Origin of the sequence: Streptomyces sp. NPDC057702, from assembly GCF_042799315.1 — a bacterium.
Taxonomy (GTDB): domain Bacteria; phylum Actinomycetota; class Actinomycetes; order Streptomycetales; family Streptomycetaceae; genus Streptomyces.
Genome location: NZ_JBHVJC010000003.1, coordinates 229,765 through 285,291, shown reverse-complemented (window position 1 = coordinate 285,291; position 55,527 = coordinate 229,765). Strand labels below are relative to the sequence as shown.

At 74.4% G+C, this 55,527-nt stretch carries 54 protein-coding genes and 1 pseudogene (2 of these 55 cut by a window edge); 28 read left to right on the top strand and 27 right to left on the bottom strand.

From position 1 onward, the window contains the following. From ACFVFR_RS03575 to ACFVFR_RS03565, 3 genes are all read left to right on the top strand, one after another. On the top strand, nucleotides 1–199 hold the 3' portion of the coding sequence (locus ACFVFR_RS03575; protein WP_176160880.1) for a phosphopantetheine-binding protein. It extends 32 nt beyond the left edge of the window; the window shows 199 of its 231 coding nt (coding positions 33–231); the start codon falls outside the window, past its left edge; it ends in the stop codon at nucleotides 197–199. Then, nucleotides 196–4,509 carry an amino acid adenylation domain-containing protein gene (locus tag ACFVFR_RS03570; RefSeq protein WP_383697708.1) on the top strand — a complete coding sequence of 1,438 codons (4,314 nt, stop codon included), beginning with the start codon at nucleotides 196–198 and terminating at the stop codon, nucleotides 4,507–4,509. The genes ACFVFR_RS03575 and ACFVFR_RS03570 overlap by 4 nt, the downstream gene beginning before the upstream one ends. A 265-nt stretch (nucleotides 4,510–4,774) precedes the next feature. Next, on the top strand, nucleotides 4,775–5,014 hold the full coding sequence (locus tag ACFVFR_RS03565) for a DUF1049 domain-containing protein (protein ID WP_383697706.1): 240 nt from the start codon (nucleotides 4,775–4,777) through the stop codon (nucleotides 5,012–5,014). A 177-nt stretch (nucleotides 5,015–5,191) separates the two neighbouring features. Here the strand turns inward: ACFVFR_RS03565 and ACFVFR_RS03560 are convergent, their stop codons facing one another. Continuing rightward, on the bottom strand, nucleotides 5,192–6,118 hold the full coding sequence (locus tag ACFVFR_RS03560) for an NmrA family NAD(P)-binding protein (protein WP_383697704.1): 927 nt from the start codon (nucleotides 6,116–6,118) through the stop codon (nucleotides 5,192–5,194). 138 nt (nucleotides 6,119–6,256) lie between these two features. Here ACFVFR_RS03560 and ACFVFR_RS03555 point away from each other — a divergent pair, with 138 nt between their 5' ends. Beyond that, a complete protein-coding gene (locus tag ACFVFR_RS03555; protein ID WP_383697702.1) occupies nucleotides 6,257–7,108 on the top strand; it encodes a helix-turn-helix domain-containing protein in 852 nt (283 codons plus the stop codon). 129 nt (nucleotides 7,109–7,237) lie between these two features. Continuing rightward, nucleotides 7,238–7,567, top strand: coding sequence for a hypothetical protein (locus ACFVFR_RS03550; protein WP_383697700.1), 330 nt, complete (start codon nucleotides 7,238–7,240; stop codon nucleotides 7,565–7,567). A gap of 288 nt (nucleotides 7,568–7,855) precedes the next feature. On the opposite strand, the gene ACFVFR_RS03545 is transcribed toward ACFVFR_RS03550, so the two are convergent. Both ACFVFR_RS03545 and ACFVFR_RS03540 read right to left on the bottom strand, forming a co-directional pair. Continuing rightward, the gene (locus ACFVFR_RS03545; protein WP_383697699.1) at nucleotides 7,856–8,638 is read right to left on the bottom strand and encodes a hypothetical protein; all 783 of its coding nucleotides are present in this window, start codon (nucleotides 8,636–8,638) and stop codon (nucleotides 7,856–7,858) included. A gap of 47 nt (nucleotides 8,639–8,685) precedes the next feature. Then, nucleotides 8,686–9,216, bottom strand: coding sequence for a hypothetical protein (locus ACFVFR_RS03540; protein WP_383697697.1), 531 nt, complete (start codon nucleotides 9,214–9,216; stop codon nucleotides 8,686–8,688). 641 nt (nucleotides 9,217–9,857) lie between these two features. On the opposite strand from ACFVFR_RS03540, the gene ACFVFR_RS03535 reads away from it, so the two are divergent. Beyond that, entirely contained in the window at nucleotides 9,858–10,229 is a 372-nt protein-coding gene (locus tag ACFVFR_RS03535) for a hypothetical protein (RefSeq protein WP_383697696.1), read from the top strand. After that, nucleotides 10,226–12,214 (top strand): esterase-like activity of phytase family protein, encoded by a 1,989-nt coding sequence (locus ACFVFR_RS03530; protein WP_383697694.1) that lies wholly within the window; start codon nucleotides 10,226–10,228, stop codon nucleotides 12,212–12,214. The genes ACFVFR_RS03535 and ACFVFR_RS03530 overlap by 4 nt, the downstream gene beginning before the upstream one ends. A gap of 103 nt (nucleotides 12,215–12,317) precedes the next feature. On the opposite strand, the gene ACFVFR_RS03525 is transcribed toward ACFVFR_RS03530, so the two are convergent. Then, entirely contained in the window at nucleotides 12,318–13,565 is a 1,248-nt protein-coding gene (locus tag ACFVFR_RS03525; RefSeq protein ID WP_383697692.1) for an MFS transporter, read from the bottom strand. A 116-nt stretch (nucleotides 13,566–13,681) separates the two neighbouring features. Here ACFVFR_RS03525 and ACFVFR_RS03520 point away from each other — a divergent pair, with 116 nt between their 5' ends. Beyond that, on the top strand, nucleotides 13,682–14,686 hold the full coding sequence (locus ACFVFR_RS03520; protein WP_383697691.1) for a cupin domain-containing protein: 1,005 nt from the start codon (nucleotides 13,682–13,684) through the stop codon (nucleotides 14,684–14,686). A gap of 33 nt (nucleotides 14,687–14,719) precedes the next feature. Here ACFVFR_RS03520 and ACFVFR_RS03515 read toward each other — a convergent pair whose 3' ends face one another. From ACFVFR_RS03515 to ACFVFR_RS03505, 3 genes are all read right to left on the bottom strand, one after another. After that, nucleotides 14,720–16,144, bottom strand: coding sequence for a mannosyltransferase family protein (locus tag ACFVFR_RS03515; RefSeq protein ID WP_383697689.1), 1,425 nt, complete (start codon nucleotides 16,142–16,144; stop codon nucleotides 14,720–14,722). 100 nt (nucleotides 16,145–16,244) lie between these two features. Then, on the bottom strand, nucleotides 16,245–16,859 hold the full coding sequence (locus ACFVFR_RS03510) for a hypothetical protein (RefSeq protein ID WP_383697687.1): 615 nt from the start codon (nucleotides 16,857–16,859) through the stop codon (nucleotides 16,245–16,247). Further along, nucleotides 16,852–17,355, bottom strand: coding sequence for a SigE family RNA polymerase sigma factor (locus tag ACFVFR_RS03505; RefSeq protein WP_383697686.1), 504 nt, complete (start codon nucleotides 17,353–17,355; stop codon nucleotides 16,852–16,854). The genes ACFVFR_RS03510 and ACFVFR_RS03505 overlap by 8 nt, the downstream gene beginning before the upstream one ends. A 328-nt stretch (nucleotides 17,356–17,683) precedes the next feature. Here ACFVFR_RS03505 and ACFVFR_RS03500 point away from each other — a divergent pair, with 328 nt between their 5' ends. Together ACFVFR_RS03500 and ACFVFR_RS03495 are read left to right on the top strand one after the other, a co-directional pair. Further along, entirely contained in the window at nucleotides 17,684–17,959 is a 276-nt protein-coding gene (locus ACFVFR_RS03500) for a hypothetical protein (protein ID WP_383697684.1), read from the top strand. A gap of 33 nt (nucleotides 17,960–17,992) precedes the next feature. Then, nucleotides 17,993–18,391 carry a hypothetical protein gene (locus ACFVFR_RS03495; protein ID WP_383697682.1) on the top strand — a complete coding sequence of 133 codons (399 nt, stop codon included), beginning with the start codon at nucleotides 17,993–17,995 and terminating at the stop codon, nucleotides 18,389–18,391. A gap of 92 nt (nucleotides 18,392–18,483) precedes the next feature. Here the strand turns inward: ACFVFR_RS03495 and ACFVFR_RS03490 are convergent, their stop codons facing one another. Then, entirely contained in the window at nucleotides 18,484–19,962 is a 1,479-nt protein-coding gene (locus ACFVFR_RS03490; protein ID WP_383697680.1) for an MFS transporter, read from the bottom strand. Nucleotides 19,963–20,060: 98 nt separating this feature from the next. Between ACFVFR_RS03490 and ACFVFR_RS03485 the strand changes: the two genes are divergently transcribed. Beyond that, nucleotides 20,061–21,065, top strand: a complete 1,005-nt coding sequence (locus ACFVFR_RS03485; RefSeq protein ID WP_383697678.1) for an Lrp/AsnC family transcriptional regulator — start codon at nucleotides 20,061–20,063, stop codon at nucleotides 21,063–21,065. A gap of 68 nt (nucleotides 21,066–21,133) precedes the next feature. Here the strand turns inward: ACFVFR_RS03485 and ACFVFR_RS03480 are convergent, their stop codons facing one another. From ACFVFR_RS03480 to ACFVFR_RS03450, 7 genes are all read right to left on the bottom strand, one after another. Further along, nucleotides 21,134–22,312 carry a glycosyltransferase gene (locus tag ACFVFR_RS03480; protein ID WP_383697676.1) on the bottom strand — a complete coding sequence of 393 codons (1,179 nt, stop codon included), beginning with the start codon at nucleotides 22,310–22,312 and terminating at the stop codon, nucleotides 21,134–21,136. Between the two features lie 133 nt (nucleotides 22,313–22,445). Continuing rightward, nucleotides 22,446–22,649, bottom strand: a complete 204-nt coding sequence (locus ACFVFR_RS03475; protein WP_383697675.1) for a DUF397 domain-containing protein — start codon at nucleotides 22,647–22,649, stop codon at nucleotides 22,446–22,448. Continuing rightward, nucleotides 22,646–22,858 (bottom strand): DUF397 domain-containing protein, encoded by a 213-nt coding sequence (locus ACFVFR_RS03470; protein ID WP_383697673.1) that lies wholly within the window; start codon nucleotides 22,856–22,858, stop codon nucleotides 22,646–22,648. The genes ACFVFR_RS03475 and ACFVFR_RS03470 overlap by 4 nt, the downstream gene beginning before the upstream one ends. Continuing rightward, the gene (locus tag ACFVFR_RS03465) at nucleotides 22,855–23,067 is read right to left on the bottom strand and encodes a DUF397 domain-containing protein (protein WP_383697671.1); all 213 of its coding nucleotides are present in this window, start codon (nucleotides 23,065–23,067) and stop codon (nucleotides 22,855–22,857) included. Before ACFVFR_RS03465 ends, ACFVFR_RS03470 begins: the two co-directional genes overlap by 4 nt. After that, nucleotides 23,064–23,276, bottom strand: a complete 213-nt coding sequence (locus ACFVFR_RS03460) for a DUF397 domain-containing protein (RefSeq protein ID WP_383697669.1) — start codon at nucleotides 23,274–23,276, stop codon at nucleotides 23,064–23,066. The genes ACFVFR_RS03465 and ACFVFR_RS03460 overlap by 4 nt, the downstream gene beginning before the upstream one ends. A gap of 228 nt (nucleotides 23,277–23,504) precedes the next feature. After that, nucleotides 23,505–23,708, bottom strand: coding sequence for a DUF397 domain-containing protein (locus tag ACFVFR_RS03455; RefSeq protein WP_383697667.1), 204 nt, complete (start codon nucleotides 23,706–23,708; stop codon nucleotides 23,505–23,507). Further along, nucleotides 23,705–24,532 carry a helix-turn-helix domain-containing protein gene (locus ACFVFR_RS03450; protein WP_383697729.1) on the bottom strand — a complete coding sequence of 276 codons (828 nt, stop codon included), beginning with the start codon at nucleotides 24,530–24,532 and terminating at the stop codon, nucleotides 23,705–23,707. Before ACFVFR_RS03450 ends, ACFVFR_RS03455 begins: the two co-directional genes overlap by 4 nt. 397 nt (nucleotides 24,533–24,929) lie before the next feature. Between ACFVFR_RS03450 and ACFVFR_RS03445 the strand changes: the two genes are divergently transcribed. The 7 genes from ACFVFR_RS03445 (at nucleotide 24,930) to ACFVFR_RS03415 (ending at nucleotide 28,718) form a co-directional block, all read left to right on the top strand. Then, nucleotides 24,930–25,364: a hypothetical protein gene (locus tag ACFVFR_RS03445; RefSeq protein WP_383697665.1), complete on the top strand. Its 435-nt coding sequence runs from the start codon at nucleotides 24,930–24,932 to the stop codon at nucleotides 25,362–25,364. Then, on the top strand, nucleotides 25,364–25,837 hold the full coding sequence (locus ACFVFR_RS03440; RefSeq protein ID WP_383697664.1) for a hypothetical protein: 474 nt from the start codon (nucleotides 25,364–25,366) through the stop codon (nucleotides 25,835–25,837). Before ACFVFR_RS03445 ends, ACFVFR_RS03440 begins: the two co-directional genes overlap by 1 nt. A 220-nt stretch (nucleotides 25,838–26,057) precedes the next feature. Then, nucleotides 26,058–26,282 carry a hypothetical protein gene (locus ACFVFR_RS03435; protein ID WP_383697662.1) on the top strand — a complete coding sequence of 75 codons (225 nt, stop codon included), beginning with the start codon at nucleotides 26,058–26,060 and terminating at the stop codon, nucleotides 26,280–26,282. Between the two features lie 20 nt (nucleotides 26,283–26,302). Beyond that, a complete protein-coding gene (locus ACFVFR_RS03430) occupies nucleotides 26,303–27,154 on the top strand; it encodes a helix-turn-helix domain-containing protein (protein WP_383697660.1) in 852 nt (283 codons plus the stop codon). Between the two features lie 252 nt (nucleotides 27,155–27,406). Next, on the top strand, nucleotides 27,407–27,634 hold the full coding sequence (locus tag ACFVFR_RS03425; RefSeq protein WP_383697658.1) for a hypothetical protein: 228 nt from the start codon (nucleotides 27,407–27,409) through the stop codon (nucleotides 27,632–27,634). 107 nt (nucleotides 27,635–27,741) lie between these two features. Further along, nucleotides 27,742–28,353, top strand: a complete 612-nt coding sequence (locus ACFVFR_RS03420) for a GNAT family N-acetyltransferase (RefSeq protein WP_383697656.1) — start codon at nucleotides 27,742–27,744, stop codon at nucleotides 28,351–28,353. Next, nucleotides 28,350–28,718 (top strand): glyoxalase superfamily protein, encoded by a 369-nt coding sequence (locus tag ACFVFR_RS03415; protein WP_383697655.1) that lies wholly within the window; start codon nucleotides 28,350–28,352, stop codon nucleotides 28,716–28,718. The genes ACFVFR_RS03420 and ACFVFR_RS03415 overlap by 4 nt, the downstream gene beginning before the upstream one ends. 30 nt (nucleotides 28,719–28,748) lie before the next feature. Here ACFVFR_RS03415 and fes read toward each other — a convergent pair whose 3' ends face one another. Further along, nucleotides 28,749–30,131, bottom strand: a complete 1,383-nt coding sequence (fes, locus tag ACFVFR_RS03410; RefSeq protein WP_383697728.1) for an enterochelin esterase — start codon at nucleotides 30,129–30,131, stop codon at nucleotides 28,749–28,751. 419 nt (nucleotides 30,132–30,550) lie between these two features. On the opposite strand from fes, the gene ACFVFR_RS03405 reads away from it, so the two are divergent. Next, nucleotides 30,551–32,716, top strand: coding sequence for a DUF5107 domain-containing protein (locus ACFVFR_RS03405; protein ID WP_383697653.1), 2,166 nt, complete (start codon nucleotides 30,551–30,553; stop codon nucleotides 32,714–32,716). Between the two features lie 189 nt (nucleotides 32,717–32,905). On the opposite strand, the gene ACFVFR_RS03400 is transcribed toward ACFVFR_RS03405, so the two are convergent. Then, nucleotides 32,906–33,265: a VOC family protein gene (locus ACFVFR_RS03400; protein ID WP_383697652.1), complete on the bottom strand. Its 360-nt coding sequence runs from the start codon at nucleotides 33,263–33,265 to the stop codon at nucleotides 32,906–32,908. 58 nt (nucleotides 33,266–33,323) lie between these two features. Continuing rightward, the gene (locus ACFVFR_RS03395) at nucleotides 33,324–34,160 is read right to left on the bottom strand and encodes a methyltransferase domain-containing protein (protein WP_383697650.1); all 837 of its coding nucleotides are present in this window, start codon (nucleotides 34,158–34,160) and stop codon (nucleotides 33,324–33,326) included. Between the two features lie 190 nt (nucleotides 34,161–34,350). Here ACFVFR_RS03395 and ACFVFR_RS03390 point away from each other — a divergent pair, with 190 nt between their 5' ends. Then, nucleotides 34,351–35,022, top strand: coding sequence for an SMI1/KNR4 family protein (locus ACFVFR_RS03390; RefSeq protein ID WP_383697648.1), 672 nt, complete (start codon nucleotides 34,351–34,353; stop codon nucleotides 35,020–35,022). 50 nt (nucleotides 35,023–35,072) lie between these two features. On the opposite strand, the gene ACFVFR_RS03385 is transcribed toward ACFVFR_RS03390, so the two are convergent. Further along, entirely contained in the window at nucleotides 35,073–36,953 is a 1,881-nt protein-coding gene (locus ACFVFR_RS03385; protein WP_383697646.1) for a hypothetical protein, read from the bottom strand. A gap of 619 nt (nucleotides 36,954–37,572) precedes the next feature. Beyond that, nucleotides 37,573–39,321: a bifunctional phosphatase PAP2/diacylglycerol kinase family protein gene (locus tag ACFVFR_RS03380; RefSeq protein WP_383697644.1), complete on the bottom strand. Its 1,749-nt coding sequence runs from the start codon at nucleotides 39,319–39,321 to the stop codon at nucleotides 37,573–37,575. Between the two features lie 260 nt (nucleotides 39,322–39,581). Here ACFVFR_RS03380 and ACFVFR_RS03375 point away from each other — a divergent pair, with 260 nt between their 5' ends. After that, the gene (locus ACFVFR_RS03375; protein WP_383697642.1) at nucleotides 39,582–40,169 is read left to right on the top strand and encodes a TIGR03086 family metal-binding protein; all 588 of its coding nucleotides are present in this window, start codon (nucleotides 39,582–39,584) and stop codon (nucleotides 40,167–40,169) included. Between the two features lie 363 nt (nucleotides 40,170–40,532). Here ACFVFR_RS03375 and ACFVFR_RS03370 read toward each other — a convergent pair whose 3' ends face one another. Continuing rightward, complete coding sequence (locus tag ACFVFR_RS03370; RefSeq protein WP_383697640.1) at nucleotides 40,533–41,081, bottom strand: type 1 glutamine amidotransferase domain-containing protein; 549 nt, start codon at nucleotides 41,079–41,081, stop codon at nucleotides 40,533–40,535. A gap of 511 nt (nucleotides 41,082–41,592) precedes the next feature. Here ACFVFR_RS03370 and ACFVFR_RS03365 point away from each other — a divergent pair. Further along, nucleotides 41,593–42,387 (top strand): SigB/SigF/SigG family RNA polymerase sigma factor, encoded by a 795-nt coding sequence (locus tag ACFVFR_RS03365; RefSeq protein WP_383697638.1) that lies wholly within the window; start codon nucleotides 41,593–41,595, stop codon nucleotides 42,385–42,387. A 101-nt stretch (nucleotides 42,388–42,488) separates the two neighbouring features. On the opposite strand, the gene ACFVFR_RS03360 is transcribed toward ACFVFR_RS03365, so the two are convergent. Both ACFVFR_RS03360 and ACFVFR_RS03355 read right to left on the bottom strand, forming a co-directional pair. Further along, nucleotides 42,489–43,721 (bottom strand): hypothetical protein, encoded by a 1,233-nt coding sequence (locus ACFVFR_RS03360; protein ID WP_383697636.1) that lies wholly within the window; start codon nucleotides 43,719–43,721, stop codon nucleotides 42,489–42,491. A 250-nt stretch (nucleotides 43,722–43,971) separates the two neighbouring features. Then, nucleotides 43,972–44,340 (bottom strand): annotated as a pseudogene (locus ACFVFR_RS03355) (PAS domain-containing protein); the annotation flags it as partial. A 189-nt stretch (nucleotides 44,341–44,529) separates the two neighbouring features. Here ACFVFR_RS03355 and ACFVFR_RS03350 point away from each other — a divergent pair. Next, entirely contained in the window at nucleotides 44,530–45,567 is a 1,038-nt protein-coding gene (locus ACFVFR_RS03350) for an ANTAR domain-containing protein (RefSeq protein WP_383697635.1), read from the top strand. On the opposite strand, the gene ACFVFR_RS03345 is transcribed toward ACFVFR_RS03350, so the two are convergent. Beyond that, nucleotides 45,509–46,069, bottom strand: a complete 561-nt coding sequence (locus ACFVFR_RS03345; RefSeq protein ID WP_383697634.1) for a hemerythrin domain-containing protein — start codon at nucleotides 46,067–46,069, stop codon at nucleotides 45,509–45,511. The genes ACFVFR_RS03350 and ACFVFR_RS03345 overlap by 59 nt on opposite strands. Before the next feature lie 296 nt (nucleotides 46,070–46,365). Here ACFVFR_RS03345 and ACFVFR_RS03340 point away from each other — a divergent pair, with 296 nt between their 5' ends. Then, nucleotides 46,366–47,697 carry an aminotransferase class I/II-fold pyridoxal phosphate-dependent enzyme gene (locus ACFVFR_RS03340; protein ID WP_383697632.1) on the top strand — a complete coding sequence of 444 codons (1,332 nt, stop codon included), beginning with the start codon at nucleotides 46,366–46,368 and terminating at the stop codon, nucleotides 47,695–47,697. A gap of 303 nt (nucleotides 47,698–48,000) precedes the next feature. Further along, the gene (locus ACFVFR_RS03335) at nucleotides 48,001–49,104 is read left to right on the top strand and encodes an MBL fold metallo-hydrolase (RefSeq protein WP_383697631.1); all 1,104 of its coding nucleotides are present in this window, start codon (nucleotides 48,001–48,003) and stop codon (nucleotides 49,102–49,104) included. A gap of 126 nt (nucleotides 49,105–49,230) precedes the next feature. Here the strand turns inward: ACFVFR_RS03335 and ACFVFR_RS03330 are convergent, their stop codons facing one another. Beyond that, entirely contained in the window at nucleotides 49,231–49,800 is a 570-nt protein-coding gene (locus tag ACFVFR_RS03330; RefSeq protein ID WP_383697629.1) for a hypothetical protein, read from the bottom strand. A 281-nt stretch (nucleotides 49,801–50,081) separates the two neighbouring features. Between ACFVFR_RS03330 and ACFVFR_RS03325 the strand changes: the two genes are divergently transcribed. From ACFVFR_RS03325 to ACFVFR_RS03315, 3 genes are all read left to right on the top strand, one after another. Continuing rightward, nucleotides 50,082–50,606: a GNAT family N-acetyltransferase gene (locus ACFVFR_RS03325; RefSeq protein WP_383697627.1), complete on the top strand. Its 525-nt coding sequence runs from the start codon at nucleotides 50,082–50,084 to the stop codon at nucleotides 50,604–50,606. Nucleotides 50,607–50,782: 176 nt separating this feature from the next. Then, nucleotides 50,783–52,192 carry an erythromycin esterase family protein gene (locus ACFVFR_RS03320; protein WP_383697625.1) on the top strand — a complete coding sequence of 470 codons (1,410 nt, stop codon included), beginning with the start codon at nucleotides 50,783–50,785 and terminating at the stop codon, nucleotides 52,190–52,192. Nucleotides 52,193–52,310: 118 nt separating this feature from the next. After that, nucleotides 52,311–53,492 carry a serine hydrolase domain-containing protein gene (locus ACFVFR_RS03315; RefSeq protein WP_383697623.1) on the top strand — a complete coding sequence of 394 codons (1,182 nt, stop codon included), beginning with the start codon at nucleotides 52,311–52,313 and terminating at the stop codon, nucleotides 53,490–53,492. Between the two features lie 744 nt (nucleotides 53,493–54,236). On the opposite strand, the gene ACFVFR_RS03310 is transcribed toward ACFVFR_RS03315, so the two are convergent. After that, a complete protein-coding gene (locus ACFVFR_RS03310; RefSeq protein WP_383697621.1) occupies nucleotides 54,237–54,857 on the bottom strand; it encodes a DedA family protein in 621 nt (206 codons plus the stop codon). Then, nucleotides 54,854–55,527, bottom strand: the 3' portion of a protein-coding gene (locus ACFVFR_RS03305) for an MBL fold metallo-hydrolase (protein WP_383697619.1). It continues 109 nt past the right edge of the window; 674 of the gene's 783 nt are visible here — the last part of the coding sequence; the start codon falls outside the window, past its right edge; its stop codon occupies nucleotides 54,854–54,856. Before ACFVFR_RS03305 ends, ACFVFR_RS03310 begins: the two co-directional genes overlap by 4 nt.

Sequence of the window (55,527 nt, the reverse complement as noted above, 5' to 3'; positions counted from 1 at the left end):
TGTCGCCGACGTGCTGGGCGAGGACCCCGCCGACATCCCCGACGACGAGAACCTGGTCGACTACGGCCTCGACTCGGTCCGCGTCATGGCCCTGGTCGAGCGCTGGCGGCGCGACCACGGCGTCGAGGTGACCTTCGTCGACCTCGCCGAGGAGCCCGCCATCGAGCGGTGGGCGCCCCTCCTGGGGGCGCGGACATGACCACCCTGCTCGACCCGGCCACGCCACGGCGCGGGGCGGCCACCGGCGCCGACCGGCCCGCCCCCGGTCTGCCGCTGACCTCGGCCCAGTCGGGCATGTGGTTCGCGCAGGCCCTGGACCCGGACAGCCCGGCCCAGAACACCGCCGAGTACCTGGAGATCCACGGCCCGTTGGACCCGGTGGCCTTCGCCGAGGCCCTGCACCGCACCACCGGCGAGGCCGACGCGCTGCGGGTCCGTCTCGTCGCGGACCCGGGGGGCGCGGACGGACCCCGACAGGTACCCGTCGAGATCGAACCGCCCGGCCGCCCCGCCCCCGAGGGCGCGGGCGACGTGGCCCGGTGCGCCTTCCCGCTGCACCAGGCCGACCTGCGCGCGCCCGACGCGGGGGCCGACCCGGACGCCGCCGCCCTGGCCTGGATGCGCGCCGACCTGGCCACCCCCTTCGACCTGGAGCGCGGCCCGCTGTTCCAGCACGCCCTGTTCCGGGTCGGCGACGAGCGCTGGCTGTGGTACCAGCGCGTGCACCACATCGTCATGGACGGCTACGGCTACTCGCTGCTGGCCCGCCGCGTCGCCGAGGTCTACACGGCGCTGGCCACCGGCGCCGAGCCCGCGCCCAGCCCCTTCGGCCGGCTGGCCGACCTGGTCGCCGACGACCGGGCCTACCGCGCCGGCGACACCTTCGCCCGGGACCGCGCGCACTGGGCCGCCGCCTTCGGCGCGACCCTCCCCGCCGACACGACGGACCCGGACCCGGCCGCCCCCGCGCACGCCACGGACCTGCCCGAGGCACCCGGCCTGACCGGCCGCACCGCGCTGCCCGACCGCACCTTCCTGCGCCGCACCGCCCACCTGGGCCAGCCGGAGACCGAGCGGCTGCGCACGCTGGCCGCCTCGCTCCGCGCCACCTGGCCCGACCTGCTCTTCGCCGCCCAGGCGCTCTACCTCTCGCGCGCCACGCACGCCGAGGACGTCGTCCTGGGCGTGCCGATGATGGGCCGCATGGGGTCGGCCGCGCTGCGTATCCCCGGCATGGTCATGAACGTGCTGCCGCTGCGCCTGCGGGTCCGTCCCCAGGACACGCTGGCCACCCTGGTGCGCCAGGTCGTGCTCGGCATCCGCGCGCTGCGCCGCCACCAGCGCTACCGCTACGAGGACATCCGCCGCGACCTCGGCCTGCTCGGCGACGGCCGCGCCCTGGTTGGTCCGCTGGTCAACGTCATGCCCTTCGACTACGGGCTCACCTTCGACGGCGCGCCCTCCCAGGCGCACAACCTGTCCACCGGCCCCGTCGACGACCTGACCGTCAACATCTACGACCGTGCCGACGGCGCGGGGCTGCGGGTCGACTACGACGGCAACCCCCGGCTGTACGCGGAGGGCGACCTGGCTGACCACCAGCGCCGCTTCCTGCACCTGCTGGCCACTCTCGTCGACCCGGACACCGACCCGGGGGCGCCGCTGGGCGAGTTGGCCGTCCTCACCCCGGCCGAGCGCGTCCTGACGCTCACCGACTTCAACGACACCGCCCGCGCGCTGCCGCCCACCACGCTCATCGGCCCGATCGAGTACCGCGCGGCCCGCGTCCCCGACGCTCCCGCCCTGGTCTTCGGCGACCAGACCCTGACGTACGCGCAGCTCAACGCCCGTGCCAACCAGGTCGCCCGCCGCCTGACCGAACTCGGCGTACGTCCCGGCGTGCTGGCCGCCGTCGCCCTGCCGCGCTCGGTGGACCTGGTCGTCGCGCTGCTCGCGGTCCTCAAGGCGGGCGGCGCCTATCTGCCGCTCGACCCCGACTACCCGGCCGACCGGCTGGCGTACACGCTCCGCGACGCGGGCCCGGCGTGCGTGCTCACCGACCGGGCCACGCACCCGGCGCTGCCCGCGACCGAGGTGCCGGCCCTGGTCCTGGACGACCCACGGGTCCGCGCCGACCTGACCCGCTTCCCCACCACCGACCCGGGCCGCGCGCTGACCCCGCACCACCCCGCGTATGTCATCTACACCTCGGGCTCCACCGGCCGCCCCAAGGGCGTGGTCGTCCCCCACCGGGCGATCGACAACCGGCTGCGCTGGATGCAGGACACCTACCGGCTCACCGCCGATGACCGGGTGCTGCAGAAGACCCCGTCCGGCTTCGACGTCTCGGTGTGGGAGTTCTTCTGGCCGCTGCGCGAGGGCGCCACGCTGGTGGTCGCCGAACCCGGCGGACACCAGGACCCCGCCTACCTCGCGCGCATCATCCGCGAACAGCGCGTGACCACCACGCACTTCGTGCCGTCCATGCTCGGCGTCTTCCTCACCGAGCCGGACGCCGCCCGGTGCACGGGCCTGCGCCGTGTCTTCTGCAGCGGCGAGGCGCTGCCCCGGGAGACCGTCACCGACTTCCACCGCTTGCTGCCCGAGGTGCCGCTGCACAACCTGTACGGCCCGACCGAGGCGGCCGTCGACGTCACCTTCCACCCGTGCGTGCCCGGCGAGAGCGGCCCGGTCCCGATCGGCAAGCCGGTGTGGAACACCCGGCTCTACGTCCTGGACGCCGCGCTCCAACCCTGCCCGCCCGGCATCGCCGGCGAGCTCTACCTGGCCGGCGCCCAGCTCGCCACCGGCTACCTCGGCCGGCCCGACCTGAGCGCGGCCCGCTTCGTGGCCGACCCGTTCGCCGCCGAGCCGGGCGCGCGCATGTACCGCACCGGCGACCTGGCTCGCTGGCGGGCCGACGGCGCCGTGGAGTACCTGGGCCGCACCGATCACCAGGTCAAACTGCGCGGCCTGCGCATCGAACTCGGCGAGATCGAGGCGGCGTTGACCGCCTTCGACGACGTCGCCGCCGCCTGTGTGCTGGTCCGCGAGGACCGGCCGGGCGACCAGCGGCTGATCGGCTACGTGACGGGCCATCAGATCGCCGCGCGGACCGGGCGGTCGGTTCCGGCGGATGCCGCCGCCGGGGCCGACCGTCCAGCGAGGGGGAGCGATGAGAGCACGCACCTGGCTGCCGCGCCGACCGCGCCGCAGCGGGCCCACCCTGCGGGGCCCGGCGCTGCCACGGGAGTCGAACCGGGACCTGCCGCTGTCCCCGAGGGGACGCGGGCTGTGGGCGGCGGCCCGGACCCCGCCCTGCTCCGCGAACGCCTCGCCGCGCGGCTGCCGGACTACATGGTGCCGAGCGCCGTCCTCGTTCTGGACGCGCTTCCGCTGAGCCCCAACGGCAAGCTCGACCGCAAGGCGCTGCCCGCGCCCCCGGCCGCCGCGACGGCGGCGGGCCGCGCCCCGCGCGACCACCGCGAGGAGTCCCTGACCCGGCTGTTCGCGAAGGCGCTGGGCGCGCCACGGGCCGGCGTCGACGACAGCTTCTTCGACCTGGGCGGCAACTCGCTGCTGGCCGTGCGCCTGGTGGCCGCCGTCCGCGAGGCACTGGGCGTCGAACTCGCCCTGGGCACCCTCTTCCAGGCCCCGACCCCCGCCGCGCTCGCCGAACGGCTGCGCGCCGCCGCCGACGGCGAGGCCAGCGGCGCGGACGACGCGCTGGGCGTGCTGCTCCCGCTGCGGCGCGGCGGCGACCGGCCGCCGCTGTTCGTCCTCCACCCGGCGGGCGGCATCAGCTGGTGCTACGCCGGCCTGCTGGCCCCGCTCGGACCCGACCAGCCGGTCTACGGGCTCCAGGCGCGCGGCCTGACCCGGCCCGAACCGCTGCCGGGCACGATGGAGGAGATGGCCGCCGACTACCTGGACCACATCCGCGCCGTCCAGCCGCACGGCCCCTACCGGCTGCTGGGCTGGTCGGTCGGCGGCGTCGTGGCCCACACCGTCGCGGTCCGGCTCCAGGAGGCGGGGGAGCGCGTCGAACTGCTGGCCCTGATGGACGCCTACCCCTCCGACCAGTGGCGCGACCTGGCCATCCCGGCCCAGGCGGATGCCCCGCGCGCCCTGCTGCGGATGGCCGGCTTCGACCTCCAGGAGGGCCGGGCTCTCACCCGCGAACAGGTCCTGGACACGCTGCGCCGCGAGGGCAGCGCGCTGGCCAGCCTGCCGGACTACACGCTCTCGGCGGTCGTGGACATCGTCGTCAACAACGCGACGCTGATGCGCAAGCACGAGCACCGCGTCTTCGACGGCGACGTGCTGTTCTTCACGGCCACCGCCCCCCGTGCCGAGGACTGGCTGACCCGCGCCGCGTGGCAGCCCTACGTCACCGGCACCCTGGTCAACCACGACATCGCCTGCCTCCACCCCGAGCTCACCCAGCCACGGGCGCTGGCGGTGGTGGCCGATGCGGTACGGAGCTGGCCGCCGGGCGAGCGGGCCTGAGCGGTCGTGGGCCCCGGCGGCCGGCGGGGTCGCGGTGGCCGGCCCGGCCGTGACCGGGCGGAGCGTGGGCCGAGGACGGGCGAGGGGGCGACGCGTGCCCGACGCGTCGCCCCCTCGGCGTCTCCCGCCGGCCGGCGCGCCCCGTCACCCGTACGGCCTACGCCTCGCCGCCACGCCATGCGCGCCGCGCGGCGCGCCCCATCCTGGACGTAGGTCGCGCTCCGAACGTGAGGGGGCGGCCCGAGGTTCGAGGGAAGGGGGCGCCATGAGTGCCAAGACGAAGACGGGCGGCGGCGGAGGCGGACGCGCGCAGGAGTTCCTGACGCCCGGCAGGATCGCCGTCGGCGTCATCGGCGTCCTCGGTCTCATCTTCATCTTCGAGAACACCCGCGAGGTCAAGATCCGTCTCCTGATCCCCGAGGTCACCATGCCCCTGTGGGCGGCGCTCGCGGCGGTGGCCCTGATCGGCGGCCTGTGCGGGGCGTATCTGTTCCGGCGGCGCTGAGGGCGCGCCGCGTGCGCCGCACCGGCGGTCGGACCGGGCGCCCGGGTGAGGGCGCGCGCGGACCGGCACACCACGGTCCGGGGTGGTGGGCGACCGGCCGGGCCGCGCGGGTCAGCCCCGGACGGCTGCCGGGGCGGCCGGCGTCGCGCGTACCCGGCCCGGCGGCCCCGAGGAGGGTCAGCGCGGGGCGTTCGCGACGGTTCCGGCACGAAGGGCGGGCAGGAAGGTGTGGGTGAGGAAGGTCTCCAGCGACGTGGGGGCGGGCACGGTCGTGACCGTCGAACGGGGGCGCGCGGGGGCCAGGTGCCCGGAGTTGATCGCGCGGGCCACCTCGACCATTAGCCCGGTGACGTTCTCCGACACCCCGGCCGCGCGCTGTTCGGCCGCGAACTCCTCGATCGGCTGCTGGAGGTAACGCAGCCCCGGCAGGCCCGCGACCCGGGCGAGCACGGCCGCCACAGCGGTCATGCTGAGGTCACGCTCCCCGGGTGGCGCGACCACCTCCGGCGCGCCCGGGCGCGCTGGGGTCGGCGCGCGGAGGTGGTGTGCGGCGGCGCGGCCGACGTCCCGTGCCGCGACGAACGGCAGGGCGACGTCGGGTGCCAACGGCGCCACGAGCAGGCCGTGGTCACGGACCCGCCGGACCTGGCCGAGCAGGTTCTCCATGAAGTACCCGGCCCGCAGGTGGGTGACGGCCGCTTCCAGGGTGTTCGTGCGCCGCTCCAGGTGACGCAGCCCGACCACCGGGCCGGTGCCCGACTCCCTGTCGGCACCCCAGCTGCTCAACGTCACCACCCGCCGCACGCCGCTGTCGGACAGCGCCGCGACCATGGCCGCCACGATCCGACGCTGGTGCGCCACGAAGTCCGGGCTGTCGGGCACGTAGTTGGGCTGGACCATGACGTACACCCCCTCAGCGCCCCGGAAGGCGGTGGCCAGCGCCCCGGCGTCGGTGGGCTCCGCCACGGCCGGCTCCGCGCCGGCGGCCGCCACGGCCAGCCCGCGGGCGTCACGTCCGACCGCTCGGACGTGGTGACCACCCCGCAGCAACGCGTCCACCACGGCCCGCCCCGTCCGGCCGGTCGCCCCGGTCACCACGTACATCCCACGCTCCTCACCGCGCCGCACCGGGTAGGTGCGCCGCCCTCGACGACGGCCCCGACGCTAGGCGCCGCTCGGCCGGCGCGGGTGGTGGCGCCACACCCACCCTCGCGGGGCGCGCCGCCGCGTAGCCTGAGTGGCATGGCGAGGACGACCGTGGGACCACTCGGGGCTTTTCTACGGGCCCGGCGCGCACGCGTTCGCCCCGAGGAACTCGGCCTCGTGCCCGGGCCCGCCCGGCGGGTGCCGGGGCTGCGCCGGGTGGAGGTGGCGCTGCTCGCCGGCGTGAGCACCGACTACTACACGCATCTGGAGCAGGGGCGCGAACGACACCCCTCGATCCGGGTGCTCGACGCCCTCGCCACCGCCCTGCGCCTGGACGGCGCCGCCCACGCCCACCTGCGCCGGCTCGCGGACCCCCACCCCGCGCCCCCGGTGGCCAGCCCGCCGTCCGACCAGGCCCGGCGCGACCTCACCGACCTCGTGCGGCACGGGGTGACGGCGCCGGCGATGCTGGTCACACCCTGGCTGGAGGTCGTCGCGCGCAACGAGCCCGCCGCCGCGCTCTACGCCGGGTTCGCGCACCGCGACAACCTCGCCCGCCTGGCCTTCCTCGACCCCCGCGTCGGCGAGCTCGTGCCCGACCCCGAGCACCTGGCACGGTGCACGGTCGCCACGCTGCGCGCGGCCACGGGCCCGGGGCCGCACGAGCCGCGCCTGGCCGAGCTCATCGCCGAACTCGCGCGCGGCAGCGCGTCGTTCCGCCGCCTGTGGGACCGCCACGACGTCCACCGCAAGGGCAGTGCGACCAAGCACTTCCGCCACCCGAGCGCCGGCCTTCTCACCCTGCGCCAGCACGTGTTGGCGCTGCCCGACCACCCGGGTCTCCAGATGTGGGTCTACCAGCCCGAGCCGGGCTCCCCCTCCGAACGCGCCCTGCGCGCGCTCCGCGAGGCGCCACTCGCGCAGGCCGGCCGGGCCGCGTCCGGCTGACCCCGCGTCCGCGCGACCGCCGGATCACGCCAACCGAGCCGACACGGGTGGTCGCCGGGCCCGCCTCGGGGGAGGATCGCCATGCGCGGCGTGGTGCCGGGTGGACGGGTCGCACGGAGGAGCCGGGGGATGTCAACCGACGAGCAGCGTGTGCGCGGGCTCCTCGCGCCGCACCTGATGGGCCTGTTGGACGAACCGTCGGTCACGGTCGACGTGCGGGAGATCGAGGTCCTACCGCGCGGGCGCACCTTCGACGTGGCGCTGGACGTGGTGGTGCGCGACGAGCGCTGGCGGGTGCGTGTCCGCTGCGACAACTCCGACAGCGTGCTCTACGACGCCGCCCCGCCCCCGCACGTGGTGCGGTCGGTGGCCCACCTGATCCGCGTCCAGCTCTTCGAGTGGTGGCACACCAAGGGGCGCGAGCGCCGGTCCGCCGCGCTGGGGGAGCGGCTCCCGTAGTGGCTCGGCGCGCCGCGCCCGGTTGTGCTCCGCGCGGCCGGGTCGGCCCCGGCCCGAACTTCGCTCCCCGCGCGCGGGGTTGGTCCCCGGATACGGATACAGGCGATGGGTGACCAGATCTCGTCCCCGCACCGGCGGGGCTGCTCCACCGCCCGAACCGTGGGCCCGTACGGCGAGGGGCGCCCCGGCGTGAGGCGCCCCGGTGCGTGAGGGCCCCACCCCCGGGGACGGGCGGGGGCGGGGCCCTCGCGCGGGCTGGGCTCGGGACGTGCCCGGGCGCCGAGCGGCTCAGGCCGGTGACACCCTGGCGGCGGTCACCACGACGGGCAGGGTGTGCCCGGTCGCCCTCAGCGCGTCGCCGGTCGCCTCCACCAACCACACCGCCACCTCGGGCGACCACTCGCGGGCGCGACACCCGAACCGCACCACCGCCCGCGCCCCCTCCACCAGCGGACGCTCCTCCACGCGCGCCGGTTGGCGCGCGCCGGCCTCGGGCGAGGAGTCGCGCACGTCGGCCGCGCCTCCCACCCGCTCCCGCACGGCGTCCCGTACCCGCGTCGTACTCTCCCGGCGCCAGGCCGAGGAGGGCGCGGCGGACACCGTCACCAGCACGTCCACGGCCCCGTCCGGGTCGGCCAGCGCGAACCAGTCCCGCATGTCCTCCCAGTCGCCCTCGGCGTCCCCGGCGGTGATCTGGAGCGGAAGGTAGGTCCGCAGCGCGGCCAGACCCACCGTCCCCACCCGTCCCAGGGCATCGACCAGCACGCGCGTCATGGGCAGTACGGGGAGCCGGGGGTGGCGCGCGTCCTCCGGAATGTCGGCGCGCATCCACGCCAGCCGGCGCGGCTGGCCGTCGCCGGCCCAGTCGCCGCCCTTCTCGCAGTCGAGCCAGCGATCGGGCAGGTGGAAGCGCTTCTTGCCGCTCGACGTCTGCCAGCCGTACGGGGCGTGCCAGCCGTACGCGTCCGTGCGCTCCACCGCGAGATCCAGCACGGACTCGCGGAACTCGGCCCGGTCCAGGTCGTCGAGCCAGGGGTGTGCCGCGAGCGCCCCGTGGATTTCCACTGTCATTCCGCAGTGCATGGGCTTTTCCCTCAGTTAATTAGCCGGCGTGGTTCTCACACGCCGCAGCGCAGCTTCACGGTTTTGGTGTATGCCTTCTCCGGTGTGTCGGCGACCCCCACTATGTCGACGTCTATGACGCTGCGCCACTGTCGGGTCTGGTGATTCGCGCAGGTCTTGCGGGCCGTGGTGCGCGGTTTGCTACTGCCGCGCTTCGCGGGCTTGACGGTCTTGACGCCCTTGCTCACCGTGTGCCACTTCTTTCCGTTCTTCGCCTTCACCTGGAGCCAGACGGTGACCTTGGCCTTGCTCCCGGGGCCGCTGAACTTCCTCCACCATCCATGGGCCGACGCGGTGCGGGGCGGAGTGCTGGAGACATGGACCTTGTCCCCGTAGGTCCCAAAACGCCCGGCTCCGGCGATGCGCTGGCCCGCCTCCACGGTGCCGACATCCGCCTTCGGCGTGCCCTCGGCCACGCGACCGGAGTGAGTGCCGGTCTCGATAACGCCTGCTCGCGCCGGAATTGCGGTACCACCGGCAATCAGTACGGTCAGAGCAAAAGAAGCAGTCATTGTGCGAATACGCATGTAGTGCCTCCTTCTATCCGCGAGTGCGGCGCAGTGCACGCTAGCGCAGGAACGGTGCGTTCATCGCGGCCTTCCGGCCAATGTGCGGGAGAAATCCCCACACTCCGCAGCGAGTTTCGAGAGACAGGAGTGAAATGTGGTACGGCGGGGGCAGGCGGCGCGCGGGGAATGCGCGCATCGCCCGCGCCCCACCCCACTCCGACACGGCCTCATCGGTGCCGTCGGCCTCGGCCGCCTGGGAATTCGCCCCGCACGCCGCTGAATCCGTCCCCTGGCCGAGGAGTGGGCCGAGGAGTGGTGGGCCGGGTGGGTGACCCCGGCGGCGGTGTCGCAGCGCGCGAAGCCGCGCGAGAGTCGGCCTCCCGGTGCTGTAGAGCCCCAGGTCAGCCGTCTCGTCCCCGGGCGCGGGGCGCGCCTTCGCGGCCCGCGTCCCGCGATCGGGGCCGGCACCACCGATGTGCGTCAGGTGTACCGGGCGAGGTAAGTGTGTTGTCGTGGAGGCGAGTTGGGGCTGTCCCCGACTCCTGTCGCGTACGCGTACGGCACACCGCCCGCCGCCCGCGCCGCGCGTTGGGCGAAGTCGCCCGGTGGGTACGCGCGCGGTGCGAGCGTCGGAGGGGCTCACATCACGGGGGCACGGCATGAACATCCAGCTACGGGTGGACAACCCGGGCGACGACCACGACCATCACTCGCTCTACCAGTGGCTCGGCGAGGCCACCCCGCGCCTGCGGGCCGACGGCGTCACGCTGCTACGGCCCGGCGCGGACCCGAGGCCCGGCGAGATGGGCGGGGCCTTCGACGTCATCCGGTTCGTCTTCGACTCCTCGGTCCAGCTGGGCGCGTTGGCCGTGGCCATCGCCACCTGGCGGGCCGCGCACGCCGCCCGCGCCGGTTCCTCGCTGACCGTCGAACGGGACGGTCGACGCGTCACCCTCACCGGCGTGGACGTGAGCGACCCGGACGCCGTTCGGCGGGCGTTGGAGGAACTGCTGCGCGAGGACCCGTCATGACGGAGGCGGACGCCGTGGAACCCGCGGGTTCGCCGTCGGCGCGCGGCGGTCTCGGGCGGCGCATCGACCCCCAGCGGTCGGCCTGTGTCCTCATCGGCGTCAGCGCCTACGACAGGCGGGAACTGCCACGACTCGCCTCCGTGGCGCGCAACATCGAGGCGCTGGCGGCGGAGTTGCGGGACCCCGACGTGTGGGGCGTGGCGCCGGAACGGATGAGGGTGATCGCGAACCCGACGTCCGTCGAGGACGTGACGCTACCCATCCGGGAGGCCGCCGACCTGGCCACGGACACGCTGTTGATCTACTACGCGGGCCACGGTGTCCTGCACGGCAACAGCGAACTGCACCTCACCCACCGGGGCACGCACCGCCACTACAGCGAGACCGCCGTCCGGTACGCGACGCTGCGCGACATCCTGTGGGAGCACCGAGCGACCATCGCGCGCCGCGTCGTCATCCTCGACTGCTGCTACAGCGGCAACGCGGTGGCCGGGCTGTCGTCCCACGAGGTCGACGACCTGGTGGCCATCGAGGGTTCGTACGTCATGACCGCGACGCCGCGCAACGCCCTGGCCATGGCGCCGAGCGGGGAGCCCTACACGGCGTTCACCGGGGCGCTGCTCGACGTCATCCGGCGGGGTCTCCCGGACCGCGCCGAGCGCCAGCACCTCACCCTCGACGATATCCACACCGCGATCCGCAGCTCCCTGGGCAAGCGCAACCTGCCGCTGCCCGGCAAGCAGGACTCGCACGGCGTGGGGGACCTCCCCTTCATCCGGAACCGGCTGAGCCCGGTGCGACCGGTGGCGGCCCGGGCGCCGTACTGGACCAGGGCGCGGGTCGCCGTGGCCACGGCGGTGCTGGCCGGCGTCGCGGCGTCCGGCGGTGTCGCCGGACACGTGCTGGCCGGCGCCGGTGGCGGAGTCGAGCGGGCCGCCGACGCCCGGCCCGCGCCCGCGCCGACCGGCCCCTGTGGCCCGGGTGCCAGAGCCTCGCTGCTGAGCGTCTCCGACGCCCTGAACCAGCACGACGAGTGGCAGGGCACCAAGGTGGAGGGCCTGTCGGCGCTGGCCCTGACCGGGGGCGGCGGCACCGAGGCGATCGCGTTGCGCGACGAGGAACCGGCCCGGCTGTTCCGTCTCCGGCTCGGCTCCCCGGAATCACTCCACCCCGAGGTCACCGGGTTGCGCAGTCTCCACCAGGCGGACGGGCGCAAGTTCGAGGAGTTCGACGGCGAGGGGCTGGTCATCGAGAAGGGCGGCGGGACCGTGCTGGTCACGGCCGAGCGGGGGCCGGCGCTTCGCCGGTTCGACCTGGCCAGCGGGCGGCAGGTCGGGCGGGACTTCGCGCTGCCCGACGCGTTCTACCCGCCGCCGCGCGGCGAGGCCCAACGTTCACGCAGTCTGGAGTCCCTCACCGTCACCGACAGCGGGAGGTACCTGTACACCGGCGTGGAGGGGTCGCTGATCCGCGACGCGGACGTCCACGGGCGTCACCAGGTCCGTATCCAGCGCCTTCGGGGCAAGCCGGGTGGTGCGTACGTGCCCGACAGGCAGTTCGCCTACCAGACGGAGGAGGGGCACTACCTCAGCGAGCTGGTCGCCGTGGACGACACGCGCCTGCTGGCCCTGGAGCGCGGATACCTGCGCGGCGTGGGCAACGGCATCCGCGTCTACGTGGTGGATGTGGCCGGCGCCACGAACGTCGCGCACATCGACGCGCTGGACGAGAACATGGCCGACGCGCTCCTGCACAAGCGGTCGCGTCCGCTGCTCGACCTGCGCGAGTGCCCGCACGGCGGGGTGCGGGCCGCGGAGCCCCAGAGCAATCCGATCCTGGAGAACGTGGAGGGGATGGCTCTCGGCCCCGCGTGGCGGGACGGGAGACACCGGGGCACCCGCCCCCTGTACCTCGTCTCCGACAACAACGGCCGCAAGGCCCAGTCGACCCGGGTCTACGCCTTCGCGGTGGACCTTCGCGACTGAGCGGGGCCGGGCGCTGGCCGCACGGCGAAGGCCGGCGGCCCGGCCCCCGCCCCGCCGGCGGGAGCGCCCCGTACGGGAGCCCGACCCCGCCCGACCCCCCGCGCTAGCCGGCGTTCGCCCCGCCAGGTGCGGGGGCCGCGACGCGCAGGGCGATCAGGGCGGCGGAGGCGATCAGGACCACGCCCGCGATGGTGAACACCGTGGTGATGCCGCCGAGGCCGAAGAGCGCCCCGCCCGCCGCGGCGCCGCCCGCGATCGCGGACTGGACGCCGACGACCACCAGACCGCCCGCGCTCTCGGCCTGGTCGGGGACCATGCGCGTGGCCCAGTTGGACCAGGCCACCGACACGCCCCCGAAGGCCAGGCCCCAGAGGACGACCAGGGCCGCGTACCCGTACCGTCCGGCGGGGAGCAGCGCCAGGCCCAGCGCCGCCGCGCCCATCAGCGTCGGGGTGAGGGCCAGGGTGAGGCGCAGGTTGACCTCCAGCAGCCAGCCGGCCGCCAGCGTGCCGACGAAGTTCGCCACCCCGAAGGCGAACAGCAGCAGCGTCAGCCCGTCGGTGTCCACCCTCACCACGTCCTCCAACGCGGGGCGGACGTAGGTGAACAGGGCGTAGTGGCCGACGTGCACGAGCAGCATCCCCACCAGTCCCACCCCGAAGCCGGGCCGGCGCAGCACCTCCCACAGCGTGCCCAGCCGTGCCGTGCCGTGGGGCGCCATACGAGGCAGGGTGACGAGCTGGAACACGAGGGTGAGTACGCCCAGCGCGGCTGCCACCAGGAACGTGACGCGCCAGCCGGAGAGTTCGCCGAGGTAGCTGCCCAGCGGAATGGCCACGACGGTCGCCACCGCGATGCCGCTGAAGATGACGGCCACCGCCCGGGGCACCAGGGCCGTGGGCACCAGGCGCATGGCCACCGCCGCCGCCATGCTCCAGAAGCCGCCGAGCGCGACGCCCAGCAGAACGCGCATCAGCAACAGCACGACGATGTCGCCGGCCACGGCCACCAGCAGATCGGACACGACCAGCAGGACGGTGAAGCCCAGGAGCACGGCGCGGCGGTCGACCCTTCGGGTCAGGCTCGCGGTCAACAATCCGGAAAGCATCGCCGCCACCGCCGTGACGGTAACGGCCTGGCCGGCGACGGCTTCCGACACACCCAGATCGGCGGCCATCGGCGTCAACAGGCTGGCGGGTAGGTATTCCGCGGTCAGAAGTCCGAAGACACCCGTCGCCAACGAGAACACCGCGGCCCACGCGGGAACGGTCGGCGCGGGTGGTATCCGTTCTTCGTCGGCGACTTCGGCCGCGTCGCATTCGGGTGCGGCGTCGCATACGTCACTGCTCAACTCGCTACGTCTCCTGATTCGCACGGAAGGGGTAACGTCAAGCCTGTACGCGAACGTCGGGATGAGCTATGACCGCACGTCCGCGCTATGTGACCGAGACTCCGGGTGGAGGAGCTGTGGAGCAGTTCGCCCTGTCGTCAGACCTGGTCAGCGAGCTGCTGACGAGCATGCGGCTGCGTGGCGTCCGCTACCGTCGGGTCCATGTCGGCCCGAACTTCGGCCTTCGCTTCGACGCGAAGCCGGGACGAGCCTATTTCCACTTCCTCGCGGTCGGCACCGCTGTTCTGCGGACCAAGGACGGGGCGTTGCGGGAACTGTCGGCCGGAAACGCCGTATTCCTGCCACACGGCGAGGCGCATCAGCTTCTCTCGGGCCCGGACGAACCGGTACGGGGAATCGACAGTTTCGCGTCGGTTTCCCTCGGGGATGCGATCGGGGACGTGGATACCTGCGCGAGTGCCGATCCGAATCCCAGCGCGATCTTCTTCAACGGATTCATGGATTTCGACCTCGGTGGAATGCAGGGAATCAGCCGGTTGATGCCCGACGTCATGCAGGTGGACGCGGGAGGGAAGCGTTATCCCGGGCTGGTGCCGATTCTCATGTCGATGCGGCGCGAGGTCCGCACGGCACGGGTGGGATTCGCCGGCGTTCTCGCCCGGCTGGCGGAGGTCGCGGCGGCCATGATCGTGCGGGGCTGGATCGAGTGCGGATGTGACCCGTCGTCCGGGCTGGTGGCCGCGTTGCGCGATCCACGCCTGGCGCGGGCGATCCTGGCCCTGCACCGGCGGCCCGGTCACCACTGGACCGTGGCCGAGCTGGCGGCGGAGTGCGGCGTCTCGCGGTCCGTCTTCGCCGACCGCTTCCAGTCCACGATGGGTGTGCCGCCGCTGCGGTACGCGACGGAGCTGCGCATGCTGCTGGCGGGCCAACTGCTGGCCCAGGACCGGCTGTCCGTCGAGTCGGTGGCCCGGCGCCTGGGTTACACGTCGCAGGCGGCGTTCAGCCGCGCGTTCAAGCGGGTCACCGGGCACCCGCCGGGCGCCAGCCGGGACATCGCGCGGGGGAGGGTCGGCCAGGGGGTCGCCGAGCCCGTCCGACAGCGGGTGGCTGGTGGGTGACGGCGCCCCCGCGTCCGCCGTCACCCACCAGGGCTACCCCGTCCACCTCCCCGTCAGGAACGCCAGCGTGAAGACCGTGGCCAGCGGGCCCACCACGCACGCGTACGCCGTCGTGAGGCGGGGCCGGCGCAGGCTCCACGCGGCCAGGCCGATCCACAGGGGCCACCAGAGGAGGGTGGCGCGGGGGATCGACATGTACCAGTGGGAGGTGCCCAGGGCCCACAAGGTGAGGGCCATGTAGGTGGCCTCGGGCCAGCGCCGGCGCAGCAGGAGGAAGCCGAGGAGGAGCAGCCCGACGACCATGGCGACCAGTTCGGCCTGGAACATGAACGCGTAACCCGTGGGGTGGGCGGAGGCGAACGCCGCGTGCCAGGTGTTGCTCCACGCCTCCCAGGGGGTGTGGAAGTCGCGGTACCAGCCGCGTTCCTGGGCGTGCTTCCACGCCATCCAGTCGCCGGTGTGCTCGTGCAGGTACGTCGTGTACAGCGCGGCCGGCAGCGCGGGCAGGGCGAGCCACGGCAGGGGCCGCCAGACGCCCCGGGCACGGGCCGAGCTGACGAACCGCACGAGGAGCGCGGCGGCCAGGAACAGCCCGCTGATCCGTACGCTCGTGGCCAGCGCGGTCAGGACGGCGGCCAGGGCCCACCGGTCGCGCCGGGCCGCGAGCCACGCGGGCAGGGCGAGCGCGAGGAAGAGGGCCTCGCTGTAGCCGACGGCCAGGAAGATCGCGCACGGCGAGAGCAGCAGGAACAGGACCGCACGCCGGCCGGCCGCCGCGCGGGGCAGCTCCGCGCGGGCGATACGGGCCAGCGCCACCACGGCCACGGCCCCGGCGACGAAGGAGATCAGCAGCCCGGACGCGGCCCAGCTCGGGACGAGGACGTGGACGGCGCGTAGCGCGAGCGGGAAGCCGGGGAAGAACGCCTCCCGGTTGTCACCCTCGCCGGAGGGCACCCCCGCGTCGGCGGGGAAGTAGCCGTCGCGGGCCACGTGCAGGAAGTGGCCCCAGTCCCACTGCTGGAAGGGGGCCAGCGCGGAGGTGGCGGTGTGGGCGCGGGAGTCGGCGGGAAACACCCACCGGGCACAGTAGGCGCTCACCCACACGGCGACGCGCGTCAGCAGGTACAGCGACAGGACCTCGCGGTCGGCCGGGCTCCACCACGACGGCCAACCGCGCCCGAGCACGCTCCGGCGGGACGGTTCGGCCGCGCCGGGCGGGCCCGGGGAGCCGGGTGTCTCGTCCGTTTCGGACAGCTCGGCGGCGTCCAGCTCGGCGGCGTCGGCCGGCGCGGGGGCCGGTGGGAGAGCCTGCCGGCTGGCCGGCACGAGCGGCGGATCGGCGGTCGGCGCGCCCGGTACGCGGGGCGGTGGGGCGCCCGGCGTGACCGGTGCGGCGGCCGGCTCGCCCACGGGTATGAGGTCGGGCGCGGCGTCGGGGGACTGGGTGGGTGAGGACATGCGGGGGCTCTCTGAGGTGGGGGAAGGCATGCGGGGTCACCCCGTGCCACCTGGGGCGGCACACGGGCTGGGTCGTTCCGGGCTACGGGGGCGAGGCGGGTCAGTGCCCCGGTTCGCCCCCGCCGAGGACGGGCGGACGCGTCGGCGACGTCGCTCCGCCCAGGGGGTTCACCCCCTCCGGCGGCGCCGTCGGGTCCTGCGACGTGTGCCGTGTCGGCGTGTCACCCGGAAGGTGGGGGGATGTCTCCGAGTTCTCCGTGGGCTGCTCCGTGCTCCCCGGACGCCGCGACGCGTCCTGGGTCGCCGTGCCCGTCGGAGGGTGGGTGGCCTCCTGGGTCGTGGGGGGATCGGTCGAGGTCAGGGACGCCGTCGGGGTGGGGGCCGGCGCGGGGGCCGGGGGGCGCGTCGCGGGGGGCGTGGGGGTCGGAGAGCCGGACAGCAGGGCGGCGGTGGCCACCGTCCCGCCTCCCAGCACCAGGACCGCCCCGGCCGCCAGCCCGGCCATGCGCAACCGGTAGGCGCGCCGGCCCCGCGCGTGGACGTGGGCCACCGGCGCGGTGCGCGCGTGGCACTGCCCGACCGCGGCCGTCCGCTGGAAGAGGGCCCGCAACGGGTCGTCGGGTTCGGGCAGCCGCCGGGCGTCGCTCCGCGCGGCGTCGCCCGGGTCGGGCGACCGGGGAGCGGTGGCGCGCCGGTAGGCGTCGGGCTCAGGCACCTGGGGCCTCCTTGATACGCGGGTCCTGCAGATGGTGAGCGAGCGCGGCTCGGCCGCGAACCAGGTGGGTCTTGACGGTGCTGGCGGACGCCCCCGTCTCCCGGGCGATCTGCTCGACGCTGAGGTCGCACAGGTAGTGCAGCGTCATGCTGCGGCGCTGTTGCGCCGGCAGCTCGCGCAACGCGTCCACCAACACGATCTGCTCGGGGCTCGGCCCCTCGACGTGAGGTGGCGACGCGTCGCGCCGCCGCCAGGCGTCGGTCGACCGGCGCCGCACGCGCCAGCGGCTCACCGCCAGGCGCCAGGCGACGGTACGTATCCACGCCTCGGGTTGCCCACCACGGTCGAGCTGCCGGCGCCGACCCCACCCCTTGACGAACGCCTCCTGGACGACGTCCTCCGCTTCGTGCAGGTCACCGAGCATCACGTACAACTGCCCGGTGAGACGCGTGACCGTCTGGGTGTAGAACTCTTCGAACTCCTCGACGGTCAACACTCACTCCCGGATCTCTCGCTTCACCGGGCATACGCCTGCCGCGGGGCATCCGGTTGACACCGAGTGCGAACGAACAACGTGACGGTCATCACTGAATCAGACCGCCCCACCCGCCCCACGCGTCACCCCCCGGGGTGAGCCGCGATGTCCGCTGTGGTCAGCCGCCCACAGCACAGGCCCGCCGGGTGGGGGAGCCCGCCCCACCGCGCGTGGACGCGGCGGCCGCCGCCGTGGCCCGGCGTGAGGCAGGACACATGTGAGAGAACTCCTTCCCCCTGGGCTGGCGCGGCGCCCGGAGCTCCGTCGTCGCGGTGGCTCTCCCCGGGGCGTGTGGCTGTCCAGGAAGATCGCCCCACAGGAGACCAGCCGGTTCACGGCCCAGATCCTCGCCAACGAGCGGGAGACGAACGTCCACGCGCCGCACACCGAGCCCTGGTACTACCACTTCCACGGCCCGTTGCCGCGTACGTTCGACCCGAAGGGCAAGCCCAAGCGCTACACGATCAAGCGTGGCGACGAGGTCTCCTTCCTCTGGACGCGGACGTCGGTCAGCGGGCCGAAGGCTGGTGGCTACCGCTTCGTCAACTGCAGGTTCAGCGCCTAGAGCACAGATGAGAACGGAGTAGGTGTCACGGCCATGCCGATGCGGCCCGAGGAAATTTTCGTTCCCGTAGCACATGATCTGCGGGTCTGCGGTCTTGTCGCCCGCCTGGAGTACGGGGCGGAGGGGGTCGACGACCCCGATGACTGGCGCACGCTGGTCGTCGGAGGTGCGCGGATCGCCGACGTCGAGTTCTCTCCCGATCTGGCCGACGAGCCTCCGGGCCACGCCGTGCGGCCGGTCGCGTTCCACGTCCAGGCGGCTCTTCTGGAGAACGTGCCGGCCCTGCCGGTCGCGCGGCCGTGGCCGGCCTGCCGCGCGGGGCATCCGCACGCCATGGAGTTGGCGACGGAGGGCGAGGAGGACTGGCCGGCCTGGCGATGCCCCAGGGACCGGGCGTACCGCTTCCCGTTAGGTGAACACCCGGGCGTGTAGCACGTGTCCCCGGCCGGTACGCCGCTGGCCGACCCCGCGCGCGGGGGCGCGAGGGGGAGCCGCCGGCCAGCACGCCCGCGACGACGGCCCCTTCACCCGCCCGCCGCGTCGGAGGGGGTGGCCCGGCCGGGGCCCGCCGCCGAGGGGCGTCGGCGCGGGAGCATCCTGGCCGTGGTCAGCGCGGTGGCGAGGACGAGCACGGCGGCCAGGCAGAAGGCGTCGCGGGCGCCGGTGCGCGCGGCGGCGGCCTGGTCGGCGGCGCCCGGTGTGGCGGCGTGGAGGAAGAGGCTGCCGAGCAGGGCGACGCCGACGGTGCCACCGAGTTGCTGCACCGCGTTGAGCAGGCCGGCCGCCGAGCCCGTCTGGTGGGGGCGGACCCGGTGCAGGGCGGTGGCGAAGAACGGCACGGCATACAGCCCCTGGCCCACCCCGGCCACGGCCAGCGCGGGCAGCAGCGGCCAGGGGTAGGGGGTGGGCGGGCTGGTGGCGTAGACGACGGCGGCCGACACGACGCCGGCGAGCAGGGTCAGCAGGCCGGCGGTCATGACCCGCGCGCCGTAGCGGGGTACGAGCCAGGCACCGGCCACCCACGAGGAGACGGCCATCGCCGCCGACCACGGCAGCAGCGTGAGACCGGCCGACAGGACACCACGGCGCAGGCCCAGTTGCATCTGGAGCACGACCACCAGCGTCAGCCCGCCCACCACCGCGAAGAACAGCACACTGGAGGCCAGCGCGGCGGGAAAGCCGCGCTCGGCGAACAGGTCCGGCTCGACCAGTGGGCTACGTCCCCCGCGCGCCCGCCACCGCTGGTGTGCGGCGAAGCCCGCGAGCACCACGCCACCGCCGGCGAGCAGGGCCCAGCACCACAGCGGCCAGCCGCGCGCGCCACCCTGGATGAGCGGGTAGACCAGCAGCCCGCTGCCCAGCACCACCAGCGCCGTACCGGCGTGGTCCAGCCGTGGCCGCGACGCGGCCCGGTCCTCGGGCAGCGCCGGGGTGGCCGCCAACACGGCGGCGCCGAGGGGAACGTTGACGAGGAAGACCGCGCGCCAGGAGGAACCCAGCACGTCCGCGTGGGTCAGGACGCCGCCGACGAGCGGGCCGGTGACCGCCGCGAGCCCCATGACCGGCCCGATGGTGCCCATGGCCCGCGCCAGTTCGGGGCCGGCGAACAGGGCGCGGATCATGCCGAGGGTCTGCGGGATGACCAGCGCGGCGGCGGCACCCTGGACGGCCCGCAGGGCGATCAGTACCGCCGTGGACGGCGCCAGCGCGCACCCCAGTGACGCCAGCACGAAGCCGGCCGTGCCCAGCCGGAACACCCGCCGCCGGCCGGCGATGTCACCCAACCGCCCACCGGTGATCAGGAAGACGGCGAACGGCAGGGTGTACGCGGCGCTGAACCACTGGATGCTGGCGGCGGACCCGCCCAGGTCGGCGCGGATGACAGGGGCGGCGACGGTCATGACGGTGGCGTCGAGGAGGTTCATGGCCTCGGCGACCAGCAGCACGGCCAGCGCCACCCAGCGCCCGGGGTGTGGCGGCTCGCTGGTGGTGGAGTACGACATGTGCCCGAGCGTGCGCGCCGCCCCCGGGCCGCTTCCACTGTGGCCGGCCACAACGCCGAATCATTCCATCGGGGTGCCCCCTGGTGCATGATGCGCCCATGCTGGACGACATCGACCGTGGTCTCCTCCACGCCCTGCGGATCGACGCGCGGGCTCCGTTCTCCGCGATCGCCGACGTGCTCGGCGTCTCGGCGCAGACGGTCTCCCGCCGCTACCGACGGCTGTCCGCCGACGCCGCGTTACGCGTGGTCGGCCTGGTCGAGCCGGGGCGCGGCGACCGCGTCCAGTGGCTGCTGCGGCTGACCGCGGGCCCGCGCGCCGCCCAGGGCCTGGCCGACGCGCTGGCCCGCCGCGCCGACACCTCGTGGGTCAAGCTCGCCTCGGGCGGCACGGAGATCGTCGCGATCGTGCGGGGTTCCACCGCCGCCGACGCCGCCGGGCACGGGCTGTTGCTGCACGACGTCCCGCGTACGGCCGGCATCACCTCGGTCTCCGCGCACTGCGTGCTGCACACCTACCTGGGTGGGCCCACCGCCTGGTCCGGCCACCAACAGGCCCTCGACGCCAGGCAGCAGCGCCGCCTGCGGGACGCGGTGGGCGAGCCCGCGACGCCCGCCCCCGGCGCGCGGACGGCGGTGACCGACGCCGACGCCGGCCTGCTCGCCGTCCTCCAGCGTGACGGTCGCGCGAGCCTGAGCGACCTGGCCACGGCCACCGGCTGGTCACCCGCCACCGTCGCGCGCCGACTGGATCACCTGCGGGCCGGCGGCCACCTCTTCTTCGACGTCGAACTCGACTCCACCCTGCTTGGCGTCACCACCCAGGCGCTCCTGTGGATGTCCGTCGCCCCCGCCCACCTTGACCACGTCGCCCGCGCCCTGGCCGGACACCCCGAGTTGGCGTACGTGGCCGCCGTCACCGGCCCCCACAACCTCACCGCCCACGCCCTGTGCGCCGACCCGCCGGCACTCCACCGCTACCTGACCGAACGCCTCGGCGCCCTGGACACCATCCGCGCCCTGGAGACCGCGCCCGTCCTCCGCACCCTCAAGATGGCCGGCCCCCTGCCCACCAGGGGCAAACCGACCCCGCGCCACCGCTGACCCGCGCCAGGCGACGCGCGGTGGCCGCGCGGCGACCCCGGTCACCGCGCCCCGGCGGGGGCCGTGGTTCAGCTGGACGCGGCGGACAGGAGTACGTCCACGAGCCGCTCCGCCGCGTCCGGCCGGCCCTGTGCCCGAGCCCGCTCCGCCATGTCCGCGCGCCGGGCCGGGTCGGACAGGAGCGGACCGAGGGCGCCGCGCAACCGCTCGGCTGTGACCTCGCCCAGGAGCGCGACGGCCGCGCCCTTCTCCTCCAGGTGGCGGGCGTTGTGGGTCTGCTCGTCGCCCGCCGAGGTGGCCAACGGCACGAACACGGCCGGCTTGCCCAGCGCCGTCAGCTCGGCGAGCGTGCCCGCCCCGCTACGGGAGACCACGACGTCGGCCAGCGCCAGCACGTCCGGCAGTTCGGGGCCGACGAACCCCGTCACGTGGTACCGCCCCCGCAGCACGCCCGGCAGTACGGCCGCGCGCTCGCCCAGCGCCGCCACGTGGCCCGGCCCGCACTGGTGGACCACGTTGGCACGCTCCAGGAGCCAGGGCAGCGCGTCCCCGACGACGTCGTTGATCTGCTGGGCGCCCTGCGCGCCACCGGTGACGTAGAGGGTCGGCAGCCGGCGGTCGAAGCCGGTCAGCCCCAGCGCGGACACCGCCTTGTCGGCGTGGCCGCTGAGCACTTCCGCCCGTACGGGGTTGCCGGTGACCACCGCCAGGGGGCGCACGGACTCCGGCAGGAGCGTCAGCGTCGACTCCGACGACACCGCCACCCGCGCGGCCGACCCGGCCAGCTTGCGGTTGGCCAGCCCGAGCCGGACGGTCTGCTCGTGCAACACCAGCGGACGCCGACACATCCGGGCGGCAAGACCGGCCGGGACCGCGACGTACCCGCCGGTCGCCAGGACCACATCCGGCCGGAAGTCGGCGACGACCTTGCGCGCCTGCGCGACACCGAGCGGCACCCGCGCCATGTCCCGCACGTTCGCCGGGGACACCATCTTGAACGGGTTGGCCGACCGACGGATCTTGCCGGTCGCCACCGTGGTGAACGCGATCCCCTCGGCCGGCGCGACCCGCGCCTCAAGCCCCGCCGCCGTACCGATCCACAACACGTCCACCGTCCCGCCCACCGACGCGAGACGGCCCTGCAACGTACGGATCGCCGTCAACGCGGGGTAGGTGTGCCCGCCGGTCCCACCTCCCGTGACGATCAGACGGAAGGAACGCGGAAGGGGCAGCTGATCAGCACTCATCACCCGCCGTACCCTAGAGGCTCCCGCCGCCAGGAGACGCTACTTCCAGCCGAAGTCCGGCACCCGGGACACGGGCCGGAGGCGGCGCGGCGCCGTCCTCCACGCCGCGCGAACCCGGGCGTAGCCGCGCGGACTACGCCGGGAAGTCGCCGGCCTTGACGCCGGCGATGAACGCGGTCCAGGCGGGCGTGCTGAAGGCCAGGGTGGGGCCGCCGGGGTTTTTGCTGTCGCGGACGGGGATGGTGTCGTGCGGTGCGAGGTTGGTGGCGACCTCCACGCACTGGCCGCCGTTGGCGCTGTAGGAGGACGTGAGCCACTGAGGGGATGGGGCCGTCACAGGACGCTCCTGTCGAAGTCGCCGGCCTGTACTCCGGTGATGAACGCGGTCCAGGCCGAGGTGTTGAAGGCCAGGGTGGGGCCGCCGGGGTTTTTGCTGTCGCGGACGGGGACACTGTCGTGCGGTGTGAGGTTGGTGGCGACCTCGACGCAGGCACCGCCGTTCTCGCTGTAGGAGGAGGTGAACCAGCGGGGGGATGGGGTCGTCACTGGGTGCTCCTGTCGAAGTCGCCGGCCTTGGCGCCGGTGATGAACGCGGTCCAGGCCGAGGTGTTGAAGGTGAGGGTGGGGCCGTTGGGGTTTTTGCTGTCGCGGACGGGGATGGTGTCGTGCGGTGTGAGGTTGGTGGCGACCTCCACGCACTGGCCGCCGTTGTCGCTGTAGGAGGAGGTGAACCAGTGGGGGGATGGGGTCGTCACAGGGTGCTCCTGTCGAAGTCGCCGGCCTTGACGCTGGTGATGAACGCGGTCCAGGTGGGTGTGTTGAAGGTGAGGGTGGGGCCGTCGGGGTTTTTGCTGTCGCGGACGGGGATGGTGTCGTGCGGCGTGAGGTTGGTGGCGACTTCGACGCACTGGCCGCCGTTCTCGCTGTAGGAGGACGTGAACCAGTGGGGGGATGCGTGTGTCACGGGATGCCCCTTCGGGGTCGATCGCGGTCACGGGCGTGGTCCGGGCGTGTGCGGTGGATGCCATGGTCCGGTGGCGATGGTAGGACGGGTGACGGGGTGGTGCGGAAGCCGGCTTCCGGCCCAACTGGTGTGGTTCGGGGCGCTGTTGGTGGGACTCCTGGACATGCGAAGGCCCCCACCGTGTTCGCGGGTCGCGTGGGGTGGGGGCCTTCGGTTGTGGTGCGTGGGTTACGCGGAGAAGTCGCCGGCCTTGATGCTCGCGACGAACGCCGACCACGCCGAGGTGCCGAAGGCGAGGGAGGGGCCGTGCGGGTCCTTGCTGTCGCGGACCGGCACGGTGTCGTACGCGGCGAGGTTGGCGGCGACCTCTACGCAGGCGCCACCGTTCTGGCTGTACGAGGACTTGAACCAACGGGGGGATTCGGAGGTCACGGGGTGCCCTTTCGCAACTCGCGGATCATTTCCACGGACGAAGCCTGGGTGAGGGCTCCGGCCTGAAGCTGATGGTATGCCGTCAGTATCGGTAGGACGACAGAGCTTTCGCGTTCCAGATGCCCCCGATGGGCGGACTCGGCGTACGACATGAGCGATCGGTCCTGCATCGTCAGGATGTAGAGCGGCAGCGTGAACGCTCGGTGCTCACCCATCGTGAACGGGGCGATCTGAAGGATGGTGTTGGGTTGTTCGGCGAACTCCAACAGCTGGTCGAACTGTTCCTTCATGACCTCGGGCCCGCCTACGGGGCAGCGTAGGCAGCTCTCGTCCAGTACCGCGAAGAGCATCGGCGACGGGTTGCGCTGCAGAGCGGCCTGACGTTCTGCGGCTAGCGCGACGAACTCGTCCGCTTCCTCGGGCGTGATGGCTCCGCGTTTGACTGCGCCGGCAGCGAGTGCCGCCGCGTACGCCGGGGTTTGGAGCAAACCGGGAACGACGCCGACTTCGTAGATCCGGATCTCGGCGGCGGCGCCCTCGTGGATGAGGTACTCCGGGAAACCCTCCAGCAGGTTTCCGTGCTTGATCTCCTTCCAGTCGTTCTCGAAGAGATCGCCCGTCCCCATCACCCGGTCCGCGCTGAGCGCAAAACGGCGAGTCGGCGGTTTCCGACCAGTTTCCACGGCCGAGATGTGCCGGCCGGAGTAACCCATCCGCTTGCCGAGTTCCTCCTGCGTCCAGCCGCGATCCTCCCGCATTCTGCGCAAACGGGCCCCGAAGGCCGCTTCTGGTGAGCTGTCTGGATTCAAGTCCTTGCGGTTCAACGAAAGACCACCCGATTCTTCGCTCTGCGTTGACACGTTGAAGGCCCACCTGCTCTGAGGGAGCCTCGGTGCTCCCGGTAGTGGAATCGCTACGGAGAGGAGCGGACCTCGCCATGTCCGACACCCCTGCACCCCACCCGCCCGACACCACGCCCGCCGCGCTGCTCGCCCAGCGCGACCGCGAGGCACGAGAGGAGCGGCAGGGTGATCCGCTCGACACCCCGCACCCCAACTCCCTGACGGGGTCGACACGTTCGTGCGCCACGTGTCGGGCCGTCCGGACGGTCGCGGAGCGCGCCAGGACGCTCCGCGATGCCGTTCAGCACCGTAAGGCCATCGAGGCTTTGCATGTCCACCGTCTTCGCCAACATCACCCCGAACGAGGGGATGTCGCGTGATGACCCACCTCGTCTTCGAGGGTGCGCACCGGGTTGTGGTACGCGGGGTCGCGCTCCGGTTCTTCCTGCGTACCGACGACGTCTGGGCCCCGGTCACCGACCTGGACTTCCAACACGCCTATGAGCTGGCGCTCTTCGACCCCGACGCGTTGCGCCAGGACGTGCTGTGTCCCAACGCGCGACGCTTCGAGTGCAACACCGTCGTGGGCTGGTACTGGTCGGACGGATGCGGGTCGTCGGGGTTGTGCACGTTCGACGACCGCACGCCTGACGAGTGTGCCGGCATGGCCCAGTTCGGAAACGGCCAGCCCGCCCCCGTACCGGCCGGGCAGGTCGAGCCGCCGGAGCGGCGGGCCGGTTCGCCGGGCCAGGTGGAACAGCTGGTCGGGCAGGCCGAGGGGCTTGGCCCGGTGCCTGACGTGGGGGGCCGGTGATGGCCCGGCAGACCTGGGTCCACCTCCTCGTGTGGCGGCCCGTGGACCCGGGCCGGCCGCTGGACGTCAGCCGGTCCTGGCCCCGTGTCCTCCAGGTCACCCGGGGTGGGCGGCCGGCTCCGCCGGGGGTGTTGCTGCGGCCCGGGGAACCCGTGCCGGCCGCCGCCGCCCGCGTCGCCACCGCCCTCGGGCTCCACCCCCCGGCACGCCACCGCGTCCTGGCCGTGGACCAGTACCCGGCCGAGAGCGGTCCCAACGAGGAGCTGTCCCTGATCCTCGACGGTGGCTGGCTCGGCGCCGACACCCGGCTGGGCTGCGACCACGGCGGCCACGCCTGGTCCTGGACACCGGTCACCGACCTCGGTCGCGTCGCCCTGGTGCACGCCCTGCGCACCGTACTCGCCGACCACCCGCCCCTGGCCCTGTGGCAGGGCATGCCGGTCCTACCCCCGCCGCCCGACAGCCCAGGGTGACACGGAAGCGGCCGGCGGCCCGGACCACCGCACCCGCCGGCCCGCCGTGACGGCGGCGATCGCCGCGAACAGGCGGGCGGCGCCGCGTGCGAGGCGGGGAGCGCCGTCACCGCCAAAGCCAGCGATGTGCGGACACGTGCGCGAGGCCCGACCCGGCCTTGACGTGGCGCTCAGCCCCAGACGACGGTGACAGGGGTTCGCACATCGACGGAGGGTCCGCATGTCACTGATGTTCATCGGGATCGACCCGGACACGAAGACCGCCGACAGCCCGACCGTATGGGTCCACAGGGAGCAGGAGCTGATCGTGTTCCAGGGGTACAAGCCCGACGCCGAGACGGAGGCCGAGTGTGCCGCGTTCGAGGTGTCCGGCCACGCGGTGGGCATCCCCTCCGACGAGGCCGTGTGGTCGCGGGCCATCCCGCACGACGTGTACACGATCTGACCGTATCGGGGAACCAGTCCGTGTCCGCCTCTCCCTCCTCGTCCGCTCGCGCGGCGCGTGAATCGGTGGCCCAGCGCCTGCGTGGGCTGCGCAAGGAGGCGGGGCTGACGGGCAGGGAGCTGGCCATGGCCTGCGGCTGGCACTACTCCAAGACCAGTCGCATCGAGAACGCCCTCACCGGCCCCTCCGCCAGCGACATTCGCCTCTGGTGTGCCGCCGTGTCAGCCGATGGTCAGGCCCAGGACCTGGTCGCACAGTCCCTCAGCGCCGAGTCTCTGTACCGGCAGTGGCGCGACCAGGTCCGTGCCGGGCTGCGGTACCTCCAGGACAGTCGAGTCGTCAGCTACCGCGACACCCACCTGTTCCGTGTGTACTCGTCCAGTCTGGTGCCGGGACTGCTCCAGACCGAGGGCTATGCGACTGCCGTCCTCCGACTCGCCGCCGCCGCCCACGATGTCCCTTCGCACGAGACCCTTCAGGCCGCGCGGGCACGCGTGGAACGCTCCCACATCATCCACGAGCCGAGGCGCCGGTTCGTCTTCACCGTTGAGGAGGCCGTACTGCGATCCCAGATCGCGGACCCGGACGTCATGGCGGCACAGCTCGGGTTCCTCCTCACGGCAGGCGCGCTGCCGGCGGTCTCGCTCGGGGTCATCCCGATGGACGCTCGCCGTCACCGGTGGCCGGAAGAGACCTTCCATATCTTCGACGCCCGGATCGTCTCGGTGGAACTGGTATCAGCCGAGGTCACCGTCACCCAACCCAGTGAGATCGCCCTCTACCTCCGCGCCTTCGAGGAACTGCGCGCCATGGCCGTGTACGGGGCCGCCGCGCGGGCGCTGATCGTACGGGCCGTCGACGCCCTCCGCTGATGGCCCGCACGAGCGGTTGGACCGACGCGGACGGCTTGGCCGTGCCGCCGCCGCTCGGGCGGGATATCCCACTGGCCCGGCTTCGGCGGCACGGGCGATACTGCCGGGATGTGTTGTCGTCGGATCGGTACCAGCCGGCACTTCGTGTGTCCGCCGTGCAGGGCGTCGTTCAAGAAGCGGGCCGAGGCCGGACACCGGGGTGTCTGTCCGCGATGCCGCGGCGACCTCGTCGACGCCGGGCACGACCTCGCTGTGCCCAAGCGTCGGGACCTCGCTGGTTGGAGGGCCCTGACGGCCGTCCTCAACGCGGGACTGACGTTTCACTCCCGCTGCTGTGAGGGGCCCGGCTGGCGACCGCGTCACCCGCGTGAGGTGCGGGAGCGGCTGACGGCCGCGACGCGGGCTCGGGTGCCGGTCGCCCGGGCGCTGTCGACCGGTGACCTCGACGAGCTGGGGCGGCGCGGACGCGGCGGGCGCTGAGGCCCGCCGGGCCGGGGCGAGCCGAGGACACGCCGTTGACCTGCGGGTTCCTCGGCCGGGTGGCGGGGTGACTCGCGGGCCGGGGGCCCGCTTCGTAGGATGGTTCGATGCCCACCCCACACCGCGCACAGCCGTCCCCGGAGCCGCCCGCCGCGCCCGGTGGCGGCTATCTCGCCACCGCCGCGCGCACCGCCATCCGGTTGCTGGGGCGAGGCGACGAGGGGGAGTTCACCGCGCGGGCGCGCGAGAGTGTGGCGCTGCACCGGCCGTGGCTGTTTCCGCCGGCGACACCCGAGCGGTTCGCGTACTACGTGGACCGGCTGGAGGAACCCGAGCGCGCGGGTTTCGTCGTGTGCGAGCGGGCGACGGGCCAGCTCGCGGGCTATGTGACCATCAACAACATCGTCGGCGGGGCCTTCCAGTGCGGCGCGCTCGGCTACGGTGCCTTCGCGCACGCCGCCGGGCGGGGGTTGCTCGGCGAGGGGCTCGGGTTGGTCGTCGACCACGCCTTCGGGCCGCTCGGGCTGCACCGGCTGGAAGCCAACATCCAACCCGGCAACGCCCGCTCGATCGCCCTGGCCCGACGGACCGGCTTCCGCAGGGAGGGCCTCTCGCCCGACTTCCTGTACGTCGACGGCGCCTGGCGCGACCACGAGCGCTGGGCCATCACCAGCGACATGCCCCGCCCATGGGCGGACCAGGGCACAGTGGGCCCATGACCATCACCTTCCGACGTACCGTCCCCATCCTGCGCGTCTTCGACTGGGACAAGGCGCTGGAGTTCTACGTCTCCTACCTCGGCTGCGCCCTCGACTGGGAACACCGCTTCGCTCCCGACCTGCCCCGGTACGCCCAGGTCTCGCGTGGCGCGCTGGTGGTCCACCTGTCGGAACACCACGGCGACGGCACTCCGGGCACGGCCGTCCACGTCGAACTCGACGGCGTACGCGAACTCCACGCCGAGCTGACCGCCAGCGCCTACCCGTATCTGCGCCCCGGCCTGGACGAGGACGAGATCGGCCTCTCCGTCACCCTGCTCGACCCCTTCGGCAACCAGATCCGCCTCAGCCAGCCCGTCGACTGAGCCACCCACCCGCCCCCCCGGCCCGACCCCTCACCGGTCGGGCCGCTCCCGGAGGTCGGCCCGCTCCGGGCCCAGCAGGGCCGTGAGGCCGGCGGCCAGTTCGGTACGCCACCACAGGTAGTCGTGGCCGCCGTTGAACTCCCGGTACTCCGCCGCGTAACCCTGGGCCCGCAGCACGCCGGGCAGGCGGCGGTTGGCCGGCAGCAACACCCACTCCTGCTCGCCGGCCGACAGCCAGCAGCGCACCGGGTGGGCCGGCGCCGCCGGGGTCGCCGCGACCAGCGAGGTCAGCCACTGCGCGGCGGGGCCGTCCGGCCACCAGAAGGAGCCTGACTGCGCCAGCGCGTTGCCGAACCGGTGCGGGGCGCGCACGGCGGCGTAGGTGGCCATCAGACCGCCCAGGCTCTGACCGGCCAGCACCGTACGCGTCGGGTCGGCGGTCAGCGGCCAGCGCGCGGCGGCCCAGGGCAACAGGTCGTCGGTCAGGAAGTCCACGAACCGGTCGTCGCAGGCCAGCTCCGCCCAGCGGGTGTCACCGTCCAGCGACTCCGGCAACAGCGCGACCAGCGGCGGCAGGAGCCCGTCGGCGATCAGGTTGTCCAACAGGGTGGCCACCCCCAGCTCGGGCTGCCACATCTCACCGTCGAAGAGGACGAGCACGGGCAGGCCCGAGGCGCTGTCGGCCACCTCGGTGGGTGGGCCGGGGCGCGTGCCGGGCGGGGTGTACACCCAGACGCGGCGTTCGTTGCCGAGTCGCGTGGCACGCACCGTGTGGGTGGTCACCGTGCCGCGCGGGACGCCGGCCCGGGGTCGCCACTCGGCCGCGTCCGGTGCCGTGGGCAGGCGGACCACGGACATCGGCGCGCCGCCCCAACGGCGCGGCAGGGTGTGCGGGTTACGCGGGTCGGGGCGGCCCTGACCCCGCAGCCACGGCAGGTAGCCGGGGGCGTCGGAGGTGGGTGGGTCGGTGACGGGAGCGGACTCGCCGACGGCGGGCGCGGGGGTGGCGGCGGCCGACCCGGTGGGGGTGCGGGGCGCGGCGGCGTCCGTCCCGGGCGCGGGCGGCTCGTCCACGCACAGGGCGTACGTCGCCTGCCAGTCGCGTCGCATACGGATCGACCAGTGCCAGACGTCCGTGCCCGGCAGTTGGTCCATCAGGTTGCGCTCGGGCTCGCGAGGGTCGATCACCTTGTTGGGCAGCGCCAACACCGCCCGGGTGGTGGGTGTGCCGCGCCATACGAAGGTGACGACGGCGTGCTCGGGATCGCCGTGCGGGTCCGGCTCCACCAGCGGCGTGCCCGCCTGCGCCACCTCGTCCCAGAACGCGGCGACCGCCTCCGTGGCCGCCCGCTCGTCACCCGCCGCCCGCCGCCGGGCCAACTCCGCCACCCGCGGGCTGGACACGCGCGGCACGGGCGCGGGGCGCGGCACGCGCGGGGGGCGCCTCGGCGCGTCGGTCGGAGCGGGGGAGGCGGGGCTGGCCGGTGCGGGAGAGGCGGGGCCGGCCGGAGGCCGGAGCGGTGGCGGGGAGGCGGACACGCGGGGAACCTCCGGCGCGACGAAGGGCGGACGAGGACCGGCAGCCGGGCCGACCCACGGGCGAGGGGGCGCGAGCCGGCGACTGACAAGGACCTGCTACAGGTGAGGGTCACCTTACCTGGCCCTGGCCCGCGCGCGCCGGCCGCCCGCGCCCCCGCGCCCGGCGCGAGCCGGTCGACCCGCTCTCACTCCGGAGGGGTGAAGACCTGTTCACCGGCGCTCACAGCATGTTCCATGGTGATCACGTGACCGCGGTCAGGCGGTCGCGGGTGTCAGGACCGAGAGAGGCAGTAGTGGTAACGAGCGTGCGACGCACCACCCTCACCCTTCCCGCCGCCGCGCTGGGCCCGGAGAACCCGCTGCCCGCCCTGCGCCCGCTGGACGAGGTCCACCAGATCGACGACCGGACGCGCGCGGGGCTCCCCGACCAGATGGCCCGACAGGTCGCGTACGAGCCGCTGCGCTCGATACTGCCCACCCGGCTCCGCGACACCTACAACCGGCAGCGCGTACCGACCGAGCTGGACGCGATCGTGATCGAGAACGACCGGCTGCGGGCGACCGTGCTGCCCGGCCTCGGCGGTCGCATCGCCTCCCTCTTCCACAAGCCCACCGGGCGCGAACTGCTCTACCGCAACCCGGTCTTCCAACCCGCCGACTTCGCGCTCAACGGTGCCTGGTTCTCCGGCGGCATCGAGTGGAACATCGGCGCCACCGGTCACACCACCCTCTCCTGCGCCCCCGTCCACGCCGCGACCGTGCCGGCCCCCGACGGGTCGGGCGGCCGGATGCTGCGCCTGTGGGAGTGGGAGCGGCTGCGGGACCTGCCCTTCCAGGTGGACCTGTGGCTGCCCGACGGCTCGGACTTCCTGTACGTGGGCGTCCGCGTACGCAACCCGCACCCGCACCCCGCGCCGGTCTACTGGTGGTCCAACATCGCCGTCCCCGAGGACGAGCACACCCGCGTGCTGGCCCCGGCCGAGGCCGCCTACCACTTCGGCTACGAACGCGACCTGCGCCGGGTGCCCGTGCCGACCTGGCGCGGTGTGGACCACACCTACCCGCTGCGCGGCACCCACGCGGCCGACTACTTCTACGACGTACCCGCCGCCGCCCGACGCTGGATCGCCTCGTTGGACGGCGACGGGCGGGGCCTGGTCCACACCTCGACCGACCTGCTGCGGGGCCGCAAGCTGTTCCTGTGGGGCGCCGGCGCCGGCGGCCGACGCTGGCAGACCTGGCTCACCGAGCCCGGCACCCCCGGCTACGCCGAGATCCAGGCCGGCCTCGCCCGCACCCAGCTCGAACACGTACGGCTCGGCGCCGAGGAGGAGTTCAGCTGGCTGGAGGCGTACGGGCCGTTGGCCGCCGATCCCGCCGTCGTCCACGGCGACGACTGGGCGGCGGCCCGTGGCATCGTCGCCGAACGACTCGCGCACGCGCTGCCGCGCGCGGACGTCGAGACCGCCTACCGGACGTGGCTGCCCAGCGCCGACACCGAGCCCGACGAGGTGCTGGCCAGCGGCTCGGGCTGGGGCGCGCTGGAGGCCGAGCGCGCCGGGTACGCGCTGCCGGGCACACCGTTCGCGCCCGCCTCGCTGGGTGCGGCGCAGCAGCCGTGGCGCGAGCTGCTGCGCACCGGCGCGCTGCCGACACCCGAGCCGGCCACCCCGCCCGGCACCTCGCTGGTCTCGCGACCCTGGCGCGAACTCCTGGAGACCGCCGACGCGGACGTCCTGGTCGATCCGCACCTCAAGTACCACCTCGGAGTGGCCCAGTGGCACGAGGGTGACCGCTCGCAGGCCGTCCGGAGCTGGGAGCGCGCCGTCGAGATCAGCGACTGGTGGCCCGTACTGCGCTGCCTGGCCGTCGCCGACCAGACCGACGGCCACCCGCACCGCGCCGCGGACCGCTGGCTGGCGGCGTTCCACGGGGCGGCGCGCGAGTTCGCGACGGCTGGTGCTGGTGGGTTCGCGGTGGCTGGCGCTGGCGGGGTCGCCGACACGGGCGCGGTGGATGCCGGCGCGGACCCGGGCACCGGTGGCACCCACCCCGACGGCGCTGGTGGCCCGGGCGAGTGGGAGGCCGCGCTGGCCGGCCTCGGCCGGGAGGCGGTGATCGCGCTGCTCGCGGTGGGGCGGGCCGGGGACGCGGGCGAGGTCCTGGCCGGGCTGCCGGCGAGCGTGCGCGCGCGGGGCAGGTTCGTCCTGCTCAGGGCCCGGGTGCTGCTGGCGGAAGGCGACGCGGCGGGCGCCCGCGCCCTGTTCGACGCCGGCTTCGAGGTGGACGACCTGCGCGAGGGTGACGAGACGCTCAGCGAGACCTGGTACGCCATCGCCGAACGCCTGGTCGCCGCCGACCCGGCCACGGCCGAACTCGACGCGGCGGCCCTGCGGGCGCGAGCCCGGGACGCGCACCCGCTGCCCGACCGCTACGAGTTCCGCATGCGGCCGGCCTGAGCGGCCCGGCCAGCCGAGCCGGGGGCTCGGTGGCCGGTCGGCCCGGTGGGTGTGTCCCGGTCGGTCAGGTGGGTGTGTTCCGGGTCGGTTGTGGGCGTGCCGGGCGGCCGGTCGACTCGGTGGTCCCGCTCGGCGAGGCTGAACGCCAGGACCGGTTCGACGAAGGACGCGTCCGGCGCCAGCTCGCCGTCAGGCGGTGGGTTGCGGGTTGCGGTCCACGTACTCGAAGACCGATCCGTCCGGGTGGCGGGCGACCAGGTTGCGCCCGATCGGGGTCGGCAACGGGCCGGCGATGATCTGCGCGCCGACCGCCTTCAGGTCCAACACCGCCTGATCCACGTCCCGCACCGCCAGCGTGGCCGTGACCTTCCTCAGGATCGCCATCTCCTCCTCGGGGCCGCTCATGAGGAAGAAGCACCCGACTGCGGCGACCGAGACGTTGCCCCGCTCGAAGCGCATGGCCTGGGCGCCGGTCAGCCGCTCGTAGACGGCGATCGACGCGTCCAGGTCCGGTACGCACACCCGCAGTGAAGTCCCCAGAATGTCCATGCGATCGAGCCTAGTTGAGCCGGCTCACGCGCGGCACACACATCCCCCTCGAACGCGCTCACACACGGCACAGGGCCTCCCCGTGCAGAACCGCGAACCAGCCGTCGTCCGCCGCGCCCCACTCGTGCCACGCCTCGGCCGCCGCCCGCAACCCCTCGTCCGTGGCGTGCCCGCCGCTCACCGCGCGCTCCCGGTAGTCGGGCACCAGGGTCCGCTCCGCCCACAGCCCGCTCCACCAGGCCCGTTCCGCCTCCGTCGCGTAACACCAGGTGGCGGCCGACGCCGTGACGTCGCTGAACCCGGCCCGCCGGGCCCACGACGACAACCGCCGCCCCGCGTCCGGCTCACCACCACTGTCGCGCGCCACCGCGCGATAGGTCGCCAGCCACGCGTCGAGCGCGGGCGGGCGCGGGTACCAGGCCATGGCGGCGTAGTCCGCGTCGCGCACCGCGACCACCCCGCCCGGGCGACACACCCGACGCATCTCACGCAGCGCCGCCACCGGGTCCGCCACGTGCTGGAGCACCTGATGGGCGTGGACCACGTCGAAGGAGGCGTCGGGAAAGCCCAACCGGTAGATGTCACCGACGGCGTACGTGACGTTGCCCAGGCCACGCTCGGCGGCCAGCGCACGGGCCTGGCCAAGCACTCCCTCGGCCGCGTCCACCCCCGTCACCCGGCCCGGCGCCACCCGCGCGGCGAAGTCGGCGGTGATCGTCCCGGGCCCACACCCGACGTCGAGCACCGACCGCCCCGGCGTCAGCTCCGACAACAGATAGCCGGCCGAGTTCTCGGCGGTACGCCACGTGTGCGAGCGCAACACGGCCGCGTGGTGACCGTGGACGTACCGCGCGGCCCGAGGCGGAGCACCGGACCCCGACGTGTCCCTGGACATGACGAACCTCCCGTACGACTACGGCGAACCCGACCGGGCCCCCTTCCGCACCGTACGCGCCTGTCTCGCTCTGCGAGAGTGGCGTCTTGCTATATGGGCGACAGGCGGGCCGCGCGGGACAGGCCGGAGCCGTGGCGGGATGACGACACCGCCCGCCCGGCACCCCCACTCCCACCCCTACGGTGAGGGTGTGACAGGTGAACCGAACGCAGAGGAGTCGGCGGCGTTGGTCGCCGCCGCCTGGGCACGGGTGGAGGGGTGGTTGCGCGCCCATGCTCCGGCGTCGGCCGCCCTGCTGCGCCCCGGGGCTGGTGGCGCCGACATCGACGCCGTGGAGAGGTCGACCGGCCTGGTGTTCCCGCCCGCGCTGCGGGCGTGGTACGGGCTGCATGACGGCATCGACGACCCGGAGGAGGGGAAGAGCTGGTGGCCAGCCGGGTTCCTGCCCGGAGGGCAGGGGTGGTATCGGCTGAGCCAGGTGGAGAGTGACTACGTGGTCCACACTCGCGACTGGGAGCGCGAGCCGGGGCGTATCCCGATCTCGTCCACCCCTGGGGACATGCGGTATGGCCGCTACGTCGACGCCCGCCCGAACGAGCCGTCCCACGGCAATCTCGGCCGATGGGCGGCGGACGAGGAACCGGAGCCCATTCCGACGTTCACTTCGGGATGGCCGCTGGGAGCCTGGCTCACGGCGTTCGCCGACGCCATCGAACAGGGTCGCTGTCTCATCGAGCCGGACGGGCGTAGGGATGAGTACAAATGGCCGGCCCTCACCGTGTCCGGCGGACTGACGTGGGTGGACCCGCGAGATGACCCTCCGGCTGCGGAGATAAGGACTCTCTTGCACGGCCCTCGCTAGACGTCATGGGGCCCGACAGGAGTCGGTCCTGTCGGGCCCCATGAATGTCCTTACGGCTTGGGGACTGTGCAGGTCACCGTATTCTTGCTGGCGTCACAGTGTGAGAACTGGGGGAAGTCCACCCAATAGGGGTCGTGATCCAGTAGACGATACTTCGTGGAGAAACCCGAGCTGAACGCGCCACCCATCGAAGTGCCGTTGATCCAATTGGACATGGCAGAGCGCCCACAGACCGCTGCTCCCCATTTCGGGGCTGCCGTACGCTCGTCGTCGTACAGATGCCATTCGCCCTTCTTTACGCGTGTGGCATAGGTCTGAGTGCACTCATTGCCCGAGGCGACGTGGTTTTTGCCCCCTAGCGCGCTCGGCATGCCGCCCGAGTTATAGCTGGAGGCGTAGGCGTACTCGTCGCATGACGCCACGTCGCCTGAGGAGATATCTGTGACCGCCGTGGCATCCGGATGGCCGGACTTGGCTGCCCACCCCGGGGGGCAGATGACCTTCCGATTGTCGTCCGGGTCGCGACCGTGAACGTTCTTGGCAGCGGTCGGCAGGAAGAACATCGGCTTGTTTTCCCTCTTGCTGCCCGGGTGATTGGAGAGCTTGGACTGGATTAGCCACGCGTGCGCGACGGCGGGGGACGTCTTGTTGAAGTTCATCACCCACGTCGGTATGTACGTGTGGAACACGCAGCCTGGTTTCGTGGCGGATATGGTGTCGCAGCGGATCTGAGCATCCTTCGCTGTCCAGCGCGTGGCAGATGGAAGGGCCGCTGGCGAGTAGGTGGTGATCTGGGTGGATAGATCGAGCCTATCGGACGTGTTCGCCGCGTTCCAGGTGTGGTGGACCCTGCCGATCGCCGAATGCGAGAACGGATTCACGCTGACCCATTCCAGGGCTCCGTCCCACGACTCTGGACCTTTGGCGCACCGATCAGCGAGAAGGCAGTCGAATCCTACGTCCAGCGTTGCTGATATGACCTCTGGGTCCATCGACACCGGGACGATGGTGAGCTGTTGGTCGATGGTGGCCGAGTCTTTCGAAAGCTTCACTTCCTGGCCAACAGCCCACGTGGCGTTCGCGATCTCACCGGTGGGCTTTCCGTCCTTGACGATGGGGAACTCGTACTCGTAGTTCAGGCTGGCTACGCACGTCTCGTACCGCTTGATGTGGGAACCGCTGAGGTCGGCGCACCAGTCGACCAGGTGGGGCAGCGGGGCCTTGGCCTGTCCTGTTCCCCTGGTGAGCGCGTCACGCGTCCTCTTGCTGTTGTCCGACACCAGTCGTGAGCACGAGGGAATTCCTGTCGGCTCGTTGGGTTCGCCGCAACTCCACCCGTCCGAAGGGCTGTGACTGGCGGAGCGGGTGCCGGGCGGTACCGGCACTGTTTCTGGTGGGGCGATTTTCTGCGGCTTCTGGTGAGCGTCCTGATTGAGAGTTGGCGCGTTCTTGTCGGGTTCGGGAAGCTTGATGTCCACCACTCGGTTGCGGATCTTGAACTTGGCCCAGGGGGACCACTCGGTCTCGTACAGGCCACCGTCGAAGCCGGAGGTGTGGAATGTGTAGGTGACGCCTGGCTTCAACTTGCCTGAGGGAACCGTGACCTCAGCGGACTTTCCCGAGGCCACGTAACCCGACACGAGTACGCCGTGCTCATCGTCCTTGAGCTTGACCTTGGCCTTCGGGGAGCCGTTGGCATTGGTCGTCCACACCTCGAATGTCAGGGTCGCCTTGTCGCCGTCCCGATCGGTGACGGTGTTGCTCAGTTTGGCCGTGGTCCGGTCGACTTGCCAGACGCCGCCGACCTGTGTGGAGTTCGGCCCGGCCTGCGGATTCTTACCCGACTCGGGCCGGTGTCCGGCCCGGTTCTCCCTTTCTGGTCCTGCCGCCGGGCGCGAGGACGGTGGGGCGTTGGGGTCCAGGGTCGCCACGGATTTCTCACTGGCGACAGCTACCCCGGAGCCGAGTAGCGACAGAGCCGTCATTCCGATGCAAAAGCGAGACAGCATGTGCCTGTCTCTCGATAAACCAAGCAAGAGGTATTCCCCTTCTCGCCCTTGTCGTGTGGTCAAGGGCTGATCGGTTTGATCTCGCGGCGTCGACCTTTCTATAGGGAATCAAACCGGAGTAGCAAGAACATGCATTCGGCCACTGTCGCGGGCGGGTGCGTCGGGACCGTGTGCGGTCTGGTGCGGGGCGGACGTGGGGCCGGTGCCCGCCGCCCACGCCGTCGCGCGTACGGTGCCGGGCTCGACGTGCGGGGGCTCCACGGCCGTGGACTTCGCCACCGGGCCCTGCCACACGGCCGTCACCCGTATGTCACCTCACTCCCCTCGTGGGAGTGCCACAGGAAGCCAGCCTTCGGAGCCGAGTACGCACGCGGGGAGGGCGTTGACGGGCCCCGTGAACCCGGCTGGTTGCTGGGGGGCGGGTTCACGGGGCCTGGTCGCGGTGCGTGGGGCGCTGGGCGTTTGACGGCCGGGGGCCGGTCCTGTGGGTTGCCCTGGGGGCGGGGCGGCTCCTGCGAGGGTCGGCCGAGTGGCGAGAAGCTCAGCCCTCCAGGGGGCGGTAGACGCGGAGCGCTTCGTTCTCCTTGTCCAGGGTCAGGCCGTGCGGGGCGCGGGCGATCTCGCCGTCGTAGGCCAGGTCGGTGCCTTCGGGGATGCCGTCCACGCGCAGCCGTCGCAGCCGGGCCTCCGCGTGGACGGGGGAGCGGCGGAAGACGCCGAGCAGCGCGGCCGACAGCAGGCGGGCGCGGGGCAGTCGGCCGCCATGGACGATGCGTACGTCCAGCAGGCCGTCGGCCAGGTCGTGCCGGCTGGCGGGGGCCGAACCCAGGCCACGGTAGGAGCAGTTGCCCGCGAAGAGCATCCACACCGAGCGGCGTTTGCCGTTGACTACCAGGTCCAGCGGTTCGGAGGTACGCAGCACCTGGGCGGCGGCCAGTACCTCGGCCGCCCAGCCGCCCACGCGCCCGGACCAGCGCTCGCGGATGCGCACCATCTCCGGGTAGCAGCCGATGCTGAAGGTGTTGACGTAGTGCGTGGGCGTCGTCGAGCCGTCGGCGGTGAACCGGGCCAGGTCCACGGCGACCGCCTCACCCGAGGTCACCGCCCGGCAGGTGTCCGCCACCGTCTCCAGACCCAGGTCGTACGCGAAGTGGTTGAGCGTCCCCCCGGGCAGCACCGCCAGCGGCAGGCCCTCGCGCGCGGCCACCGTGGCCGCCGCGCTGACCGTGCCGTCGCCGCCGCACACCCCCAGCGCCCCGCCGACCTCGGCGGCCCGGCGCGCGGCCTTCTCCAACAGCTCGTCCAGCGACGGGGGTTCGGCGCGCGGCGCGGCGGAATCGGGGGAGTCGGCCCGTGTCCGCGCCTTCTCCTCCGGAACCAGGTCGGGCTCCGGGTCGGGTGTGAAGGTCCAGAACTCGGCCTCGGGCAGCGCCTCGCGGATCGGGTCCAACGGGTCGGCCCGGGGCGGCCACACACTGGTGGCGCCCGAACCCGAGTTGGCCACCACGATCAGGCCCCGACCGTCCGGCAGTGCCGGCGCGTCCGTACGCGGACGCGCGGCGGACGGCAACTGCGCCCGCGTCGGCACCAGGCCGCGTACGGCCAGCGCCGCGCCCGCCCCGATGGCCGCGCCCACGATGACGTCACTGGGATAGTGCGCGCCGGTGTAGACGCGGGAGAACGCCACCGACGCCGCGATCGGCGCCACCACGGCGCCCCAGCGCGGCGACTCCAGGGCCACGCCGACCGCGAAGGCGGCGGCCGACGCGGAGTGCCCGGAGGGGAAGGAGGTGGTGATGGGCTGGCGGCGCAGCCGGCGCATCATCGGCACCGCGTGCACCAGCGGCCTGGCGCGCCGCACCGACCGCTTGGCCACGGTGTTCACCGTCAGCGACGCCAGCGTGAAGGAGGCCACCCCGCGCACCGCCGCCCGGCGGGTCGGCCGGTGACCGGTCGCCGCCATCCCCGCCGCGAGGGCTAGCCACAGCCGGCCGTGGTTGGCGCCGTGGCTCAGCCGGGGCAGCACTCTCTCCGCGCCCGGCCAGTGTCGGGAGGCCACCGCGTGGAAGACCCGCTTGTCGAGCCCGACCAGCCAGTGGTCCCCGACGCCGGGGCGGCCCGCCGCGGGGGCGAACACCGCCGTGGTGGCCCCGCCGGCCGCCGGCCGTGGCCAGAACGAGGGCCCCGCGCCCGTCCGCGTGCGCGACGGCAGCGCGGCGGCTATGCCCCGCACCCCGTCGCGCACCCACGCCCCGCGTGCCCTGTCCCGTCGCCCGCCCTGACCTGCCATGCGTCACTCCTTCGCCTTGTTCCACGGGTGGCCGCGCCACAGCTGCCCCGCCTACCCAGCGCCCGCCAGCGTAGGCCCCGACGGGCACGGTACGTCCTGATAGGTCCCGTCAGGCGGCACGCGGCGGCCCGACCCGTACGCCGCGCCCGTACCGCCCCGCGACCCCCGCGCCGCGCCGGCCCCCCGCTCCCGCCGCCCCCGTCGCTTCGCTCGGCGCCGTGCGCGGGCGGGTGGGCGGCGGCGTGGGGACAATGGGGCGTATGGCTGAGACGAGCGAGGAACACCGGGTGGCCCAGCGACACCGCGAGGCCATCGAACTCTTCACCGCGCGGGTGCACGCCATCGGCCCCGACCAGTGGGACGCGCCCACGCCCTGCGCCGACTGGTCCGTGCGGGACCTGGTCAACCACCTGACCGCCGAACAGCTCTGGGTGCCGCCCCTGGTCCGCGAGGGCTCCACCCTCGCGGACCAGGGCACCCGCTTCGACGGCGACCAGTTGGGCACGGATCCCGTGGCGGCCTGGGACGACGCGGCGGCCGGGGCGCTCGCCGCGTTCGCCGAGCCCGGCGCGCTGGCGCGGACCGTCCACCTGTCATCGGGTCCCGGCAGCGCCCTCGGCTACTGCTCGCAGATGACGATGGACGCCGTCGTCCACGCCTGGGACCTGTCCCGCGCGATCGGCGCGGACGAACGGTTGCCCGCGGAGCTGGTCGACTTCGCCGCCCAGGAAGTCGCGCCCTACGCGGCCGACCTGGTCGGGACCGGGCTGTTCGCCCCGCCGCTCACCCCGCCGCCCGGCGCCGACGCCCAGCAGAGGCTGCTGTCCCTGCTCGGCCGGGAATCCTGAGCGGTCGCGCGGGTCCGAGCGGCCTCGGGCCTGAGCGGCCTCGGGCCCGAGCACCCGCACCGGACCTGAACGGCTCCGATCCAGGCGGTCCCGCCTCAAGCCACCCGCCCCGAGCCACCCGCGCCAGGTCCAGGTGCGTTAGCCCCGGTACCTCACGCCCGGGTGCCCCAGCGCCAGGCCGGCCCGCCCCCGGCCGCGGGTGCTGAGTCCTTGAGCGCCGGACCAGCCCCGGCTGGGCTGGCCCCAGCCTCGGGGCGAGGCGGCCTCGGGGTGACGCAGCCTCGGGGTGACGCGGCGCCAGGCGGCCCCGACCGGTCGCGGAGTTCACCCACCCCGGCGGGCCCCGGCCGCCGGGTCGAGCCGCTACCGGCCCCCCGAGACGTGGGCGAACTCCGCGAGGAACGCCGCGTCGAAGGCGGACAGGTCATCCGGCTTGCGGCTGGTGACGAGCACGTTGGGCCCGTCCGAGCAGACCACCACCTCCTCGTCCACCCACCGCCCCCCGGCGTTGCGCACGTCGGTGCGCAGGCTGGGATACGAGGTGAGGGTGCGGCCCCGGACGACGTCGGCCTCGACCAGGGTCCACGGGGCGTGACAGATCGCCGCGACCGGCTTGCCCGCCGCGAAGAAGTCCCGCACGAAGCCCACCGCTCCCGCGTCCTGCCGTAGCGCGTCCGGGTTGGCCACCCCGCCGGGCAGCACCAGACCGTCGAACTCCTCGATGCTGACCTCGCTGACCAGCTGGTCCACCGGAAAGGTGTCGGCCTTGTCGAGGTGGTGGAACGCCTGGACCTCGCCGGCCGCCGTGGACAGCAGCGACGGGGTGCCGCCGGCGGCCCGCACGGCCTCCCAGGGATCGGTCAGTTCGACCTGCTCGACGCCCTCGGGCGCGGTGAGAAACGCGACTCGCATGTGAAGTCCCTTTCCGTGTGCGTGGTGTGGGGGTGTGCGTGGGGACGGGGGTGGGTGGGGGTGTGCTCGGGCCGTGCCGGTTCCCGTGCTCGGGTGCCCGGGCGCGGCCGGGTGTGTCGGGGCTGGCGCCGGGGCGGGGCGTTCGTGGGGGTGTGGGGGAGTGGCGCGGGCCGGGGGTGGGTGTGTGTCGGGTGTGGCGCTGTCGGACAGGTCATGTGTGCCCCGACTCCCTCGATAGTTGCTCCGACGTGTGTGCGCCAATCGGGGGGCTTCGTCGTACGGAACACCCCGCTCGACGGCCCGTACCAGACGACTGCCCGTAACCGGCGGGGTTTGCCCCCGCCGACCCTCGGGCACCCGACGAACTGTGCTTCGGACCGGAGGCACACTCGCGGGAGGCACTGGCTGCCCGTGTGGGCCACTCCGGTCCGCGTACGCCCCCTCCCGCGACGACATTCCCGCCCGCCGTCCCCCACGGCGCGGCAGATGCCACCGACCAAGGGAGCGGAACATGACGTCCGTACGCGCACGTAGGCGGCACCCGCACGACGACGCCCCGGACACCTCGGCGGAGTTCCGGCGCATCGACGAACTGCCCGACGGCCCGGAGAAGGACGACCTGCGCCAGCGCGTGATCTGCGCCTGGATGCCGATGGCCGAACGCATCGCCACCACCTACCGCAACCGGGGCGAGAACAGCGAGGACCTGAAGCAGGTCGCGCTGCTCGGCCTGGTCAAGGCCGTCAACCGGTACGACTCGGGCCGGGGGTCGGCCTTCGAGAGCTACGCCGTGCCCACCATCGTCGGCGAGGTCAAGCGGCACTTCCGGGACCACCTGTGGAGCCTGCACGTGCCGCGCCGGGTGCAGGAGCTACGCCAGAAGGTGCGGGCCGCCATCCAGGAACTGACCCGCACCCCCGACGGCCGACGCCCGTCGGTGGCGGACATCGTCCAGCACACCGGGCTGACCGAGGACGAGGTACGCACCGGCATGGGCGCCCTCGACACGTTCGCCGCGCTCTCCCTCGACGCGGAACTGACCACCGCCGCCGACGGCTACTCGCTGGTGGACACGCTCGGCGCCCCCGAGCCCGACTACGACCGCGTCGTGGACCGCGAGGCCGTCAAGGACAAGCTGCACGACCTGCCCGAACGCGAACGCCGCATCCTCTACCTGCGGTTCTTCTGCGACATGACGCAAAGCCGGATCGCCGACCAGCTCGGCATGTCCCAGATGCACGTCTCCCGCCTCATCAACCGCACCTGCACCCGCATCGGCCGCCGGGTGATGGCCGACGCGGCGTGAGCGCCCGCGCCCCCGTCCCACGCCCTCGCACCGGGCCCCCACCCCGCGCCCGGCGCGCCCGGCGCGCTGGGGCGCACCGGGCCAGGCGGCCGGCTGACGGTTCAGCGCGCCGCGCCGAGCGGACCGGTCGGGCTCGCGGCCGTGGCGGTGGGGCGCGCCGCGCGGTCCAGCGCGAGGGCGAGGTGACGGGCCGTTCGGTCGACGGCCCCCGCCTCGGCCATCTCGAAGGCGCGTCGCGCGCCGGTCCGGAACAGGGTGAGCGCGCCGCGCACCGGCCCGTCGGCCGCCACCCGCAGCGGTACGCACAGCAACGAGGTCACCTCGGCGGACACCAACACCGGCGCCCCCTCGGCGTCCAGTCCGAAGGCCCCGACGTCCTCGGGGCGCACTTGGAGCGCCGAGGCTCCGGTGCGTACGACGGCGGCCACCAGTGGGGAGTCGGCCGGCTCGCGCGCGGCCACGGCCGACACCAGCTCGCCTCGGCCGTCCGGGCCACGCACCACGAGCCGACGCGGCGCGCCCCCCGCGCCAGCCCTCGGGCGGGCTTCCGCGCCCACCTCCGGGCCGGCGCCCGTGCTCACCTCCGGGTCGGCGTCCGTGCTCACCTCCGGGCCGGCGCCTGTGCTCACCTCCGGGTCGGCGCCTGTGCTCACCTCCGGGTCGGTGTCCGTGCCCACCTCCGCGCTGACCGGCGTGTCGGCGTCGGTCGGGGTGACGGGTGCAGCCGAGGCGGCGGGTTCGGACGCGGGAGCGGCCACCGCCGTGGGGGTGCGGGCCGGGTCGGCGGGTTCGGGCGGCGGGGGGTTGGTCCCGGTGGGGGCGGCGGCGTGGGGGAGCGCGTCGGCGCTGGGGGAGGCCGGGGGCCTGGTCGCGGGTGCGTCGGGTGCGTGACTGGTCGTCGGGGTGGTGGGCGCCCGGTCCGTCCAGTCGATGATCACCCAGTCGGCGAGGTGCCGCCGCAGGGCGTGGGCCGCGTGCGCGGCGACCGCCGCCGGGGTGGCGGTCGGTTCCGCGCCGAGCAGTGCCGTGGCCACGGCGTCCACCGCGTCGAGTACCTCCGTCCGGCGCGAGACCTCGGCCAGGTCGGGCGTGGGCGGCGCGAGGTGGGCGCCGAGGGTGAAGGCGGCCGGCGCGGGGGCGCTTGGTGTGCCGTCGGCGTCCGCGGGTTGGAACACCGCGAGGACGGCCAGCCGCCGCTCGTCCGGCGGGTGTATCGCCCCCAGTGTCACCCACACCCCGTCCGAGCCATCCGCGAGGACATCCCGCCCCCCGTCCACCGCGCCGCCTCCGCCGACCTCCCCGGCTTCGCCGACGCCCCCGACCCGCCCGGCCATTGCTGGCTTCCTCGGCGCGGTCGCGGGCCTGGATGATGTCACCCGACCAGCCGACCACCAGGCAGGGGCTGGGCCGGCCCCCCCCCCCCCCCCGGGGGGCCCCCCCCCCCCCCCCCGCGGCCGCCGCCCGGGCCGGACCCGCCGCCCGCGCGTGCGCACCGCGCGGCACGCGCGTCAGCAGGACGCGCCCGCCCTCACCGCGCGCGACCGCCGCTATCTGCGAGCGCAGCGCGGCCCGGCTGTCGGGTCGGAACCAGCCGGTGAGCGTACGACCGGTGGCGTACCCGGCGCGCGTACCGAAGAGCTCGGTGGCGGCGAGGTTCATCCGCCGGACGACCGCCTCCCGGTCCACCAGCGCGACCGCCACCGGCAGTCGCTGGAACAGGGCCCGCAACAGCCGCTGCTCCTGGGCGCTCGCGCGCCCCTCGCCCTGCGGCGGTGACCCTTGCTCGAAGCGCGGCCACAACACGTCCGCCGCGTGCTGGAGCTCCACCAACGCCGCGTCCAGCGCCCCGAGCCGTTCGGCCGCCGGCAGCGCCCGGACGCCACGCAACTCCGCGACCCGCCGGCGGAAGTCCGTGAGTTCCTCGCTGAACTCCTCGTGCACACCCTCTGTCATGGCCACACGCTAACCGCTGTGCCGCTCGCCCCGACCCCGCCCCGGACCCGGCCCCGCCGACGGGACGCGCCCGCCCGTTCGCCGTTCACCCGCCCGTTTCCCGGGTCTCACCCCCGGGCAGCCGAACGAGGGTGAGGACCGGGAAGCGACCACCGCCAGCCCGAGGAACCGGACAAGGAAGCCCGCGACATGCCCGACCGTGTACCCACCCCGCCCCGCTCGCCCGCCGCCATCCCCCTCGCCGTCGTCCCGTCGGACGCCGGGGCCGGGTTCGACCGCGAGCTGACCCGGCTCGCCGAGCAGGCCGCCGCGCACACCCCCGGCGGTTGCGGAGTCACCGTCACCGCCGTCGCCGCCCGCGACGTGGCGGCCCCGAGCGGGCCCGACGCGGGCCACACCCCGCGCCCGGAGGCGGCCGACCGCCTCCCCCGCACCCGCCTGCCCGCGCACCGGCCGGCCCCCGCGAACCACCCCGCCCCCCACCCGGCACCACAGACGTACCCGGCCACACCCGACCCCCGCGACGCACCCGACCCCCGCTCCGTGCCCGGCACGCCCGACACACCCGTCACCTCCGCCGCGCCCGACGAGGCCGAGGTGGTCGCCGTGGAGGTGGAGCAGCGGCTGACGGCCGCCACCCACCCCGACCTGTCCGCCCTGGTCGCCGCGCAACTCTCCCGGGGCGAGGGCCCGATCCCCGCCGCGCTGCGCACCGGACGCCCCAGCGTCGCGGAGGACCTGCTACGCGAGCGCCGCTGGCCGCACTACCGGGCCGACGCCCTGGCGGTCGGCGTACGCACCAGCCTCACGCTGCCCTTCGCGTACGACGGGCTGGACGTCACCATCACCCTGTACGGCCTGCGCCCGGGGGTCCTCGGCCCCGCCGACCGGGAGCGCGTCGAACTGCTCGGCGACCTGACCGTCGCCAACCTGGTGTGCGCCAGGCGCTACCGGGCCGCGCTCGTCGAGGTGGACCAGTTGGACACCGCGCTGCGCACCCGCCCCGTGGTGGACCAGGCGTGCGGCATCCTCATGCACATCACGGGCCGCGACGCGCCGGCCGCCTTCGACCTGCTGCGCCGGATGTCGCAGCGCTCCCAGCGCAAGCTGGCCGAGCTCGCCGAGACCGTGGTGCGCAGCCGGGGGCGCGGGCTGGAGGAGCAACTCCTCACGTTCGGTCGGACAACCAGTCCCGCACCCGGTCCACGAGCCCGATCCCGGGGTTGACCAGCTTGTTCAGCGGCGGCTTGTCCGGCGCCTCGGGGTGCGGATGGGTGGGCGCGCCGCGCTTGGCCGCCATCAGGTGTCGGCCGAGCTCCACGCGCCGCTCCGCGCTCAGCCGCTGCCGCAGCCCGGGGAGGAGGACCTCGTCGGCGAACCGGCTGTGCGTGGCGAGCTCGTCGGCCAGCCGGCTCACCAGGTCGTCGAAGCGCTCGTTGGCCGGGTCCAGACCGTCGAGCTCGTTGAGGGTGGCCTCCACGGCCGCCTGGTGGCGCAGGTCGGCGTCGGCGAGCGCGTCCCCGTCGAACAGTTCCGCGCGGACCACCGGATACAGGTACTCCTCCTCGGCCACCGTGTGCGCCACCACCGCCACGGTCACCCGCTCGACCAGCGCCAGCCGCTGCTCGGGGTCGGAACTCTCACGGAACGCGACGAGCAGCCCCTCCACGCGTCGGTGGTCGCTCTCCAGCATCTCCAGGGCGTCCCGTCCCTCGGACCTGGTCACCATGACGCCCCCTTTCCCTTCCTTCTCCCGCGCTCCGTGCTACCGCCCGCCGCCGCACCAGCCAGCGCCCGGCCGCGCCGGTCACCGCCGTGCCGGGCACCAGCCGAGTGCCCGCGCGCCCGGCTGACAAACGCGAGGAACCCCGCCCCACGTGTCGGCCCGTCACGCCGGGCGGGCGATCTGCGAAGGTGGCAGTGATATCGAAAGCTGTCCATAGTTGTCTGCGGTTGTCCGCGACTGTCCGTACGAAGCTGTGGCCGGTCCTTGCCCGCCCACCCCGCCCGCCGACGGAGGTACCGATGCAGCGGCCCGCCCCGGCCCCCCAGCGCACCGGGGACCCCTGGGCGGCGGAGGCCGCGCTGCCCCCGCTGCCCGAGCTGGCCGCCGAGCTGGCCACCGCCACCGACCGTGGCGGACCGGAGCCGGTCGGTGGCGCGCCGGAGCTGCGCCGCGCGGCCTGCGGGTACTGGGCGCGGCGGGGCCTGCCCACGGCCCCCGACCAGGTGCTGGCCGGGCCCGGGGCACAGCCCCTGCTGCTGGCGCTGCTCGCGGTCACCGGCGGCGACGTCCTGCTGACGCGCCCGTCGGCCCCCTGGTACGCGCCGCTGGCCCGACTCGCCGGCCGCCCCTCCTACCACGCGCCGGCGCCGGCCCCCTGTGGTGGCGTACCCGATCCGTTCGCGCTCCTGGAGACCGTGCGCCGGGTCCGCGCCGAGGGCGGCGACCCGCGCGTCCTACTGCTCGCGGTGGCCGACGACCCGACCGGCACGGTCGCGCCGCCCGAGCTGCTGCACGAGGTGTGCGAGGCCGCCGAGGCGGAGGACCTGCTCATCGTCAGCGACGAGACCTGGCGCGACACCGTCCACCCCACGGCCGACGGGCCAACCGGCCCGGACCGGCCCCCGGCAGCGGCTCCGCCCGCCCCGACGGTCGGCCACCCCGCGCCCCCCGGGCGGCGCGCGGACTGGTCGGGGCCGGCTTCGCCGGGGGAGTCCGTCGTGGTCAGCCCGGCCGAGATGGTGCCGGAGCGGGTGGTGGTGCTGGCCGATCTCGGTGGCGCCCTCGCCCCGCCGGGCTGGCCCGCCGCCGTCGCCCGGCTGCCCGACTCCGCGCGAGGGGCGGCGGCGCGCCCCGGGCTGCTGGCCGCGCTGGCCGCCGTGCGCGGGCAGCTCGCGACCCCGGTGGCCTCGGCGGCCCGGTACGCGCTGGGCGAGCCGGCACCGGTACGGGCCCGCACGGCCGCCGCAGCCCGCGCCTACGGCGCCGTCGGCACCGCCGCCCACGACCGGCTGAGCGCGCTCGGCGTGCTGGCCCGCCCACCGCGCGCGGGCCACCACCTGTACGCCGACCTGGCCGAGCTGCGCTCGCCGCTCGCCGCCCGGGGCATCACCGACGCGTTCGACCTCGAACGTCACCTCAGCCGGCGACTGGGGCGGCCGGTGCCCGGCGGCCACCGGTTCGGCGACGACCCCGACGCCCTCCGCGTCCGGCTGTCCACGCTCCCGCTGCTCGGCGCCGACGACGCCCAGCGGCTGGCCGCGCTGGCGGCGCCCGACCCGATGGAATCCCCGCACGCCCGCGCGGCGTTGACCCTTCTCGAGTCGGCCTTCGGCGAGCTGGCGGCCGGCTGACCCGCCCGTACCGGCCCCGGCCGCGCCCCACTGCCTCCCCGCCACCCCCGACCGGTTTCCCCCGCCCCGACCGGCCTCCACCCGTTCCTCAGCCCACCCGCGGCCCTCCCCTCGACCGCCGCCCACAGGCCCGGCCCCGTCCGTCCCGCGCGGTGGCCGCCCTACCGCACGGTGTGGCGCCGCCGCCGGCCCGTCCGCCTCGGGCCGGGTGGGCCCGTCGGGTGGCGGTCCGGGCGGGGTAGCTGTGGGAGAGCGGGTGGGGCCGTACCCGAGCCCGCTCGTTCACCGATGGGAGCCTTGCCGATGACCGACCAGACCGAGTGGTCCCGTACGGACGCCGGCCTCCGGGGCCCGAGCCGTCCGCACGCCCCGCACCGGCCGCGTGCCAACCCGGGCCCCCGCGCGCTGCCGACGCCCCGCCCGCTGGGCGAGGCACGCCGCTGGCCTCGGACGTTCGCGCACCGGCTGACCGCCCCGCTGCCCGGTGTGCGCGCGCTGGCCAGGGTGGCCCGTGAAGGGCTGCTGCGGCCCTCGGGCGCGGCCCTGCGGACCGTTCCGGAGCTGCCGTTCGCGCCCGGACCGTTGCCCGTTCCCGAGGCCGGCGCGGTGGCGGTCACCTGGGCGGGGCACGCCAGTTGGGTGATCCGGGTGGGCGGGCTGACCGTGCTGACCGACCCCGTCTGGTCCCGGAGGATCCTCGGCACCCCGGCCCGGTTGACGCCGGTGGGCGTGCGCTGGGAGGACCTGCCGCGCGTGGACGCCGTCGTGATCAGCCACAACCACTACGACCACCTGGACGCGCCCACCCTCCGGCGGCTGCCCCGCGCCACCCCGCTGCTGGTGCCGGCCGGGCTCGCCGCCTGGTGCCGCCGCCGTGGCTTCACCCATGTGACCGAACTCGACTGGTGGGAGGCGGCGGAGCTGCCCGCACCCGAGGGCGGCGCGGTCCGCTTCGACTTCGTGCCCGCCCACCACTGGAGCAAGCGCGGCCTCACCGACACCTGCCGCTCGCTGTGGGGCGGCTGGGTGCTCACCGCCCCGCGCGGCGCGGACGACGGGCCGCCGCACCGGGTCTACTTCGCCGGTGACACCGGCTACGGCCACTGGTTCACCGAGATCGGCGACCGCTACCCCGGCATCGACCTGGCGATGCTGCCGATCGGGGCGTACGACCCGCGATGGATGCTGCACCCGGTCCACACCGACCCGGAGGAGGCGGTTCGCGCGCTCGGTGACCTCGGGGCCCGCCGGCTGGCGCCGATGCACTGGGCGACGTTCCTGCTCTCGGCCGAGCCGCCGGTGGAGCCGCTCCACCGGGTGCGGGCCGCGTGGGCGGCGACCGGGCGCGCGCGGGAGGACCTGTGGGACCTGCCGGTGGGAGGCTCACGCGTGCTGGCCGCGCCCTGACCGACGGCGCGCCCGACGCCCGTCGCGAGGGAGCCGGGGCACGCGGCGGGCCGGGGCCCGGGCCGGTGCTGGGGCACGGTGGGGGAGGCGTACGGGCTGGCGTCCCCGCGGCACGCGGGAGGCCGGTCACCCCGCCGTGGGGCGCTCCGCCCGGCGCCGGCGGTGGTAGGCGAGGGCCAGGACGATGGTGATCGGCCCCCACACGGCGGTCGGCGCGATACAGACCGCCGCGAGCGTCCGCCAGGCGTCGTGGGAGTAGCCGACGCCGTCGATGACGCCGTACACGGTGAGTTGGCGGCCGTCGCCGAGCGGCAGGCTGGTGAACAGCGCGGTGAGGATCGCCCCGCCGACCAGGGCGGGGACGACAGCGGCCAGCGGCCGGACGCGCCTGCCGCCGATCCACGGCAGCCAGGCCGGCGTCACCTCGCCCCACCCCCGTACCAGCCCGATGGTCAGGATCGCGGTCAGCTCGCTCAGCGCGCTGAGCGCGAGGACGTACGGGACCGAGATCCAGGCGGGCGGCATGCCCCCCTCCTGGATCTGGCCCATCTCGAAGTGCCAGGCGAACGGCAGCCGCCACAGACACGACGGCAGCAGGAGCAGCGGCAGCGCGTAGGCCAGGCGTACCGCCCAGCGGGGAGTGGGCCGCGCGGTGTCACTGACGGGCGGGGGTGTGTGCGGGAACCTCAGAGCCATGGCGCGATCCTGACGTGACGCGCCCACCTAGGGGATCAACCCTCGGGACCGACCCGCTACCCCGCGTGGAGGAGTTCCGCCAGCGACCGCGGGCTGACCCGCCACCGCCGACGGGCGACCGGCGGTTGACGCGCGGAACCCGGGCCCGTCCCGCCGCGTCGGCGCGCGTGCGCCGCCCGGCCGGGCGGCTCGGGGGCCCGCCCGCCGGGACGGGACCTCATCCCAGCGGCGTACGGCCGCCGGCCGGTACGCCCGCGCCCCGTGCCCCGTACGGTGGCCCGATGAGCGCGAACTTCACGGTCACCACCGCCACTTCCGACGCCGGCGATGTCATAGGAGAGATCCACGCCGCGTCGTGGCGTGCCGCCTACGCCGGCTTCTTCGCCCCGGACTTCTTCGCGGAGGCGCTGCGCAGCCGCCGCACCAAGTGGCACGACGTCCTCACCCGGCAGTGCCGGAACACGGCCCTGCTCGGCGCCTCGGACGGGCGGCCACTGGCGTTCTCCTACTTCGGCCCCTCGGCGCCAAAGGAGGCGGCGGGCCCGGACGCGGTGGAACTCTTCGGCTTCTACGGCCACCCGGACGGCTGGGGCAGTGGCGTCGCGGGGGCCCTGATGGCGGCCACGCTGACCGCGATCCGCGAGACCGGGGCGCGGCGGATCGACCTGTGGACGCTGCGCGACACGCCCCAGTCGCGCCGCTTCTACGCCAAGCACGGCTTCACCGAGTCGGGCCGCGTCCGCGACTTCGACTACGGCGACGGCCACCCGCTTGCCCAGGTGGAGTACGCGCTCACCCTCGACTGACCTCCGTGAACGCCCGGTCGTCCGCGCGTCACCGCACGGGGCACGGGCGGGACCCTGGTCCCAGCGGACGGGCCGTACGCGGGACCCTCCTCCCCGTGGTGGCGGCGCCGACAGGCCCCGGGGCCTCGTGCCCGTAGCCGATGTGCCGCCCGGTCGGATCTTCCTAGCCTGCGGGTATGCGATCACCCAAGACGCCGGACACCCACGGCACCCCGCGCTCCACCGCCACCGGTCACCGTTCCGCGGCCAGGCGGCGCGCGCACCGACTGCTGTCGGCCATGCCGTTGGCGCTGTGCCTGGCCGCCGCCCCGGCCGTCGAGGCGGCGGCCAGCGCCGACACCCGGCCCGCCGACCCGGCCCGGGCGTTGGCCCGTATCGACCATCCGCTGCGCTCCACCCAGGCGGGCGCCCCCTTCGACGGCGACCTGCGCCCGCTGGGCCGGATGGTCGCCGACGCGTTGGTCGTCGGCGTCGGCGAGGCCACCCACGGCTCCGGCGAGTTCGTCACCACCAAACACCGCCTCTTCCGCTACCTGGCCGAGCACCAGGGGTTCACCACCTTCGCCTTCGAGATCCAGTGGAGCGCCGGCCAGCGGCTGGACGCCTGGGTCCGGGGCGGCGGGGGCGACCTCGCGACCCTCATGGACGAGGAGTTCCAGAACGGCGGCGCCCTGTGGAACACCGAGGAGATGGCCGACCTGTTCCGCTGGATGCGGAACTGGAACCGCACCCACGACCGGCAACTGCGCGTCGTCGGCGACGACGTGGCCTACGCCGGGCCCGAACTCTTCGACAAGGTCACCGCGTACGTCGGCCAGCACTATTCGGCCCTGCTGCCCACCGTCGAGCGCCGGTACGCGGCCTCGCGGCCGACCGCGGGCATGAACGAGACGATGGAACGGTGGAAGGTGGCACCGCTCCCCGAGCGAGCCCGGGCGCGGGACGACGTACGGTCCGTGCTCGCCCTCCTGGAACGTCAGCGCCCGCCGGCGGACCGCGCCGCGCACGCCCTCGTCCTCCAACACGCCAGGTCCATCGCCCAGGTGGGCACCCTGTACGGGCACGACCTGGTCAACGACGCCCCCGCCGCGATGCGCTACCGCGACCAGGCGATGGCGGCCAACACGCTGTGGTGGCAGCGGCACACCGGCCAGCGGGTGTTCCTGTCGGCCCACAACACCCATGTGGCCGGCGAGTCGGCCGCACCGGAGTACCAGCCGGTGACCCAGGGCCAGTTCCTGCGTGAGCGGCTGGGCGGGCGGTATGTCAACCTCGGCTTCACCTTCGGGCGGGGCGCCTTCAACGCCGTCGACCCGCGGGACCCGGACAAGGTCTACCGTCCCGTCACGCTGGGCCCGTCGAAGCCGGGCAGCGGGGAGCGGACCCTGGAGCGGGTGGCCCGGGGGGACTTCTACCTGGACACCCGCACCGCCTCCGGCACCGCCCGCGACTGGCTGTCCGCCACCCGCCCGGTCCGCAGCATCGGTGCCTCGTGGCCGGCGGCCGAGTACGAGCCCACCCGGCTCGCCCGTGGCTACGACATCGTGCTCCACCTGCACCAGGTCACCGCGACCCGGATGCGCTGACACGCGTCGGCCGGCCCGCTGACCGGCCCCGACGCGCCACCCCCGCCCTGCCCGCCGATCCCGTTCGTACATCGCTCCCACCACCCACCCGACAGGGTGTGACCAGGAGGTTCCTTCCGTGACCACGCGATCCCGCCCACCGCGTACCCGATCCGCCCCCGCCCGCCGGCGGCGCGCGCTCGCCGTCGTGGGGGTGCTCGCCGCGGCTCTGGCCGTCGGCGGGACGCTGCCCACGTCGGCCGCCGCCGACCGGGGCTCCGGCGACGTCGTCCGCCAGGGCCTGGACCACCTGGTCCGCGCGGACCACTACCCCGCCGCGCTGGCCGCCACCACCGAACCCGACGGCCGCGTCCGCGACTACGCCACCGGAGTCGCCGACCTGCGGACCGGGGCCAAGGTGCCGCTCGACGGGCGGGTGCGGGCCGGCAGCAACACCAAGACGTTCACCGCCGTCGTCGTGCTCCAACTGGTCGGCGAGGGCAAGGTGGCCCTGGACGCGCCCGTGGAGCGCTACCTGCCGGGCCTGGTACGCGGCGAGGGCATCGACGGGCGCCGCATCACCGTCCGCCAACTCCTCCAACACACCAGCGGGCTGCCCGACTACGTCCCCTACCTCGGCGACATCACCGGCGCCGACCGGCACACCTACGTCCAGCCGCGCACCACGCTCGACCTGGGCCTGGCCCACAGGGCGAGCTTCGCGCCCGGCGCCGGCTGGGAGTACAGCAACACCAACTACACGCTCGCCGGCCTGATCATCGAGAAGGTCACCGGCCGCCCGCTGGCCGAGCAGCTCACCCGACGGATCATCGACCGCCTCGGGCTGCGCGACACCTACTTCCCCGGTGTGGGTGACGAGCGCGTGCGCGGGGCCCACCCCCGGGGCTACTTCGCCGAGCGGCCCGGCGCGCCGCTGCGGGACGTCACCGAGATCGACCCCTCCTGGGGCTGGGCCGCCGGGCAGCTCATCTCCAGCCCCGCCGATCTGAACCGCTTCTTCACCGCGCTGTTCGGCGGCCGGCTCCTGGCCCCCGCGCAGCTGGCCCAGATGCGGACCACGGTTCCCACCGAGGGCAAGCTGTGGCCCGGCGCCCGGTACGGGCTCGGCGTCATCAGCACGCCGCTCAGCTGCGGTGGTCTGTCGTGGGGCCACGGCGGCGACATCCCCGGCTACCAGACCAGCCTCGGCGTCACCGACCGGGGCCGGGCCGTCTCCGTGGCCGTGACCGCCGACCGGGCGCAGGTGGCGCAGGGCCCCCACGACGTCCGGGCCCTGGTGGACACCGCGCTGTGCCGGTGAGGACCGGCCACCACTGACAGCGACGCGGGGCGCGCCCCTCCCGGCGCCCCCGCCGAGGCCGCCCCCCCCCGGTGAGCCGGGGCACGCGGGGGCGGAGTGCGCCACACCGGGGTGGGCGGCGTGCGGCGAAGGAGGGCGGCCGGGCCAACGCGCCCCGGCCGCCCCCTCGTTGGACCGGCGCGGGCGGGACCGGGCCCGCCCGGGGCGGTGGTGGGCGGGCGCGGGCGCGTTCGGCGCCCCGGTGGTCCCGCGCGCTCGGGTGGCCACGGCCACCGGACCCGCGCCGACCCACTCCCAGCTCGACCGACGCGAGCCGCGCCAGGACGTGAACGCGGTACGCGGAGCCGGCGGGACGGGCGTACGGGCCGAGGGGCGCACCGCCGACGGCCGGGCCGTGGCCCGCGCGGGGGACGGGGGGGCTGGCCACGCGGCAGCCGGTGCCGTGGAGCGCGTACCAGCGCGTCGGCGCCGCCGGCCGGCCCTCCAGCGCGGTGGGGGCGTCGCGACTGGTCGGCGAGGGCTGGTCGCGGCTGAGCGAACCGGGGCGGCGGGGGTGCTGTCGGCTCCGCGTGTACGGACGCCCGGCCGCCGGCTGCGCGGCGGGCAGCCGATACCCCGGCGGCCCGACACCCGGTGCCGTCACCTGTGTGGGGTGGCCCGGGTGTGCCGGGCCCGGGCGGGGGTGCGTCGGTGTGCCGGGCCCGGGCGGGGGTGCGTGGGTGGCCCGGCCGGGTGGGGCCGTGGCTAGGTCGTCGGGGAGCCGCGCAGGCGGCGCCAGAGCGTGGGGGCCACCGTGGCCGCCAGCGCCAGGCCGATCGCGGCGGCCACGCCCTCCCACGGCTCGGCGAACAGGGAGCCACCCAGGACGCCGATCAACTGGTACGTGGCCGCCCAGGCCAACGCCGCCGGGGCCGCACCGCGCGCGAACCGGCGCAGCGGCAGGTGGGAGAGCAGGCACGCGAGCATGACCGGAATCCGCCCCGCCGGCAGCAGCCGGGACAGCACGAGGACGGCGACACCGTGCTCGTCCAGCCTGGCCCGCGCCTGGTCGAGCCGCTCCGGCGCCGCCCGTTCGCGCAGTCGGCCCAGCCACCGCGAGCCATTGCGGGAGCGCACCCCGCGCTGGCCGAGCCAGTACAGGGCCAGGTCGCCGAGAAACGCGGCGAGCGAGGCGAGCGCGAAGACGACCAGCAGCGCCAGCGGCGAGGTCTGGTGGATCGCCACCACCGCCGCCGAACTGACCACCGCGCCGGTGGGGACCACCGGCACCAGCGAGCCCAGCACCACCAACAGGAACAGCGAGGGGTAGCCGACCGCCTGCTGGGTGGACTCGGGCGGTACGGAACGGGCGAGTTCGGAGATCACCGAGCGGCCTCCAGGCGCACGCTCTCGCAGTGCCGCAGCGGGTGCACCGCCGCCTGGGGCGCCAGGTGGGCCGCGTGCCGCAGGAAGTCGTCACCCGGCGCGTGGAACTCGTGCGGGCGCACGGCGTCCAGACCGATCGGCCAGAACGTGCCGTAGTGCACGGGCACCGCGCTGGGCGCCCCGAGCCGCACCAGCGCCTGCGCCGCGCGCCGCGCGTCCAGATGCCCCGGCCCCAGGTACGGCCCCCAGCCGCCGACCGGCAGCAACGCCACGTCACACGGCCCGACCACCGAGGGCATCTCGTCGAAGAGCCCGGTGTCCCCCGCGAAGTAGGTGGTGGCCGCGCCGCGCAGGACGTACCCGAGCGCGGGCGCCCGGCTGCGCCCGTACGGCAGCCGCCGGCCGTCGTGCGCGGCGGGCACGGCCCGTACGCGTACCTCGCCGACGGCGATCTCGTCGCCGGGCAGCACCTCGGTGACGCGCAGGCCGCGCGCGCTCGCCACCCGCCGCAGCGCCGGCACGGCCGCCCCCGCGCCCCGTGGCACGACCAGCCGGGTGCCGGGGGCCAGCCGCGCGAGCGAACCGGGGTGCAGGTGGTCGGCGTGCAGATGGGAGACGAGCGCGATGTCGGCGGCCAGCGCGCTGGGCGGCGGCACCGGCCCGCGCCGCC

Coding starts and splice junctions, on each gene's coding strand:
- ACFVFR_RS03360 (WP_383697636.1), bottom strand. CDS start 43,721: ATGGCCGGGCGGGTCGGGGGCGTCGGCGAAGCCGGGGAGGTCGGCGGA.
- ACFVFR_RS03480 (WP_383697676.1), bottom strand. CDS start 22,312: ATGAGTGCTGATCAGCTGCCCCTTCCGCGTTCCTTCCGTCTGATCGTC.
- ACFVFR_RS03490 (WP_383697680.1), bottom strand. CDS start 19,962: ATGTCGTACTCCACCACCAGCGAGCCGCCACACCCCGGGCGCTGGGTG.
- ACFVFR_RS03440 (WP_383697664.1), top strand. CDS start 25,364: ATGGCCCGGCAGACCTGGGTCCACCTCCTCGTGTGGCGGCCCGTGGAC.
- ACFVFR_RS03435 (WP_383697662.1), top strand. CDS start 26,058: ATGTCACTGATGTTCATCGGGATCGACCCGGACACGAAGACCGCCGAC.
- ACFVFR_RS03340 (WP_383697632.1), top strand. CDS start 46,366: ATGCAGCGGCCCGCCCCGGCCCCCCAGCGCACCGGGGACCCCTGGGCG.
- ACFVFR_RS03515 (WP_383697689.1), bottom strand. CDS start 16,144: ATGTCCTCACCCACCCAGTCCCCCGACGCCGCGCCCGACCTCATACCC.
- ACFVFR_RS03570 (WP_383697708.1), top strand. CDS start 196: ATGACCACCCTGCTCGACCCGGCCACGCCACGGCGCGGGGCGGCCACC.
- ACFVFR_RS03325 (WP_383697627.1), top strand. CDS start 50,082: ATGAGCGCGAACTTCACGGTCACCACCGCCACTTCCGACGCCGGCGAT.
- ACFVFR_RS03350 (WP_383697635.1), top strand. CDS start 44,530: ATGCCCGACCGTGTACCCACCCCGCCCCGCTCGCCCGCCGCCATCCCC.
- ACFVFR_RS03560 (WP_383697704.1), bottom strand. CDS start 6,118: ATGTACGTGGTGACCGGGGCGACCGGCCGGACGGGGCGGGCCGTGGTG.
- ACFVFR_RS03495 (WP_383697682.1), top strand. CDS start 17,993: ATGCCGATGCGGCCCGAGGAAATTTTCGTTCCCGTAGCACATGATCTG.
- ACFVFR_RS03380 (WP_383697644.1), bottom strand. CDS start 39,321: ATGGCAGGTCAGGGCGGGCGACGGGACAGGGCACGCGGGGCGTGGGTG.
- ACFVFR_RS03485 (WP_383697678.1), top strand. CDS start 20,061: ATGCTGGACGACATCGACCGTGGTCTCCTCCACGCCCTGCGGATCGAC.
- ACFVFR_RS03330 (WP_383697629.1), bottom strand. CDS start 49,800: ATGGCTCTGAGGTTCCCGCACACACCCCCGCCCGTCAGTGACACCGCG.
- ACFVFR_RS03530 (WP_383697694.1), top strand. CDS start 10,226: ATGACGGAGGCGGACGCCGTGGAACCCGCGGGTTCGCCGTCGGCGCGC.
- ACFVFR_RS03335 (WP_383697631.1), top strand. CDS start 48,001: ATGACCGACCAGACCGAGTGGTCCCGTACGGACGCCGGCCTCCGGGGC.
- ACFVFR_RS03420 (WP_383697656.1), top strand. CDS start 27,742: ATGCCCACCCCACACCGCGCACAGCCGTCCCCGGAGCCGCCCGCCGCG.
- ACFVFR_RS03545 (WP_383697699.1), bottom strand. CDS start 8,638: ATGACAGTGGAAATCCACGGGGCGCTCGCGGCACACCCCTGGCTCGAC.
- ACFVFR_RS03365 (WP_383697638.1), top strand. CDS start 41,593: ATGACGTCCGTACGCGCACGTAGGCGGCACCCGCACGACGACGCCCCG.
- ACFVFR_RS03445 (WP_383697665.1), top strand. CDS start 24,930: ATGACCCACCTCGTCTTCGAGGGTGCGCACCGGGTTGTGGTACGCGGG.
- ACFVFR_RS03565 (WP_383697706.1), top strand. CDS start 4,775: ATGAGTGCCAAGACGAAGACGGGCGGCGGCGGAGGCGGACGCGCGCAG.
- ACFVFR_RS03320 (WP_383697625.1), top strand. CDS start 50,783: ATGCGATCACCCAAGACGCCGGACACCCACGGCACCCCGCGCTCCACC.
- ACFVFR_RS03415 (WP_383697655.1), top strand. CDS start 28,350: ATGACCATCACCTTCCGACGTACCGTCCCCATCCTGCGCGTCTTCGAC.
- ACFVFR_RS03400 (WP_383697652.1), bottom strand. CDS start 33,265: ATGGACATTCTGGGGACTTCACTGCGGGTGTGCGTACCGGACCTGGAC.
- ACFVFR_RS03555 (WP_383697702.1), top strand. CDS start 6,257: ATGGCGAGGACGACCGTGGGACCACTCGGGGCTTTTCTACGGGCCCGG.
- ACFVFR_RS03550 (WP_383697700.1), top strand. CDS start 7,238: ATGTCAACCGACGAGCAGCGTGTGCGCGGGCTCCTCGCGCCGCACCTG.
- ACFVFR_RS03540 (WP_383697697.1), bottom strand. CDS start 9,216: ATGCGTATTCGCACAATGACTGCTTCTTTTGCTCTGACCGTACTGATT.
- ACFVFR_RS03395 (WP_383697650.1), bottom strand. CDS start 34,160: ATGTCCAGGGACACGTCGGGGTCCGGTGCTCCGCCTCGGGCCGCGCGG.
- ACFVFR_RS03535 (WP_383697696.1), top strand. CDS start 9,858: ATGAACATCCAGCTACGGGTGGACAACCCGGGCGACGACCACGACCAT.
- ACFVFR_RS03370 (WP_383697640.1), bottom strand. CDS start 41,081: ATGCGAGTCGCGTTTCTCACCGCGCCCGAGGGCGTCGAGCAGGTCGAA.
- ACFVFR_RS03345 (WP_383697634.1), bottom strand. CDS start 46,069: ATGGTGACCAGGTCCGAGGGACGGGACGCCCTGGAGATGCTGGAGAGC.
- ACFVFR_RS03375 (WP_383697642.1), top strand. CDS start 39,582: ATGGCTGAGACGAGCGAGGAACACCGGGTGGCCCAGCGACACCGCGAG.